54 protein-coding genes and 1 tRNA gene (1 of these 55 running past the window's edge) are annotated in these 53973 nt (G+C 37.2%); 38 read left to right on the forward strand and 17 right to left on the reverse strand.

The features are described from left to right. The first annotated feature begins 25 nt into the window (after positions 1–25). The 18 genes from CEP47_RS01695 to ubiK all read left to right on the forward strand — a co-directional run bounded on the left by CEP47_RS01695 (position 26) and on the right by ubiK (position 12441). A complete protein-coding gene (locus CEP47_RS01695) occupies positions 26–622 on the forward strand; it encodes an anthranilate synthase component II (protein ID WP_261919709.1) in 597 nt (198 codons plus the stop codon). 15 nt (positions 623–637) lie between these two features. After that, positions 638–1525 (forward strand): virulence factor BrkB family protein, encoded by an 888-nt coding sequence (locus CEP47_RS01700; protein WP_261919708.1) that lies wholly within the window; start codon positions 638–640, stop codon positions 1523–1525. Then, on the forward strand, positions 1522–1956 hold the full coding sequence (dtd, locus tag CEP47_RS01705) for a D-aminoacyl-tRNA deacylase (RefSeq protein WP_261919707.1): 435 nt from the start codon (positions 1522–1524) through the stop codon (positions 1954–1956). The genes CEP47_RS01700 and dtd overlap by 4 nt, the downstream gene beginning before the upstream one ends. Positions 1957–2031: 75 nt before the next feature. Further along, positions 2032–2727 carry a bifunctional protein-disulfide isomerase/oxidoreductase DsbC gene (gene dsbC / locus CEP47_RS01710; protein WP_261919706.1) on the forward strand — a complete coding sequence of 232 codons (696 nt, stop codon included), beginning with the start codon at positions 2032–2034 and terminating at the stop codon, positions 2725–2727. A gap of 134 nt (positions 2728–2861) precedes the next feature. Further along, a complete protein-coding gene (recJ, locus tag CEP47_RS01715) occupies positions 2862–4625 on the forward strand; it encodes a single-stranded-DNA-specific exonuclease RecJ (protein ID WP_261919705.1) in 1764 nt (587 codons plus the stop codon). Between the two features lie 46 nt (positions 4626–4671). After that, positions 4672–5319 (forward strand): thioredoxin domain-containing protein, encoded by a 648-nt coding sequence (locus CEP47_RS01720; protein WP_261919704.1) that lies wholly within the window; start codon positions 4672–4674, stop codon positions 5317–5319. Between the two features lie 17 nt (positions 5320–5336). After that, the gene (mtnN, locus tag CEP47_RS01725) at positions 5337–6026 is read left to right on the forward strand and encodes a 5'-methylthioadenosine/S-adenosylhomocysteine nucleosidase (protein WP_261919703.1); all 690 of its coding nucleotides are present in this window, start codon (positions 5337–5339) and stop codon (positions 6024–6026) included. Between the two features lie 324 nt (positions 6027–6350). Next, complete coding sequence (locus CEP47_RS01730) at positions 6351–6536, forward strand: antitoxin VbhA family protein (protein ID WP_261919702.1); 186 nt, start codon at positions 6351–6353, stop codon at positions 6534–6536. Between the two features lies 1 nt (position 6537). After that, positions 6538–7218 (forward strand): Fic family protein, encoded by a 681-nt coding sequence (locus tag CEP47_RS01735; RefSeq protein ID WP_261919701.1) that lies wholly within the window; start codon positions 6538–6540, stop codon positions 7216–7218. A gap of 103 nt (positions 7219–7321) precedes the next feature. Continuing rightward, positions 7322–7411: transfer RNA gene (locus CEP47_RS01740), tRNA-Ser, on the forward strand. A 22-nt stretch (positions 7412–7433) separates the two neighbouring features. Then, positions 7434–8225 carry an ATP-binding cassette domain-containing protein gene (locus tag CEP47_RS01745; protein ID WP_261919700.1) on the forward strand — a complete coding sequence of 264 codons (792 nt, stop codon included), beginning with the start codon at positions 7434–7436 and terminating at the stop codon, positions 8223–8225. After that, entirely contained in the window at positions 8225–9019 is a 795-nt protein-coding gene (gene mlaE / locus CEP47_RS01750; RefSeq protein ID WP_261919699.1) for a lipid asymmetry maintenance ABC transporter permease subunit MlaE, read from the forward strand. Before CEP47_RS01745 ends, mlaE begins: the two co-directional genes overlap by 1 nt. Before the next feature lie 60 nt (positions 9020–9079). Then, a complete protein-coding gene (gene mlaD, locus CEP47_RS01755) occupies positions 9080–9553 on the forward strand; it encodes an outer membrane lipid asymmetry maintenance protein MlaD (protein ID WP_261921011.1) in 474 nt (157 codons plus the stop codon). 37 nt (positions 9554–9590) lie between these two features. Continuing rightward, a complete protein-coding gene (gene mlaC / locus CEP47_RS01760; RefSeq protein WP_261919698.1) occupies positions 9591–10232 on the forward strand; it encodes a phospholipid-binding protein MlaC in 642 nt (213 codons plus the stop codon). Positions 10233–10240: 8 nt separating this feature from the next. Then, entirely contained in the window at positions 10241–10561 is a 321-nt protein-coding gene (locus CEP47_RS01765; protein WP_261919697.1) for an STAS domain-containing protein, read from the forward strand. A 32-nt stretch (positions 10562–10593) separates the two neighbouring features. Next, the gene (locus tag CEP47_RS01770) at positions 10594–10851 is read left to right on the forward strand and encodes a BolA family protein (protein WP_261919696.1); all 258 of its coding nucleotides are present in this window, start codon (positions 10594–10596) and stop codon (positions 10849–10851) included. A gap of 20 nt (positions 10852–10871) precedes the next feature. After that, positions 10872–12134 carry a UDP-N-acetylglucosamine 1-carboxyvinyltransferase gene (gene murA / locus CEP47_RS01775; RefSeq protein ID WP_261921010.1) on the forward strand — a complete coding sequence of 421 codons (1263 nt, stop codon included), beginning with the start codon at positions 10872–10874 and terminating at the stop codon, positions 12132–12134. A gap of 52 nt (positions 12135–12186) precedes the next feature. Next, positions 12187–12441 carry a ubiquinone biosynthesis accessory factor UbiK gene (ubiK, locus tag CEP47_RS01780; RefSeq protein ID WP_261919695.1) on the forward strand — a complete coding sequence of 85 codons (255 nt, stop codon included), beginning with the start codon at positions 12187–12189 and terminating at the stop codon, positions 12439–12441. Between the two features lie 76 nt (positions 12442–12517). Here the strand turns inward: ubiK and CEP47_RS01785 are convergent, their stop codons facing one another. Further along, entirely contained in the window at positions 12518–13111 is a 594-nt protein-coding gene (locus tag CEP47_RS01785) for a Maf family protein (RefSeq protein WP_261919694.1), read from the reverse strand. A gap of 120 nt (positions 13112–13231) precedes the next feature. On the opposite strand from CEP47_RS01785, the gene priC reads away from it, so the two are divergent. Further along, a complete protein-coding gene (priC, locus tag CEP47_RS01790; RefSeq protein ID WP_261919693.1) occupies positions 13232–13816 on the forward strand; it encodes a primosomal replication protein in 585 nt (194 codons plus the stop codon). Positions 13817–13824: 8 nt separating this feature from the next. On the opposite strand, the gene recN is transcribed toward priC, so the two are convergent. Then, positions 13825–15501, reverse strand: a complete 1677-nt coding sequence (gene recN, locus CEP47_RS01795) for a DNA repair protein RecN (RefSeq protein WP_261919692.1) — start codon at positions 15499–15501, stop codon at positions 13825–13827. 229 nt (positions 15502–15730) lie between these two features. Continuing rightward, complete coding sequence (locus CEP47_RS01800) at positions 15731–16651, reverse strand: NAD(+) kinase (protein WP_261919691.1); 921 nt, start codon at positions 16649–16651, stop codon at positions 15731–15733. A 142-nt stretch (positions 16652–16793) separates the two neighbouring features. On the opposite strand from CEP47_RS01800, the gene grpE reads away from it, so the two are divergent. Further along, positions 16794–17411: a nucleotide exchange factor GrpE gene (gene grpE, locus CEP47_RS01805; RefSeq protein WP_261919690.1), complete on the forward strand. Its 618-nt coding sequence runs from the start codon at positions 16794–16796 to the stop codon at positions 17409–17411. A 79-nt stretch (positions 17412–17490) separates the two neighbouring features. On the opposite strand, the gene CEP47_RS01810 is transcribed toward grpE, so the two are convergent. The 10 genes from CEP47_RS01810 to rluD form a co-directional block, all read right to left on the reverse strand. After that, positions 17491–18978, reverse strand: coding sequence for a surface lipoprotein assembly modifier (locus CEP47_RS01810; protein ID WP_261919689.1), 1488 nt, complete (start codon positions 18976–18978; stop codon positions 17491–17493). A gap of 277 nt (positions 18979–19255) precedes the next feature. Then, complete coding sequence (locus tag CEP47_RS01815) at positions 19256–20848, reverse strand: hypothetical protein (protein ID WP_261919688.1); 1593 nt, start codon at positions 20846–20848, stop codon at positions 19256–19258. 193 nt (positions 20849–21041) lie between these two features. Then, positions 21042–21812, reverse strand: coding sequence for a glucitol operon DNA-binding transcriptional repressor SrlR (gene srlR, locus CEP47_RS01820; RefSeq protein ID WP_261921009.1), 771 nt, complete (start codon positions 21810–21812; stop codon positions 21042–21044). Between the two features lie 33 nt (positions 21813–21845). Continuing rightward, a complete protein-coding gene (gene gutM, locus CEP47_RS01825; RefSeq protein ID WP_261919687.1) occupies positions 21846–22205 on the reverse strand; it encodes a transcriptional regulator GutM in 360 nt (119 codons plus the stop codon). An 89-nt stretch (positions 22206–22294) separates the two neighbouring features. After that, the gene (srlD, locus tag CEP47_RS01830; RefSeq protein ID WP_261919686.1) at positions 22295–23083 is read right to left on the reverse strand and encodes a sorbitol-6-phosphate dehydrogenase; all 789 of its coding nucleotides are present in this window, start codon (positions 23081–23083) and stop codon (positions 22295–22297) included. A gap of 17 nt (positions 23084–23100) precedes the next feature. Continuing rightward, on the reverse strand, positions 23101–23463 hold the full coding sequence (locus CEP47_RS01835; protein ID WP_261919685.1) for a PTS glucitol/sorbitol transporter subunit IIA: 363 nt from the start codon (positions 23461–23463) through the stop codon (positions 23101–23103). Between the two features lie 18 nt (positions 23464–23481). Continuing rightward, a complete protein-coding gene (gene srlE, locus CEP47_RS01840) occupies positions 23482–24459 on the reverse strand; it encodes a PTS glucitol/sorbitol transporter subunit IIB (protein ID WP_261919684.1) in 978 nt (325 codons plus the stop codon). An 11-nt stretch (positions 24460–24470) separates the two neighbouring features. Then, positions 24471–25019, reverse strand: coding sequence for a PTS glucitol/sorbitol transporter subunit IIC (gene srlA, locus CEP47_RS01845; RefSeq protein ID WP_261919683.1), 549 nt, complete (start codon positions 25017–25019; stop codon positions 24471–24473). 214 nt (positions 25020–25233) lie between these two features. Continuing rightward, positions 25234–25986 carry a peptidoglycan editing factor PgeF gene (gene pgeF / locus CEP47_RS01850; RefSeq protein ID WP_261919682.1) on the reverse strand — a complete coding sequence of 251 codons (753 nt, stop codon included), beginning with the start codon at positions 25984–25986 and terminating at the stop codon, positions 25234–25236. Positions 25987–25997: 11 nt separating this feature from the next. Continuing rightward, on the reverse strand, positions 25998–26972 hold the full coding sequence (rluD, locus tag CEP47_RS01855; RefSeq protein ID WP_261919681.1) for a 23S rRNA pseudouridine(1911/1915/1917) synthase RluD: 975 nt from the start codon (positions 26970–26972) through the stop codon (positions 25998–26000). A 187-nt stretch (positions 26973–27159) separates the two neighbouring features. Here rluD and CEP47_RS01860 point away from each other — a divergent pair, with 187 nt between their 5' ends. The 18 genes from CEP47_RS01860 to fumC all read left to right on the forward strand — a co-directional run bounded on the left by CEP47_RS01860 (position 27160) and on the right by fumC (position 48008). Beyond that, positions 27160–27957 (forward strand): outer membrane protein assembly factor BamD, encoded by a 798-nt coding sequence (locus tag CEP47_RS01860; protein WP_261919680.1) that lies wholly within the window; start codon positions 27160–27162, stop codon positions 27955–27957. 264 nt (positions 27958–28221) lie between these two features. Beyond that, positions 28222–28680, forward strand: coding sequence for a division/cell wall cluster transcriptional repressor MraZ (gene mraZ / locus CEP47_RS01865; protein WP_261919679.1), 459 nt, complete (start codon positions 28222–28224; stop codon positions 28678–28680). A gap of 62 nt (positions 28681–28742) precedes the next feature. After that, on the forward strand, positions 28743–29711 hold the full coding sequence (gene rsmH, locus CEP47_RS01870) for a 16S rRNA (cytosine(1402)-N(4))-methyltransferase RsmH (RefSeq protein ID WP_261919678.1): 969 nt from the start codon (positions 28743–28745) through the stop codon (positions 29709–29711). Next, positions 29711–30028, forward strand: coding sequence for a cell division protein FtsL (gene ftsL / locus CEP47_RS01875; protein ID WP_261919677.1), 318 nt, complete (start codon positions 29711–29713; stop codon positions 30026–30028). Before rsmH ends, ftsL begins: the two co-directional genes overlap by 1 nt. 14 nt (positions 30029–30042) lie before the next feature. Next, a complete protein-coding gene (gene ftsI / locus CEP47_RS01880; protein WP_261919676.1) occupies positions 30043–31854 on the forward strand; it encodes a peptidoglycan glycosyltransferase FtsI in 1812 nt (603 codons plus the stop codon). A 14-nt stretch (positions 31855–31868) separates the two neighbouring features. After that, positions 31869–33362, forward strand: a complete 1494-nt coding sequence (murE, locus tag CEP47_RS01885; protein ID WP_261919675.1) for a UDP-N-acetylmuramoyl-L-alanyl-D-glutamate--2,6-diaminopimelate ligase — start codon at positions 31869–31871, stop codon at positions 33360–33362. An 11-nt stretch (positions 33363–33373) separates the two neighbouring features. Then, a complete protein-coding gene (locus CEP47_RS01890) occupies positions 33374–34771 on the forward strand; it encodes a UDP-N-acetylmuramoyl-tripeptide--D-alanyl-D-alanine ligase (RefSeq protein ID WP_261919674.1) in 1398 nt (465 codons plus the stop codon). Next, positions 34765–35847 (forward strand): phospho-N-acetylmuramoyl-pentapeptide-transferase, encoded by a 1083-nt coding sequence (gene mraY / locus CEP47_RS01895; RefSeq protein ID WP_265482664.1) that lies wholly within the window; start codon positions 34765–34767, stop codon positions 35845–35847. The genes CEP47_RS01890 and mraY overlap by 7 nt, the downstream gene beginning before the upstream one ends. A 43-nt stretch (positions 35848–35890) precedes the next feature. After that, entirely contained in the window at positions 35891–37249 is a 1359-nt protein-coding gene (gene murD, locus CEP47_RS01900) for a UDP-N-acetylmuramoyl-L-alanine--D-glutamate ligase (RefSeq protein WP_261919672.1), read from the forward strand. Between the two features lie 42 nt (positions 37250–37291). Then, complete coding sequence (gene ftsW / locus CEP47_RS01905; protein WP_261919671.1) at positions 37292–38467, forward strand: putative lipid II flippase FtsW; 1176 nt, start codon at positions 37292–37294, stop codon at positions 38465–38467. Positions 38468–38493: 26 nt separating this feature from the next. Then, positions 38494–39558, forward strand: coding sequence for an undecaprenyldiphospho-muramoylpentapeptide beta-N-acetylglucosaminyltransferase (murG, locus tag CEP47_RS01910; protein ID WP_261919670.1), 1065 nt, complete (start codon positions 38494–38496; stop codon positions 39556–39558). 5 nt (positions 39559–39563) lie between these two features. Further along, the gene (murC, locus tag CEP47_RS01915) at positions 39564–41012 is read left to right on the forward strand and encodes a UDP-N-acetylmuramate--L-alanine ligase (RefSeq protein WP_261919669.1); all 1449 of its coding nucleotides are present in this window, start codon (positions 39564–39566) and stop codon (positions 41010–41012) included. A gap of 20 nt (positions 41013–41032) precedes the next feature. Next, positions 41033–41974, forward strand: coding sequence for a D-alanine--D-alanine ligase (locus tag CEP47_RS01920; RefSeq protein WP_261919668.1), 942 nt, complete (start codon positions 41033–41035; stop codon positions 41972–41974). 6 nt (positions 41975–41980) lie between these two features. Continuing rightward, on the forward strand, positions 41981–42763 hold the full coding sequence (locus CEP47_RS01925; RefSeq protein ID WP_261919667.1) for a cell division protein FtsQ/DivIB: 783 nt from the start codon (positions 41981–41983) through the stop codon (positions 42761–42763). 37 nt (positions 42764–42800) lie between these two features. Beyond that, positions 42801–44108 carry a cell division protein FtsA gene (gene ftsA, locus CEP47_RS01930; RefSeq protein WP_261919666.1) on the forward strand — a complete coding sequence of 436 codons (1308 nt, stop codon included), beginning with the start codon at positions 42801–42803 and terminating at the stop codon, positions 44106–44108. A gap of 106 nt (positions 44109–44214) precedes the next feature. After that, positions 44215–45396: a cell division protein FtsZ gene (gene ftsZ / locus CEP47_RS01935; RefSeq protein ID WP_261921008.1), complete on the forward strand. Its 1182-nt coding sequence runs from the start codon at positions 44215–44217 to the stop codon at positions 45394–45396. 60 nt (positions 45397–45456) lie between these two features. Then, entirely contained in the window at positions 45457–46374 is a 918-nt protein-coding gene (gene lpxC / locus CEP47_RS01940; protein WP_261919665.1) for a UDP-3-O-acyl-N-acetylglucosamine deacetylase, read from the forward strand. Positions 46375–46613: 239 nt separating this feature from the next. Further along, positions 46614–48008, forward strand: coding sequence for a class II fumarate hydratase (gene fumC, locus CEP47_RS01945; RefSeq protein WP_261919664.1), 1395 nt, complete (start codon positions 46614–46616; stop codon positions 48006–48008). 189 nt (positions 48009–48197) lie between these two features. Here the strand turns inward: fumC and CEP47_RS01950 are convergent, their stop codons facing one another. The 4 genes from CEP47_RS01950 to pnp all read right to left on the reverse strand — a co-directional run. Further along, entirely contained in the window at positions 48198–49022 is an 825-nt protein-coding gene (locus CEP47_RS01950) for a class II glutamine amidotransferase (RefSeq protein ID WP_261919663.1), read from the reverse strand. Between the two features lie 117 nt (positions 49023–49139). Then, positions 49140–49655 (reverse strand): tRNA adenosine(34) deaminase TadA, encoded by a 516-nt coding sequence (tadA, locus tag CEP47_RS01955; RefSeq protein WP_261919662.1) that lies wholly within the window; start codon positions 49653–49655, stop codon positions 49140–49142. Between the two features lie 16 nt (positions 49656–49671). Then, entirely contained in the window at positions 49672–51480 is a 1809-nt protein-coding gene (locus CEP47_RS01960; protein WP_261919661.1) for a DEAD/DEAH box helicase, read from the reverse strand. Positions 51481–51872: 392 nt separating this feature from the next. Then, on the reverse strand, positions 51873–53973 hold the 3' portion of the coding sequence (gene pnp / locus CEP47_RS01965) for a polyribonucleotide nucleotidyltransferase (RefSeq protein ID WP_261919660.1). Its footprint extends 8 nt past the window's final position; only the last 2101 of its 2109 coding nucleotides appear in the window; the start codon falls outside the window, past its right edge; the stop codon is at positions 51873–51875.

Here is a 53973-nt window from a genome sequence, read left to right on the forward strand (position 1 = left end):
AGATGTTTTTAGGAAGAAGAGCAAAATGCAAGAGATAAAACTGTTGGTGGTAGATAATAATGACTCTTTTACTTATAACTTAGTGGAGCTATTACGCCAACTGCAACAGGAATTAGGCTTGGAGATTACTGTATGCCCCGTTGGTGAGTTGAATCTGGCTGAGGTTGATCGTTATACCCATATTCTTTTATCCCCCGGTGCTGATATACCAATGGCTTATCCACAAATGTTTGCATTATTGGCTGATTATCATCAAACGAAATCAATCTTAGGGGTATGTTTAGGACATCAGACTTTGTGTCAGTTTTTTGGTGGGCATCTCTATAATTTAGGTCAAGTACGACACGGACGAAATGGACGTTTACAACAACTAGCCCCCTCTCCATTATTTACAGGCTTGCCTTCAGACTTTGAGATTGGTTTATATCATTCTTGGGCGATTAGTCAGCAGGATTTTCCCCAAGTGTTAGAGATAACGGCATTGTGTAATCAAGGGATTATTATGGCAGTGCAACATCGGCAATATCCACTATATGGTGTCCAGTTTCACCCAGAATCTTTTATTACCCAACGAGGAAAAGCTCTACTAAAAAATTGGCTTTTAACAACAAGAAATAGGTAGAAAAAAAGGTAGATAATGCAACAAAAATTAAGGCTATTTTTTGCTTTTATTCAACTTTTTGGAAAACGTATTGCCCAAAATAAACTTTCGCAAGCTGCAGGCTATTTAACTTATAGTACTTTGTTAGCGATAGTGCCTTTAATTGTGGTGGTATTTTCTTTCATTGCTGTTTTTCCCGTCTTTGATGAGTTAAGTAATGAATTAAGAACATTTATTTTTCATAATTTTGCGCCTTCAGCAGGGAATGTGGTTGAAAGTTATGTAACACAATTTGTAGAAAATACTAAAAAAATTAGTGCAGTAGGCATTTTAGGGTTGATCGCAGTGGCTTTAATGTTAATTCATTCGATTGATAAAACCTTAAATGCAATTTGGACTAATACGCAGAAACGTTCTTTATTTTACTCTTTTTCTATTTATTGGATGATTTTAACAATCGGCCCTTTACTCATAGGGGTTGGTATTGCTGTAAGTTCATATATTTTTTCATCAAAAATATTTTATGTTAATACCTTGCCTTTTGGGATCAGAGTATTGACTGTTGTTCCTTTTATTTTAACTTGGCTTGCTTTTACTGCTATTTATTCAGTTGTACCGAATACCAAAGTAAATATTAAATATGCCAGTTGTGGTGCATTAGTTGCTGCAATTTTCTTTACTTTAGGTAAAGCTGCTTTTGCTTGGTATATGCGTTCTTTTCCTTCGTATCACCTCATTTATGGTGCATTAGCGACTATTCCTATTATGATTGTATGGGTTCACCTTAGTTGGTTAGTGATTTTATTTGGTGCACAACTTACAGCAGTATTAGAAGACTTACATTTATTTAAGCAAGGTAAACTAGGATTAGATTTGCATTTCACTACACAACAACAAGAACCGCAACAAGAGGATAAACAATGATTGCATTAATTCAACGAGTAACCACCGCTAAAGTAACAGTTAATCAACAAGTTGTGGGTGAGATTGGTCAAGGATTATTAGTTTTTCTTGGGGTAGAGAAGGGCGATGATGAGGTAAAAGCACAACGTCTTGTACAACGTGTTTTAGGTTATCGTGTTTTTAGTGATCAACAAGGAAAAATGAATTTAAATGTTGAACAAGTTGGTGGAAAACTGTTAATTGTATCGCAATTTACTTTAGCCGCAGATACCGCTAAAGGTATGCGACCGAGTTTTAGTCGAGGTGCTGAACCAAAAGAGGCTGAACGGCTTTATCACTATTTTTCGCAAAAATGTGCAGAAACAGTCAATATCGCACAGGGGATTTTTGCTGCCGATATGCAGGTATCTTTAGAAAATGATGGACCAGTAACTTTTTGGTTACAAGTCTAGGAATTGATGTTATAACGATAGTTAGATAGTTAAGAAAAGGTTGTAATTGGATTAACGTAAATAGGAATGATCAAAATGAAAAAATTACTGATAGCAATCCTTTTTAGTGCGATTTGTAGTGCTGGAATGGCTAATGATATTAATGCGAACTTAAAAAGCGAGTTAACCAAGTTAGGGATAACGGATGTTGAAATTAAAGATTCACCTATCGCTGGTTTAAAAACAGCAATTACCGAACGTGGTATTTTATATCTCAGTGATAATGGTAAATATATTTTACAAGGTAATCTATACCAGTTGACTGAGAAAGGACCAGTCGATGTTGCCAGTAAGCTTTTATTAGAACGCCTGAATAGCTTTGCAAATGAAATGATTGTTTTTCCAGCAAAAAATCAGAAATATGTTGCAAATGTTTTTTTAGATACCACTTGTCATTATTGCCATATTTTGTTTGCAAAACGTAAAGAATATAATGATTTAGGAATCACATTACGTTTTTTAGCTTTCCCACGAGCAGGGCTTGATAGCCAAGCAGCAAAACAAATGGAAGCAATTTGGGCAGCAAAAGATCCTGTATTTGCCTTAACGCAAGCGGAAGATAATGGCAAATTACCTACAGTGCTAAAAGAGCCTAAAATAGTGAAAGCACATTATGCTTTAGGATTACAATATAGTGTAAGAGGAACACCAACAATCGTGCTAGATAATGGAGAAGTAATTGGTGGGTATTTACCACCAGATGAATTACTTAAAGTATTTCAAGAAAAATAGTCTATATTTTCAATAGCTTTTGTCTATAATATTTCAAGGTTAGAATAAAATACCGAGATCATCGGTATTTTATTTTTGTGTTTATTGTTCTGATCTTTTTTGTTTTGTTGATCAGAGAGTCATTGGAAATCAGTGTGAAAAAAACTATTCGTCGCCGTTCCGTGCAAAATATTCCTGTATTGAGTGGTAATCCATTGCTGGATCGCCTCTATGCAGCCAGAGGAATACAAAATGCTACCCAGTTAGAGTTAAGTCTCACGGCTTTATTATCGCCCGTGAGTTTGAAAAATTTAGAGCAAGCGGTAGCATTATTGATTAACGCATTTAAACAGCAACAACAGATAGTTATTTCAGGTGATTTTGATGCAGATGGTGCGACAAGTACAGCATTAGCCGTGCTTGGCTTACGCAGTTTTGGTTTTCAGAAAGTAGATTATTTAGTCCCTAATCGTTTTGAACAAGGCTATGGTTTAAGTGTTTCAGTTGCACAAGAAGCTATTGAGAAAGGGGTTGAGTTATTAATTACAGTTGATAATGGTATTTCTTCCTTTGAGGGAATCGCTTTTCTGAAAAAACAGGGGGTATCAGTTTTAGTTACCGATCACCACCTACCAGCTGAACAGTTACCTGAAGCGGATGCAATAGTTAACCCGAATTTATCGGATTGTACTTTTCCGTCTAAATCCTTGGCAGGCGTGGGAGTAACCTTTTATCTTTTAGCGGCATTGCGGGCAGGAATGCAAAAAGCAGGATTATTTATCCAACAACCACCGCCTAATTTAGCGACTTTGCTTGATCTTGTTGCATTGGGAACTGTTGCTGATGTTGTGCCATTAGATCAGAATAATCGTATTTTAGTTTCTCAAGGATTACAACGTATTAAAAATGGTTTTTGCCGTTGTGGTATTAAAGCGTTGGTTGAAGTATCACAACGTAATCTTGCAAATTTAACCGCCACCGATCTAGGATTTGCAATTGCACCACGCCTTAATGCTGCAGGTCGTTTAGATAATATGTCGATTGGAGTAGAGCTATTACTAGCTGAAAGTATGGAGCAAGCAAGAGCCTTAGCTTTAGATCTCGATCAATTAAACCAAACTCGTAAAGAGATTGAGCAAGGAATGAAGGCTGAAGCTATCAGAATTTGCCAAAACCTCGCTGCCATATCGCCATTACTAGATGATAAGCAGCAACAAACTACTCAATTACCAGTCGGCTTAACCTTGTATCAAGCTGACTGGCATCAAGGAGTTTTAGGTATTTTAGCAGCTAGAATTAAGGATAAATATCATCGCCCTGTTATTGCCTTTGCACAAGAAAATCAGGAAAACAGCAGTGAACTATTATTAAAAGGTTCTGCACGTTCAATTAATGGGGTACATATGCGGGATCTTTTAGAGCGGATTGATACGCTTTATCCAAATTTAATTTTAAAATTTGGTGGGCACGCAATGGCGGCAGGATTAAGCATTCGAGCTAGTGATTTTGAACGTTTTTCCACTGTATTTAACCAAGTTACAGCACAGTTTTTAGATCAAGATAGTTTAACAGGGGTGATTGAGAGCGATGGGGAACTCTCTGCATTTGAATTAAATTTAAATACGGCAGAACTGTTACAGCAGGCAGGACCGTGGGGACAACATTTTCCAGAGCCAGTTTTTGATGGTGAATTTAGAATTTTACAGCAACGTTTAGTTGGTGGTAAGCATTTAAAAATGTTATTAGAACCGATGAATGGTGGCGATTTACTTGATGCAATTTGGTTTAATATCGATCTAGGATTATATCCTGATAATTCGATTAAAAGTGCAAAAATTGCTTATAAATTAGAGATAAATGAGTTTCGAGGTAATCGACAGATACAATTATTAGTCAGTTATCTTGAACCACTTGATTAACCTATTTAATATATCGACCATTATCAATATAGTGAGGTGAAATAAGATGAAATTAAACTATTTTTTATTTCTAGTATTAGCCGTTTTATTGCCTTTAAAAGCGATTGGTGAAACGTATCAATTTGAATCAGGGAAAGATTTTCAAACTTACAAAATGCCAATCGGGCAGGCAATTTTGCCAAATGGAAAAGTACCTATCCAATTTTTCTTTCAATATAATTGCCAACCGTGTTTGACCGCATCAGATAATTTGAGATTATATCTCAAACAATATAGCGATAAAGTATCAATAGATAATATCCCTGCTGCCGTGAAAGATGAAGAAGCCCACGCTAAGATCTATTATGCTTTGAAAAGTGTAAAAGGCAGTGGTATTGCGGATCTACTACTGTTTGATAGTACATATGCAGATAAAAATAGTAAATACACTGAAACCTTTAGCAACTGGTTACAACGTCATAGTATTAACCAAGATTCTGTTGAAGAAGCAATTAATTCTCCATCAGTATTATTGGAAACCAAACAGGCTATTGAGAATACTCAAAAATATGGGGTAGTTACTGTACCTTTTGCAGTGGTTGGTGGGCGTTATGTGTTGACTAAGAGTACCTTATTTAACAGTGATTATACGACTGACGTGTTAAATTTTTTAGTCAATAAATTACACGAACAAGAAAAAGAAGTGAAAAATTAATAAAAGTAAGGACATTTATGGCGATTGGTATTGTTGGTGCGATGGCACAAGAAGTAGAGATTTTACGTAGTTTAATTGAAGGCTGCCGTACGACAGAGATTGCAGGCAGCAAAATTTTCCAAGGTAAAATTAATGGTAAAGATGTTGCTTTATTGCAATCAGGGATAGGCAAAGTTGCCGCAGCGGCAGGGACAACAGCATTGATTTTAACCGCTAAGCCAAGTTGTATTATTAATACGGGATCGGCTGGTGGACTGGCAACTCAATTAAATATAGGTGATATTGTTATTTCTGATCAAGTCGCTCACCACGATGCCGATGTAACCGCTTTTGGCTATGCAAAAGGGCAATTACCTGCTTGTCCAGCAGCATTTCGTGCCGATTCAAATTTAATCTCTTTAGCTAAACAAGTGGTTACAGATCAGGGACATAATGCAGTTGAAGGAATGATCTGTTCGGGGGATCAATTTATTAATGGTGAAAAAGCAATTCAACGGATTCGGCAGGATTTTCCAACTGCAATCGCAGTAGAAATGGAAGCTGCTGCAATTGCTCAAGTTTGCACTGCCTTTCATTTACCTTTTGTCGTTGTGCGTGCGATTTCTGATGTGGCTGATAAGGTTTCTCATCTCAGTTTTGATGAATTTTTACCTTTAGCAGCAAAAAATTCATCTAGCATTGTGTTGTCAATGTTAGCTAAGCTTTAAATCAATTTTAATCTTTTGAGATATTTTAAGACATTGTTGATTTCTACTGATCTAGATTTTAAAAAAATCTAGATCAATTTAATTTTATCGTAATAGATCCATCTAGGGTTTATAGTCAAATAGGACGAAAATCTCTATTTAATACGGATGATTTGAACTCTCCACTTAAACCTAGTCAGGCTGATTTTGACACAGTTTTAGAGCACGATGATATTGTTCTCCAAGTAAAAGAAATTAATCATAATTTGTATTTTTTCTATTTGTGTAATGTGTATAATTTGATTGTTCTTTATAGTTGTAATTTTCAATTAAAGGAGGGAAATTATGATTTCTGAAACTGAAAAAGAAGCTAGACGGGAAGCTGTTGAATACGCAAAATCTAGTGTGGGATTGGAAGGAATTACGCTATCTCAAGAGTTGCTAGATATTGCTGATAAATATGTTGAGGGGTTACTTACTAGGGAGGAATTTACTAGAGAATATATTACAGCAGTAAAAGCTGGAGTATAGTATGAGCAAAGGCTATTCTGAAGAAGAAATAAAGGATAAGTTATCATTTATCCGTTTATCAGAATTAAGAGAAAAGCCTATAAAAGGTAATTTTGATTTAGAGCATTTAAAGAAAATTAATGCTTATATTTTTCAGGATAGTCCAAATGTCGCAGGAAAATTTAGATCTGAAGTTTGTAGTAATGAGTTGTGGCAGAAAAATCGTACTTATCCGAAGTTTGGTGTAATTACTGTCTGTTACAGTCCGATGGATAAAAAAAGTATAAAAGACGCTGAAAATGTGTTGAGTTCTATAAATATAGAACGTATGAAGGGATTGAATCAAAGCGGGTTAGCTAAAGAAATTTCTGATATATATAAAATGCTTGATCATTTCCACCCATTCCCAGATGGAAATAGCAGAACTCTTCGAGAATTTACTCGGACGCTATCTGAGGAAGTAGGGTTTAAATTAGATTGGTCTAAAAATTCTCAACAAGAAATTTATTTAGCCAGAGATTTTGAGGTAAATTCAATCACTTTGTCAAAAGTTTCTGACCAAAATCAAAAATATTTTCTTATGGATGAAATTGATGCTATTTTAAAGCACCCTCAATATAAACCATTGGAAAGTATTATTAATAATTCTTTAAGCCCATTAGTACAGCAGAAATCAAAGAAAACAAAAGTGTTTTTCTTTTAAGCGAAAACGGGTTAAAAAATAGCAGCGAGAGAAAAATATCTGAAAATAACTTGACGATTTCTGCGAAAATTCTTATATTTACCAGCCTTAAAAGTCCTTTAACGGTGAGGTGTCCGAGTGGTTGAAGGAGCACGCCTGGAAAGCGTGTATGTGCGAAAGTGCATCAAGGGTTCAAATCCCTTTCTCACCGCCATTCTGAAAATGAAGCATCTGCAATGAGTGAGAGATTAGTTGAAGTCAAGAATCTCACCTTTAAACGTGGTGAACGAGTCATCTATCAAGGGTTAAATTTACATATAACCAAAGGTAAAATTACCGCAATTATGGGGCCGTCAGGAATAGGAAAAACCACGCTATTAAAACTTATTGGCGGACAACTCTTGCCTGAATCAGGGCAGATCCTTTTTGATGGAACAGATATTTGCCAAATGTCTTTGTCCTCTCTCTACAAAGCTCGAGAAAGAATGGGAATGTTATTCCAATCTGGTGCGTTATTTAGCGATCTTTCTACTTTCGATAATGTTGCTTTTCCTCTCAGAGAACATACAAATCTCCCTGAAGTACTTATTCGTAAAATTGTTTTAATGAAACTGCAAGCCGTAGGATTGCGTGGTGTCGCTGAGTTAATGCCAAATCAATTATCTGGAGGAATGGCAAGACGAGTTGCATTAGCTAGAGCTATCGCATTAGATCCTGATCTCATTATGTATGATGAACCATTTACAGGACAAGACCCGATTAGTATGGGGGTGATTGTTAGTTTAATTAAACGCTTAAATCAAATAATGAACTTGACCTCAATAATTGTTTCACACGATGTTACAGAAGTAATGAGTATAGCTGATTATGCTTATATTATTGCGGATAAAGGTGTTATTGCAGAAGGCACGCCACAACAGCTGCACACTAGCCAAAATCCTCAGGTGATACAATTTCTATCTGGACAAGCAGATGGTCCTGTACAATTTCATTATCCTGCAAAACCTTATATTGAGGAGTTATTCTAATGTTAGCGTTTATTTTGCAGAAAATTACAGGCTTAGGGGAAAAGGTTATTCATTTTATTACTATGTTAGGGCGATCAGCCTTAATGCTTAGCGGAGCGTTAATCGGACGCCCACAATGGAAGAAAAACTTTCCTTTAATTATCAAACAATTATATGTTTTAGGCGTACAATCTCTTTTAATTATTTTACTTTCTGGTCTATTCATTGGTATGGTTTTGGGATTACAAGGCTATATCGTATTAGTCGATTTTTCAGCTGAAACGAGCTTGGGGCAATTAGTTTCTTTATCTTTATTAAGAGAACTAGGGCCAGTGGTAACAGCATTATTGTTTGCTGGACGAGCAGGTTCAGCCTTGACGGCTGAAATTGGCTTAATGAAAGCAACCGAACAGTTATCTAGTTTAGAAATGATGGCAGTTAATCCGCTACGCCGTATTATCGCACCACGTTTTTGGGCAGGCGTTATAGCTATGCCAATTCTTGCGATAATTTTTGTTGCCGTAGGCATTTTAGGTGGTGCATTAGTTGGTGTAGAGTGGAAAGGAGTTGATAGTGGCAGTTTTTGGTCTGTGATGCAAAATACTGTTCAGTGGGGATATGATATTGGCAACGGGATTATTAAAAGTATCTTTTTTGCAATTGCGGTTGTCTGGATAGCATTATTTAATGGCTATGATGCGATTCCCACCTCTGAAGGTATCAGCCAAGCGACAACAAAAACTGTTGTTTATGCCTCTTTAGCGGTATTAGGTTTAGATTTTGTGCTAACGGCAGTAATGTTTGGTGGCAGTTAAGGTGAGTATAGAAAAAATAAGTAAATTGGTTAGATGTTACTTAGAAAATAGGGAAAGATGATGAGAAATTTAGTCAAATATGAGTTTTGGGTTGGAATATTTCTATTATTAGGTATAGCAGCTTTGGTTTTTTTAGGCTTAAAAGTTGCGAATATTCAAAGTTTTAGCCAAGGAAAGACCTATCAAATTGAAGCCGTATTTGACAATATCGGTGGTTTAAAAGTACGTTCTCCACTAAAGCTTGGTGGCGTGGTCATTGGGCGAGTGAGTGCTATTAGTTTAGATCCAAAAACTTATCTACCATTAGTAAAGATCAATATTGCTCAAGAGTATGATAAGATTCCAGAAAATAGTTCGTTATCAATTAAAACTTCGGGCTTATTAGGCGAACAATATGTGGCATTGAATCTTGGCTTTGATGATGGTGAAACGCCGATGTTAAAAAATGGCAGTAAGGTGGTAGATACCAAATCTGCTTTAGTGTTAGAGGATTTAATCGGACAATTTTTATACGGGAATAAAAGTAACAACTGATTGAACAATAGGGTTAGTGGTCGTTTAGGAGGGGAATATGAATAGCGTTTTACGGAAAATGGGAGCATTTTTTCTTGTCTCTATGGTGTTGTTAGGACTAGGGCAAGTAGTAAGGGCAAACGAATTGACGCCAGAACAGTTAATGCAGCAAACTGCAGATAAATTGTTTGGTGACATTAAAGAAAATCAAGCTAAGATAAAACAAGATCCTAATTACTTACGTCAAATTGTCCGCCAAGATCTGATGCCTTATGTTCATTATAAATATGCTGGTTCTTTAGTTTTAGGTGCATATTTTAGATCGACTTCACCTGAACAGAGAGAACCGTTTTTTAATGCTTTTCAGCAATTTATTGAACAAACTTATGCTCAAGCATTAACCTTATACCATAATCAAAAAATTATTATTGAAAAACCGAAAGCGACCAATTCAGATAGTAATATTAGTGTGATCCGAGTGGTAGTCGTAGATGGCAATAAGCAGAATAACTTAGATTTTTACTGGCGTAAAAATACCCGTACTGGAGAATGGCAAGTTTACGATATGGCGGCAGAAGGGGTGAGTATGATTGCTACCAAACAGAAAGAATGGGCGCCGATTTTGCGTAAAGAAGGGATTGAAACCTTAACTAAACAGATAGAAAAATCAGCAAAAGATCCTATTGTATTTAGTAAATAAGGGTGAATATGGTGGCATTACAGTGGGAAATAGAGTCAGCAGAAACACAAAATCAGATTAATTTAAAAGGTGATTTAACACGTTTCACGCTATTTCCCTTATGGCAACAACGTCAACAAATCCTAGCCACACTTCAAGCTAATTCAAAGATTATTTGGAATCTGATTGGTATACAGCAAATTGATTCAGCGGGATTTGCTTTTTTATGTGAGTTGCTAGTGGCAAGTGCTAAAACAGGTGCAAGTGTTAAGATCACACAAGTTCCTAATCAATGTGAAATGTTGGCAGACTTATTTGATTTGACTGAATTATTTCAGACATTTCGCTAATTTATTCAATGATTTAAGGTAAGTAAAAACTTATGAATACAGAAAAAATAGAACAAATTTTAAAAGAACATTTAGATCTGAAAGAAGTGTATGTGTCTGGCGAAAACACCCATTATCAAGTGATCGCAGTGGGTGAAATATTTAACGGTCTTTCACGGGTTAAACAACAGCAGTTAATTTATGCACCGTTAATGGAATATATTTCGAGTAGTGCTATTCACGCATTAAGTATCAAAGTCTTTACCCCTGAAAAATGGGAACGTGAACGTATGTTTTATTTATCCACTTAATGGAAGGAATAGTGAGTAAGATGGAAAAATTCCGAGTTCAAGGACAAACTCGTCTTGAAGGTAAAGTGCAGATTTCTGGGGCGAAAAATGCGGCTTTACCAATTTTATTTGCAGCAATTTTAGCTGAAGAACCTGTTACTTTAACTAATGTTCCTAAGTTACGTGATGTTGAAACAACCTTAAAAATTTTACGTCAGTTAGGGATAAAAGCTGAATGGCAACAAGATAGCACGGTGATGATTGATGCCAGCCAGATTAGTTCTTTCACCGCACCTTATGAGTTAGTGAAAACGATGCGAGCTTCTATTTGGGCATTAGCCCCCTTAGTTGCACGTTGCCACCAAGGGCAAGTCTCTTTACCGGGGGGCTGTTCTATTGGCGCAAGACCAGTTGATCTACATATTACTGGTTTAGAAAAACTTGGAGCGAAGATTCATCTCGAAGATGGTTATGTTAATGCGAAAGCAGAACAGGGCTTAACTGGTAACAGAATTGTGATGGATAAAGTGAGTGTAGGGGCAACTTTATCTGTTATGACGGCAGCGACTTTAGCCAAAGGGACTACCATTTTAGAAAATGCCGCAAGAGAACCTGAGGTTGTCGATACCGCTGAATTTCTGAAAAAAATGGGGGCAAAAATTCAAGGTGCTGGTATGGATACCATCATTATTGAAGGTGTCGAACGCTTGCACGGTTGTCAACATCAAGTTATTCCTGATCGAATTGAAACAGGGACTTTCTTAATTGCCGCTGCTGTTTCGGGTGGAAAAATAGAATGCCAAGGGACAAAAGCCGCTCATCTTGATGCCGTTTTAGAAAAATTACGAGAAGCTGGTGCTGAGATTGAGGTTGGCGAGGATTGGATTAAATTAGATATGCAGGGTAAACGTCCGAAAGCGGTAAATATCCGTACCGCCCCATATCCCGGCTTTCCAACTGATATGCAGGCACAATTTAGTTTATTAAATATCGTGGCAGAAGGAACAGGCATTATTACTGAAACGATTTTTGAAAACCGTTTTATGCATATCCCTGAGTTAATTCGTATGGGAGGAAAAGCGGAAATTGAAGGCAATACGGCTATTTGTTATGGTGTTGAACGTCTTTCTAGTGCGGAAGTAATGGCAACCGATTTACGTGCTTCAATTAGTTTAGTCATCGCAGGGTGTATTGCGAAGGGAGAAACCATTGTCGATCGTATTTATCATATTGATCGAGGATATGAACAGATTGAGGCAAAATTACAAGCTTTAGGCGCAAAAATTGAACGTTTTTCAGTATAATACTTGCAGAATAGTTTTCTTGAATTGACCGCTTCTGAAAAGGGGAAAGATTATGTTAGATCCAAAAAAAATAGAAGATATTGCACGCCAAATTCACAATAATTTACCGCAAGGGATTAAGAATTTAGGGCAAGATTTTGAAAGTAAAATTAAACAGATTTTACAAGCTCAACTAGCAAAACTTGATGTAGTGAATCGAGAAGAATTTGATGTGCAGACCCAAGTTTTATTGCGGACACGTCAAAAATTAACTGAGTTAGAAAAAAAAGTAGAACAGTTAATAGAACAACAAACTAAAGCCGAATAATTTCGCTATAGATCCCTTTGATTTAAAAACACTACTGATGTTAAGTAGTGTTTTTTTTGTTAAAAAAGATACTGAATTAAGCACTATAATCTAATTCAAAACCTAGTTGTTGCAGTAATTGACTGGTTTCAAACAAAGGCAATCCCATAACACCACTATAACTACCAGATAATGTTTGGATAAATGCTGCCGCTTTGCCTTGAATAGCATAAGCACCCGCTTTATCTAAGGGCTCACCACTGGCAATATAACTATCAATTTCTCGCTGACTTAATGGTTTAAAGGTGACTTCGCTTTGTTGTAAACAGGATAATTGCTGCTTTTCAAAGCTAAGTGTTATCGCCGTTAAAACTTGGTGAGTGCGACCCGAAAGCTGTTGTAACATCGTTTTTGCAACGATTGGGGAAGCGGGTTTGCCTAAAATTTGCTGATCTAAAGCAATACAGGTATCGGCGGTCAGTATCGGCAAGTATTCATTTGTTTTTCTGGCAATAGCTTGTGCTTGTTGGTTTTTTTCTTTTGCCATTCGCATCACATATTGTGTTGCTGTTTCGTTAGGGTGTGGGCTTTCATCAATTTCAACTGATAATACTTTGGCAGTGATACCCAGTTGTTGTAACAATAACAAGCGTCTAGGGCTATTTGAAGCGAGAATTAATTCTACTGACATTGACCTTTCCTGATAAAAGATGAAAAAGATAAGTTAGGATTAGCTATATTTTACCTGATCCTTTATCATCTAGCAGGCTGAAATTAAGTAAACCAAATATTAATGGATAGAGTTAGATTAATGCCACAATCAAAGAATCAATTAATCGCACAATTATTATTACAGGTAAAGACCTTTACGCAAAAGTTAGGGCTATCAGATAGTCAGTTATCCCAACCCATAGAACTTGAATGCCAAGCTACTTATTTTACTGAAAATGGCTTAACATTAGCTGAGTATTTACAACAAATAACTAGCAGTATTTATCAGCTAGAACAGATAGAAGATCTTGAGTTTTTGTCGTTTCAAACTGAACGGATCTATACTCAATTTAGAATTTTGTATGATGCTATCCATTCTAGACAAGCCTTATATGTCAATCATCATAAAAAGAAGTCTAAACCGTCAAACAAGGATAAATTTTCCATTCACCAGTTACCACCTAAGCAACGTTTGCCTTTATATTATGACGCTTTACAAGCGTTGAATCAGAAAATCTACCATTTAGAAGATCTTGCCTTTCAAGCCCAAAATCTGGCTGATAAAGAGCATTATCAACAGCAGATCACCATTACATTACAACGTAAGCAACGTTGCCAAGATGCGATTGATAATTTAGAAGAATTTCTTGCATTTCAGCAACAACAAGCAAAAGTTAGCAAATAAGATTTGCTTTATACCGCTAATTCAAGCATTTCTTGAGCATTAGCAAGTGTATTTTGTGTGATCTTACTTCCGCCGAGTAAGCGAGCTAACTCTTTCACCCTTTCAGCATTAGATAAACATTTCATTTTGGTTTCTGTTTGATTGTCTTTTGAATATTTTTCTACCAGATAATGTTGATGCCCGTGAGATGCAACCTGTGGTAAGTGGGTAACACATAAGACTTGGCATTGTTCCCCAAGTTTGCGTAATAATTTACCAACAATATTAGCGGTTGCACCACTAATACCAACATCAATTTCATCAAAAATTAATGTTGGAATTGATTGTTTGCCAGAGGTTAAAACTTGTAATACTAAGGCAATACGAGATAATTCACCACCAGAGGCAGTTTTTGTGAGGGATTGGCTCTCTTGTCCTAGATTGCTACGCAACATAAATTGCACTTGATCGATCCCGCTAGAACTGATTTGCTGATTATTTGATGTGATTTGAATGCTAAATTCGGCATTTTCCATCGCTAACAGTTTGATATGTTCGGTAACACTTTTAGCCAAAGTGATCGCCCCTTGTTGACGTTTATTGGATAACTGCTGGGCTAAGTGGGCTAAATTGTCAGCAATCTGTTTTTCTGTTACCAATAAACTTTCTTCCCCTTCAGAGAATGAGGCTAAACCTACAAGCTCACGGCGTAATTGTTGGTGGTATTGTGGTAATTCATCTGGGGTAATTTGATGTTTTTTCGCTAATTGCATTGCTTGTCGCATTCGTTGCTCGGTTTCAGCTAGCAATGCGGGATCTTGTTCAATCTTATCGACTAAGTGTTCAACACTATTTACCGCTTCTTGCACATTAATTAATGCTGCTTCAATTAATTCGTGGATCTCAGCATAACGATGATCTAACTCGGTTAAGTCAGCAATATATTGACAGGTTTTATTTAACATACTATCAATATTCGCCATTTCATTATCATTTAATAGTTGTAATACCGCTTGAGCCCCTGTTGTCAACGCTTCACTATTCGCTAAACGGCGTTGAGTTTCTTCTAACTCCTGAAATTCACCAACTTGAAAATTAAATTCGTCTAGCTCTTGGACTTGATATTGTAGCAACTGTTTTTTCGCTTCATTATTGGCACAGGTTTGCCGAAATGCTTCCAGTTCAGCTGTAACCTTTTTCCATTGGCGGAATTGTTGCTGTAATTCTTCGACTAAGGTTTGATTATGGCAGTAATGATCCAAAAGATTTAATTGATAATCTGTCTTTAAGAGTTGTTGCGATGCGTGTTGCCCACTAATGTTGACTAATAATTGCCCTAATTCACGTAATTGGGTAACAGTAACAGGTTGATTATTAATGAAGGCTTTTGAACGCCCATCTAAATTGATGGTACGGCGTAAAATACATTCATCTGGGGTATCGTTATCATCTAATTCGTGATCTGCTAGCCATTGTTTTGCGTTTAAATTATCTTTTAACAAGAAAGTTGCACTCACATCAGCTCTGGATTGTCCTTGGCGGATCATACTCACCTCAGTACGTTGCCCTAAACATAATCCTAAGGCATCAATCGCAATTGATTTTCCAGCCCCTGTTTCCCCAGTAATTACCGACATACCTTGTTCTAATTCAAGATTGAATTGATGCACGATAGCAAAATTATTGATTCGTAATTGAGATAACATAAACAACCCCTCTTTCAGATACTGTATAAAAAATTAGTATATACTGTTTTTTTATACAGTAAAGTATTTTTTAACCGTTTTGTGAAGAAATTGATTGATTATTATTCCTCGTTATAAATAGGAAAGAACAACTGCTTTTATGGTTGGTAATGAGGGTATTATTGTTATGCTTTGCGATAAAAAAGGTATCTCAATGATACCTTTTGTTATCTTTTGCTATTTTGAGTAATTAAAATTGTTTTTTTAACCAGCCGAGTTTGGTTCTTAATACTTTATAGTAATTGTAATCGGTTAAATGTAATAACCGCATTTTTTGTTTACTTTTTTGCACCACCACGACATCATCACAACCAAACGGCAGTCTTAATTGGCTATCACAACTCACTTCAAGCTGTGGTTGGTTATATTCTGCAAAGCGAAAGGTAACTTTACTTTCTCCGTCAATTACCAGTGGGCGAGATGATAAGGTATGCGGAAACATTGGTACTAACGCCATTGCATTCAGTTGCGGTGTTAAAATAGGGCCACCAGCCGAAAGAGAATAGGCGGTTGAACCTGTTGGCGTGGCAACGATAAAGCCGTCCGAACGTTGTGAAAATGCGAACTTATCATCAATATAGACTTGAAAATCAATCATATGGGCAATTTTAGCAGGGTGAATTACTACTTCATTAATAGCGTGATTGCTTGCAACGATAGTGCCGTTACGTTCAATTTTTGCTTCAAGTAAAAAACGTTCTTCAATAAAAAATTCACCTTTTTCCAAACAAGCGTGTAGTTGTTGGTAGGCGTTATCGGGATCAATATCGGTGAGAAAACCAAGATTGCCACGGTTAATTCCAATTAAGGCGGTGTTGTATTTTGACAGGGTACGAGCTTTTCCTAGCATATTGCCATCACCACCAATCACAATGGCTAATTCAGCCCGTTGCCCAATTTCATCGAGGGTGGCAATTTGTGCTTGTGTCAATCCAAGTGCCTTACCAACGTCAGGCTCGACCAAAACTTGGTAGCCATATTCTTGTAACCAATCGACAAGATTTTTATGCATTTGTAAGGTGGTATCGTAACGTGGACGCCCTACAATGCCGATAGTTTGAAAAGAACGGTGTAATTTTTCAATAACTTGCGATGAAGAAAGTATCGCCATAATAATTCCGTGAACTTGAATTGTGTAAGTTGAACCTTATATTAGCATAACTCGTTAATGGGCGGAAAACTAATCGCTATCAATAGCGAGTAGGTTGGTTTTTTGTTAAACTAGCACCGAAAAAACTTATTGGGAGTAAATTATGACTGAACAAAAATCTCAAGCAGAAAATCTTGCGACAGAAGAAGAAAAGCTAACTACTGACAGCGTTGAGGTTGAAACAACCGCTACAACCGAAGAAAAGGTAGAAAAAACAGCGGAACAAGTAGAGGGAGATGCTTTAGAAGAAGCGATTGCTCGAGTACAAGAACTTGAAGCAGAATTAGTGGAAGCGAACAAAAAAGAACAAGATCTATTGTTACGCACTAGAGCCGAAATTGATAATATTCGCCGCCGTACCGAGCAAGATATTGAAAAAGCACATAAATTTGCTTTAGAAAAATTTGCAAAAGAGATTTTAACGGTAATAGATAACTTAGAAAGAGCATTATCAACACAAACCACCAGCGAAGATGAAAGCATTAAAGCGATGTTTGAAGGGGTGGATTTAACCTTAAAACATTTATTAGCCACCGTTGCTAAATTTGGAATTGAAGCGGTTGGTGCTGAAGGGGAAACTTTTAATCCTGAATTGCATCAAGCTATCTCAATGCAACCTGCTGAAGGGTTTAGTGCGAATCAAATCACAACGGTATTGCAAAAAGGTTACTTGCTTAACGGGCGTGTTATCCGCCCTGCAATGGTAATGGTAGCGGCATAATATCGTTGTTGAACCATTTTATCCATTAGGCATTACCAGTTAAAAAAGAAGGAAAGCATTTGCTTTCCTTCTTTTTTGATTAAAAACTTCTTTCTAAACTAAAGAAGACACTGAATTTATCATAGCTATTAAAGACAACATTCGATTTATTTTTAATATATTGCAGATTCAAGGTTGGGTATAAACCGAAAATTTTAAAATCTTTTTTACTCAGACTTGAATACAACCCATATATTTTATCTTTTCTATTTTGATCGATTAACACATATTTCCCTTTATAGCGTTTATCGGCAAAAGATAGATCTGTTTTGAAAAAGAGTTGATAAGGTAAATTCACCCCAATACCAGCGTTGATTTCTCGTCTAATATATTCATTGACCGCATAAATAGAGTGTTGGTTTAAATATTTCACCCCACCACGCAGATAAAAGTTATCAAAGAAATAATACAGATTATCTTTTAATTCATAATAATAGCCATTGAGATATTGGCGATATTGATAATTTTGTCGTGCATATTCAAGGCTAAAATTATTTTTTATTCGAGTGGTAGGACTAAACCAAGTATTGAGTTGTACCCCTTTAGTGAGTAAATAACGGTGGTAGCTATCGGTTGGTATCGCCGTATTATCATAAATTTCACGATAAAAAGTCTGTTCAACAAAAGGTTTAAGACCAACACCACCCCAGCCATTTTCATATTCTAACCCTGTTTCAAAGCGAGCTGTGGCGTTACTGTATTTTTTCGCCGAAAAATATTCAACCCCATACAGATTAGTTGACAATAAAGCAGAAAGTTGCGGTGCTAGAATAAAATATTTACTCAACCCAGCACTATAATTTAGTCCAAAACTAGAAACACGTTTTTCAGATGAAAAGCCCCCTACGGCGACCACATCTTTCGGCACGCCATTAATATTTTTATCTTGATTAATGAAAAAACTAAAATAAGAATTTAATTTTTGTTTATTATCAATAATTTCTAGCAACTCTTTAATATTCGGATTGTCTTTGTCGCTAGTAGATAATGCTTCGATATTCTTTTTCACTTGGTAATAATTTTTATTACCTAACAAAATATATTGTTCTTGTAGAAAAAGAATATTAAACCCCGGCACTTGTTTTCTTAATACGGCAAAATAGTCTAAAGACGGTTTAAAATCCCGTTGGTCTGCCAAAATAATCGCTTTCGCCCAGATATAGAGCAAAATATCGTTTTTATTTTGTTTATCAATTTTAACGCTAAAGATAGGCAACAATACCTGTAACGATTTTGCGTCCATTCGTTTTGCTGCATCAGTTAACGCCACCTCTAACAACCCTTTATTTTCTTGCAGGCTTTTCAACGAAATTGAAATGGCTTGATGGGGCAAGTTTTTCAGTTTATTGACGGGAATTTGCTCCGCTTTATGGTCTTGAAAACGTTCTGCATCAGATAAGGTGGGTTGGATATCACGATTTTGAATATGAACGGGTTGGGTTTCTGCTTTCAGCGTGCTTTGAACGCTCAGGTATAACAGGCAAGAAGATAGCAGGACAAGCCCTTTTTTAGGTGGTAATAATTTCATTTTATATTCTCAGTTAATTGATTAAAAGCGATGAAAGAATAACTCAAATTGAGATTAGTTTACCGAATTTACTATCTTTATGCTATCTAAATATCACGCCATCGTTTGCAAACAGAGAGAAGAAAAATGCTGAATAATCCCTTTTGTCAACAGGCTTTTGGGTGGTGTGGTTAAGCCTAATTTAGCGAGATTACAAAGAATAAAAGCAAAAAAATACCAGCTTATATCGCTGGTATTTTTAAAGAAGTAAAAACGTCTATATTAAAGCAATCTATGCTTATTTAGCAGTTTCAGATGCAGAACCTGCATAAACTCCACCGATTTTGCCTTGAGCATCTCCACTGCTACTATCAGTATAAATAATACCACTGGTACCTTTTCCACCAGCTCCGTTTAATTGTCCATCAAATTTAAGTGATGAACTTTTCCAAGAGTCCATTGATGTAGGAGCTGTTGTAATTGTTACTGTACCTGAAAATGAGCTTTGTCCATTAGTGCTTGCATTTAATGTTAATTCTAAGTGGTTAGTATTATCATTTCCAATGTTAATTGTTCCAGTAAAACTATTGGCTGAAGTATTATATTTACCTGTAAAATCTCCTACATGATAGCTTCCTTGCTCATCAGTAGTTTTAGTCCAAATAATGGATTGTCCTTTATAGTCTAAGTTAGATGAAGGCATTGATGTAGATTTAACCCCAAAGGCTAATAATTCTTTACCGTTACTACCTAAGTAAGAATCACCACCAACATTGACTAAGAATTTAGGAGGATTTTTACCATTGGCATTTACGAAGTCATACATATTTTTGTTATCAGCTAAGTCGTTTGCTTCTATACTTCCATCCAAAGAAACTGTTACAGTTGTTTTTCCATTTTCTTGCTTGATTTTTACTTGGTGTTTATCAACAGTGGTAGAGTAATTCCTTTTGGAAAAATCTACACCATAACCTAAAACATAATCACCTTCACTACTTGCCGCTTTTTTAGCGTCTTCAACATTTTTATTTAAATCTGATAATAGTTTTTCAGCTTGGGTTTTGTCGATAAAAGATAAGCCATCGAGTTTTGGATCTTGTTTAGGTGCAGGATTATTAGTTGGAGGGAATGGTCTCCAATATTCTTGTCCATCATTACTTTCATAAGACTCAATTACTCGACCGTTATCATAAACTATTTTAGTTTTTCCATAGCTATCAGTGGTGCTAGAGACTGGTTTAGCACCCGGGACTTTAGGTAATTGATCTGCTGTTTTACCGTTTTCAAATCTTTTTTCTTCTACTTTCTTCTCTGGAGTAACTGCAGGTGCTGGAGTAGTTGTTGTAGCAGTAGCAGTTACTGTTGCAGGTTCAGTTGCTACTTCAGTCTCTGCAGCTTCAGCTGTTTCTACTGTAGGTTCTACCACAGAACGTTTGCCTCTGATACGACCCGGGCGTCTGTCTGGGAAGCTATGCGGTGTGCTCTCTACAACTGTCGCTGCGGCATCATCGCTATTTTCATTGACAGGCGTCTCTTGTCTAGCAATATCTTCATAACCGTAACCCTCATTGCCTTTTGAATCACCGTGTATAATTCTTCTTGATCTTGAATCTGGCGTTAAATGAACGTGGGTGATATTTTCTTCCGCTGTTGCTTTTTCTGTATTGCTAGCAGTGTCAATGGTGCTTTCAGCAGGAGTATCAACAGCGTTATCTGCTAAGCGAGCAGTTGAAGTGGTTGTTGAAGTATTTGATTGTGGCTTAGGATTGATAACAACGGTGTTATCTTTAGGTAAATTTGCGTGGCTACTACTACCACCGCCTGAACCGCCAGAACAACCAGTTAAGCCTAAAATAATTGATATGGTTAATGCCAATCCTGTCTTTTTCATTATAAAATCCCCGTGTGATTGAACTAAATATGGAGAAAATACGTCTTTTTTTCTCTCGTTTTTTTAAAAAATTCTTTTGTAAAAATAGATATTAAATTGTATTAATTATAATAATTTTAATCAAGCTATAATTAAAATTATCCAAAGCAAAAATAAGTGATTAGATGTAAAGAAATACCCTTATTTTTTTAAGTTATTTATTTTCAACAAGAATAATTTTAATTCCATTATTTAATAGTTGTTGATGGATATTATCACTAATCCTCGTATCGGTAATGATGGTGTTAATTTTATTTAGCGGGCAGACAATATTAGGACTTTTACGATTAAATTTTGATGAATCTGTGAGGAGAATAATTTGTTTTGCTGCTTTACACATTGATTTACTGACACCGTGTACCTCATTAAAGGTGGTAGAGCCGAGATGAACGTCAAAGCCATCGGCACCAATAAATAATTTATCAAAAGAAAATTGTTCAAAGGTTGATTCGGCTAAATTACCGTGAAAAGACCCCGATTTTGATCTAAAAGTGCCACCACACATTAGTAATGAATAATTTTTATTTAAATTGGCTAAGCTATTAATAATATGCAAGCTGTTGGTCATAATGGTAAGGCTTTCAAGAGCAGATAAAAATGGTACCATTTGGAGGACGGTACTGCCAGCGTCCATAATCATTGAATCGCCTTCATCAATTAATTGAACGGCTGCTTGAGCGATCTTCTTTTTTATTTGTAGATTAATATTGGTTTTATTGGTGAGTGGTAGGTCTAATTCATCATTGGTAACAGGTACAACACTGCCGTAAGTCCGTAGCACTTTTTGTTCGTTTTCTAAAATTGTTAAATCTTTCCGAATGGTTGCACCTGTTGTATTAAATAGGGTTGCTAAAGTATCAACTGGGGTTTTGCCATTAAGTAGAAGATAGTCCAAAATTGCTCGTTGCCTAGCATATGGTTTAATTTTCATAAAGTTGTTTCCTGCATAAGCGTTGCGTTATGTTACTTTTAAAGCCTCCCTAAGGGCTTGTTGACAAGCCAAATTTTTGGGAAAGATCTGACAAGGGTTTATCTCATCATAGTTTAATCCCTGTAATTGCGGTATTTTCTTAGGGCGAGAAAAAACAGTATATCCTTGCATTAATAATGAATTGATAACACGGTTATTTTGATCAAAAACAATAGCAATTATGACTTTAGGTTTAAATCGACAGGAATATCTGCCAATGCCAATTTTTCCTTGTGTAGATAAATGCCTAAATGCTCGATTAAAATTAGAAATTTGCCACCACCCTAAGAGGATTTGTAGCAACCATGCCATTATTGCAAGAAAAATGAGTACATTAATATTATTCATGATTTTCTAAGTATCGCATAAAGTAAAAGAAATTTGGTGAATTTCAAATATAAAATGAAAGAAACTCACCATTATTTGATCAAGATAAATTAAAACATAACTTGTCCACCAGTGATATTAATTGATTGCCCCGTGCAATATGAAGCTTGCTCGCTAGCATAAAATAATAAAACGTTTAAGACATCTTGGTAATCACAACCACGTTTTAGAGGGACTTTATCAATATAGGTTTGTTCTACTTGTTCTGGCTTGATCCCTAATTTTTTGGCATATTGAGGAATAAGTGATTGAAACATCGGTGATTTTAGTAAATTCCCTAACATTAATGAATGGACTGTAATGCCATATTCTGCAAGGTCTAGTGCCAGTGATTGCGTTAACCCAACGCCTGCAAATTTAGCTGCACTATAACCTGAATTATATTTGCTGCCGACTTTGCCAGATTTTGAGTTAATTTGGATAATACGTCCTTTTATGCCGTATTTAATCATTAATTTCGCAAACTCTCTTGCCGTTAGAAAATAGCCAGTTAAGTTTACTTTGACTGAGGTATTAAAGTCATTGAGTGCAAAATCGGTGATAGGTGATGCTTTAGCAAAACCTGCATTATAGACCAGTAAATCTACTCGCCCAAAGGTGAGATCGATATTGTTAGCTAAATCAATTACACTGTTTTCATCTGTGGCATCGACATAAAACCCTTGGGCTGCTTCTGGTCCGTAGTTTGAGCAAATGGTGGTTGCAATTTGTTTTGCATTATCTAGTTGCAGATCCGCTACTGCAACACGATAGCCTTGAGCGGCTAATCCTTGACAGAGAAAGGCACCTAGAGTTTGCCCACCGCCTATCACAACAGCTACTTTTTGTGTATTCATCATAGTATAACCTTTATATTTTATTTTGTTTTAAATGTTAAAGTTGAACCAACAGTTAATGATGGTATTTCTCCTGCACAATGAATTGCACCAGAGGTAATGGCGTTCTCCGCCTGATCAAAACAAATGGTAAGATGCCCTAATTCTTTCAAATTGAAAGATGCTATATTACCTACCGCAGTAATTTGATAGGCGTGTTGATCGATCACCAACCAATCTCCAACTTCAATATTTTGGCTTAATTCACCGTGGCGATGAAGAAAACAATAATCAGCAAGGTCAGGTGGTACTTGTTCGTTAAACGTAATAAACATTTTTTCGGATAAAGCATCTTGTGCGAAACGACCGATTTGGGTTATCTGGGTTTGATAGAAAATTGTCATACTGTTACCTCAGAGATTTTAGTAAATAAAGGCAGAAACAAACCACGCTAATAAGACGGTTGGTGCACCAGTTAAGAAACGCCCGACTAGCACTGAGGGGACACCGACTCTTACGGTATCTTGTTTTGCTTCAGCCATAGAGAGTCCAACAGGGATAAAATCACAAGCCGCTTGGGAATTGATGGCGAATAATGCTGGCAATGCTAATTGTGGTGGAATGTTGCCTAACCCTATTTGTACGCCGACTAAAACGCCTATTACTTGAGCAATCACTGCCCCCGGACCGAGAAATGGCGATAAGAAAGGAAAGGAACAGATTAATGCGAGAAGGACTAAACCAATAGGATTACTAGCAAGAGGTGTTAAACCGTGAGCAATCCAATTACCTAGACCAGAAGCAATGATAATACCGATTAAGGCAGACACAAATGCCATAAAAGGTAAGATCGTTTTTAAGACGGTATCAATAGTATCTCTGCCAGCTTGAAAGAAAACAGCGACAATAGATCCCATTCCTAGTCCTATTTTGGCTAGTAATCCGTCAGATTGCTCACTGATTTTTTGCTGTGTATTGTACTCTTGTTGTAGTGTTGATGGCTTGGCTTGAGGAGCTGAACTTGGTACTTCTTGTTCAATTAAGCGAATGTTTTCAACATTCACACCAGAAACATAGATCGATTCAGTGATGAACTGTGCGAGTGGTCCTGATTTTCCAGTAGCGTGAATATTGATAGTAGGAATTTGACGTTTTGGATATAGTCCACAACGTAGTGTGCCGCCACAATCAATCACCGCAATACCAATTTCTTCTATTGGTGGTTCACCATTTTTAAATCCATCTACTGCTTGCCAGCCTGTTAATTCGACAAGTTTATCTACTATGCTAGGTTTACTTCCTGCGGTCATATAGAGAATTTTTTTGTTAGGTGCTATTTCAAGGGTTAATGGACCACCCCAACCAGATTGACCTTTTTCAATATAAAGTTTTGATGCCATAACGCTATCTCCTATAAATGAACGGTATTATCTAATTTGATATTCATACGTTTTTCAAAAAACGAGGTTGTAAAGTCAGTAATTAACCCTCGAAAGAAATTACTAATTACACCCACTAATAGATAACTCACTGCTAAAGGTGCAAGAGGTAACCCTAAGCTAGTGAGACCATTTGCAATGCCGAGATAGACAAAAAGCTCACCCGGATTAATGTGTGGAAATAAACCATTCATTGAATGACAGCTATATGATGCTGCCGCATAATAACTTGGTTTATATTTTTCAGGTAGAAAACGACCTAGGCTTAATGTCATTGGATTACAAAAGACAAAAGTACCTAATACTGGCAAGATTAAATAGCGAGAGATCGGGTTGCCAGCACTTTTTTGTGCTAGGCGTTCAATACGACTTTGCCCGATAAATTTGATTACAGCATTCATTACAACCAATAGTGAGATGAGTAAAGGTAAAATCCCCGTTACCATACTTACAAATACTTCACCACCTTTTTGGAATAGTCCAATAAACCATTCTGCACCGTGAGTAATTATTTCAATCATAGAAGCACCTCATATAGGATTTACTGTTTGGATATAAACGACCATTGATGATCGTTAGGGGTAATTATATCTATTTTAAAATATAAAACTTTTAACTTGATCACAAAATGAAATATTTTTATTTCATTTTGAAAATTTTTTGGCGTGATTAGAACTTTATAGGAGAAAAGGAGTTGATAGAAGGGAAGTAAAACTGAGAAATAGACTAAAGCATTTAACTTGTAAACCAAATTAAACTAGCCATACGCCCAGTTTGTTTTTCTCGGCGGTAAGAGTAGAACAGTTCTGGTTGGTGGTAAGTGCAGTATTCACCGCCATAAATTTGTTCGATGCCTAGATGATTAAGGCGTTGTTTGGCTAGTAGATAGAGATCGGCACGGAATTTTGGTGGATGGTGTGGTGGGGTTGGTTGCGGTTGAAAGGCGGCAATGGCTTGTTGATCTTGTTGGATAAATTGGTGCATCACTTCTTCTCCAACTTCAAAGGCTTTGGCACTGATTGCAGGTCCTAACCAAGCGATAATTTGAGAGGTAGGAGCAATAAATTTTTTTACTGTTTGTTCTAAAATCCCATTACATAATCCACGCCACCCAGCGTGTGCGGCTGCAATTTCTGTACCAGCTTGGTTGGTAAAGAGGACGGGTAAGCAGTCAGCTGTCATTACTAAACAGACTTGATTGGGGTGATTTGTGTAACTCGCATCAGCATCAATGTGATGTTGTGAATTGGGTAGTTCAATTACGTTGGTACTATGTATTTGGTTTAAAAATAGTGGTAAGTGGGGCAGTTGGTAGTGTTCTACTAAGTGTTGTCGGTTGGTGCTAACCGCAGTAGTTTGATCGCCAACGTGACTGGCAAGGTTAAAGCGATCAAAGGGTGGAGGGCTAACCCCAAGAGGATTGTGGCGAGTGGTTGTAAAGGCGTGAATATTTTTCGCTACTTTCCAATTTGGGGTAATGATCGACATAATTAACCTGTTTAATAAAAAAGTTGGTCTTTATGTTGTTGATAATCAGCTTTTAAAGCGTTGACTAATTCAGAAAAATCCTCAGGCAGTGGGGCATACCATTCCATCGGCTCTCCTGTTATTGGGTGGTTAAGGCGTAACATCACTGCGTGTAACGCTTGGCGTTTGAAATTACGAAGGACGTGTAAAAATTCTTCACTAGCACCTTTCGGTAAACGTGGTCTTCCACCATAGGTTTGATCGCCTAATAATGGGTGGGCGATATGTGCCATATGGACACGAATTTGGTGCGTTCTACCTGTTTCTAGGCGTAAACGTAAGCGTGTGTAGTGGCGAAAACGTTCCATAATACGGTAGTGGGTGATGGCAGGTTTACCCATTGGGTGTACTGCCATTTGTGTACGTTTCATTGGGTGGCGTGCCATTGGTTGATCGACCATTCCACCTTTGGTCATAATGCCTGTGGCGATAGCTTCGTATTCACGAGTGATTTTCCGTTTTTGTAGATCTCTGACTAATTTAGTTTGTGCTGGCACTGTTTTAGCAACCACCATTAAGCCTGTGGTATCTTTATCAAGTCGATGGACGATACCCGCTCTTGGTACTTGCACAATCTCAGGGCAGTGGTATAGGAGTGCATTGAGAACGGTGCCATCATTATTGCCAGCTCCTGGGTGAACAACTAGATCTTTAGGTTTGTTAATAACAAGAATATCCTCATCTTCATAGACAATATTTAGGGGAATATTTTGAGCTTCAAATCTGTTGTCGTCTTCAATTTCTGCTTCTATTACTACATATTCGCCACCATAGACTTTTTCCCGTGGGATATTGGCAAGTTTGCCGTTTAGAGTAACCAGATCGTTTTCAATCCAAGTTTTGATGCGTGAACGAGAGTAGCTTGGAAATAATTCAGCAAGCGTTTGATCAAGACGTTGACCGAGGTGTTGAGGTTGAATTTCTGTTGTTAGAGTGATTTTTGCCATAAATAGATTAGGATTTGATGATTTAAATTTGCTTATTCAAGAATAAGCTATACAATGTTAGACGATTTAAGTTTAGCGGTATTGTACCCTAAGTTGCGAGATAAAGTAACCTAGCTTTCAGCTCAGTAGTGAGATTAGGGGCGGAAGATTAAAAGAAAAAATGAAGAAAATGAAGGATTTCAAGTCTATGTATCATATCAGATCTATTGCAATGACATTAATTGCTGCGGTGGTTTTAGTTGGTTGTTCTACGACAAAACAACCTGAAGTTGAACAAGGATCAGTTACGGATCTCTATAATAAAGCAGAGGTTTTCTTTAAAGATGCGAATTATAAAGAAGCGTTAAAATATTTTGATGCTATTAATAGTCGTTTTCCTTATGGTAGTTATGCACAACAATCTGCTTTAGATGCAATTTATGCGGCTTATCGCTCTCAAGATTATACAAAAGCTTTATCATTATCCGAGGCGTATTTACGAGGGTATTCACAAGGTGCACATTTAGATTATGTACTTTATATGACTGGGTTAGCCAATATGGCGTTAGCGGATAATTTTGTACAAGATGCGTTTAAAGTTGATCAAGCCACTCGTGATGTTTCGTCTTTATTAAGTGCGTATCAAAGTTTTAATTTATTACAGCAGAACTTTCCAACCAGTATGTATGCTGCTGATGCACAATTAAGAATGAAATATATTATTGAAACGGTTGCACGCCATCAGTTGTATATTGTGAAGTTTTATCAAAAAAGAAAGGCTTATGTGGCGGTGATTAATCGTGCTTTAGCGTTATTACGTCAATATCCAGAAACAGAAGCTGCTTATCAAGTATTACCCATCTTAATCAATGCGTATCAAGCAATTCATATTCCAAATTTAGCTGAACGTTTTGAACAAATTTTGCAAGCGAATAAAAATCCAAAATTTGAAAAAATTCCACGTCCTACTTCATCACCTAAGATTGAAGTGCCAAAAATCTTTTAATCTATCGTATCCTTCTGTAAATAAGTTGGTTTCATTAGCCAGCCTGTTGTGATGACAGGCTAGTTTTTTTATGCCGAATAGGGAAGAAACTTAAAATCGTTTATTTTTATATTTTGTTGAATTTTACCAGAAAAAACTTGCTTACCCCTTAGTCAGTGGCTAAACTTAGGCAAAAGTGGAGAATTGTGGTAAAAAATGGTAAAAATAGATCCTTTACCACTAGATCAACTCAGTAGCATTGCAATCCCAAGCTTAGGTTAAGTTATGTTTCGAGGAGCGACAGCCATTAATTTAGATAACAAGGGAAGATTAGCTGTTCCAACACGTTATCGGGCTGAACTTTTAGAAAAAAATCAAGGACAAATGATCTGTACCGCAGATATTCGCCAACCTTGTTTATTACTTTATCCTTTATCTGAATGGGAAATAGTCGAACAGAAATTATTACAACTCTCTAACTTTGATGAGATCGGTCGCCGTTTACATCGAGTAATGCTTGGTTATGCCACTGAATGTGAACTGGATAAAACAGGACGGATCTTACTCAGCCCAGCATTACGCCACCACGCTTCTTTAGAAAAAGAGATTATGCTAGTTGGGCAGTTAAATAAGTTTGAAATTTGGCAAGCACAAAAATGGCATAGCCAAATTGCAGAAGATATTCAGATTGGCTCTAGTGGTGTTATTGCCGAATCTGAAGCGTTAAAAAGTCTATTTTTATAATATTTCTGTCATTATTATTCATCTATTTTTTAGATTATTTTGGTTTTTATTTGGGATCGCTTATGGTAGATCAGGCTATTTTTTCTCACCCTAGCCATTTTACAGTGTTATTAAATGAAGCTGTTGAAGGATTAGCAGTAAAACAAGATGGAATTTATATTGATGGTACCTTTGGGCGAGGTGGGCATTCCCGATTAATTCTTTCAAAACTAGGGGATCAGGGAAAATTACTTGGTTTAGATCGTGATCCTAGAGCGATTGAAGAAGCCAAAACAATTCAAGATCCTAGATTCCAAATTCATCATCGCAATTTTTCTTCACTTTCTCAACTATGCGAACAAGAAGGCTTATTCGGTAAAATTGATGGTATTTTACTTGATTTAGGCGTTTCTTCACCGCAATTAGATGAAGCAGATCGAGGTTTTAGCTTTATGAAAGATGGACCTTTAGATATGCGAATGGATACAACACAAGGATTATCGGCAAGTGAATGGTTAGCACGAGTGAGTGTTGAGGATCTAACTTGGGTGTTGAAAACCTTTGGTGAGGAGAAATTTGCGAAACGTATTGCAACAGCGATTGTAGAATATAATAAAAATGCCGTTAAAAAAGGTGAAGCCGTTTTAACTCGCACTTTACAATTAGCTGAATTGGTTGCACAAGCTGTACCTTTTAAGGATAAGCATAAACACCCAGCCACTCGTACTTTTCAAGCTATTCGGATTTTTATTAATAGTGAATTAGAAGAATTAGAGCAAGTTTTAAATAGTATTGTTCCTCTCCTCGCTCCCAATGGACGTTTAGCCATTATTAGTTTCCATTCTTTAGAAGATCGAATGGTTAAGCATTTTATGCGTAAACAAAGTAAAGGCGATGAGATTCCTAAAGGTTTGCCGTTAAGAGAAGATCAGATTGAACGTCATCAAACGTTAAAAATAGTGGGAAAAGCGATTAAGCCATCTGCATTGGAAATTGAAAAAAATGCACGTTCACGTAGTGCTGTTTTACGGATCGCAGAGAGGCTAGCATAATGTTTAAAAAAAATGAACGTTATCCGTTATATCAGGTAATTTTATCAGACTTATATACTTCAAATAAATTATTGATTTTTTTAGTGTTATCTGTATTAGCTACTGCAATGGCAACTGTTTGGATAACCTATCAAACACGTTTATTAGTCGAAGAAAAATCAGAATTAACGATTGAATATTCATTATTAAAAAATGAACAACTTAACCTAAGTTTAGAAGAGCAGACGCTAAGCGATAATTTACGGGTTGAACCATTAGCTCAACAGTTAGGTATGAAAGTCATTAGTAATAGTAGTGAAGTTGTGATTGAAGAATAGCATTGATGGAATAGATGGAAGGCAAAATTGGAAGAATGAAAAAACTCAGCCAAGAAAACAAAATTCAAAAGGAATCTAAACGTTCGCCTAAGCAAAAAACGAGCAGTTTTATTGCTTGGCGTTTCAGGGTTGTTTTCGGTTTCATTTTATTTTGTTTGCTTCTTCTACTTATTAAAGCATCTTATATTCAAATCATTGATGCTAATTTTTATATTTCGAAAGCAGATGATTATTCTTTACGGGCAGAAAAAATTTCGACTGGGCGAGGCACAATCGTTGATCGTAATGGAAATCCTCTGGCGGTAAGTGTGCGGATGTATGACTTGATCTTAGATCCTAAAATGATCATACAAGAAAATTCATTAGCACAAAAAGAGAAATGGCAGGCTTTAGCAACTATTTTAGATCTGCCTTATTCTACTTTAACAAATATTGCGACACGTAATCCAAATAGCCGTTTTGAATATTTAAAACGTCAAGTACCCAAAGAAATTGCCGATTATATTCGTCAATTAAAATTAGCAGGGATAGTGATTAATCCGACTTATCGCCGTTTTTATTTAAAAGGTGAAACAACGGCACAGATTATTGGTTTTACAAATATTGATAATCAAGGACAAGAAGGGATTGAAAAAAGCTTTAATAATTTTCTAACAGGGCAAGCTGGTACTTATGTTTATCGACAAGATCGGCATGGAAAACGGGTGGAAGATATTGCATTTAAGCAGAAACAAACACCACATGAGATAACACTTAGTATTGATGAACGTTTACAATCAAAGCTTTATCAAGAATTAAAACGGGCGGTAGCAGAAAATCAAGCAGATTCTGGTACGGCAGTATTAGCAGATGTGCAGACGGGAGAGATTTTAGCAATGGCAAGTGCTCCGTCATATAATCCTAACAATCGTAATTCTATTGCGATGGATCCTGCGGCTCGTCGAGATCGTGCGATTTCAGATACTTTTGAACCCGGATCGACTATTAAACCTTTTGTTGTTTTGACTGCATTAGAACGCAAAATAATTCGTCCTGATACGGTGATTGATACACGTCCTTTTACTGTCGATGGGCATACGATTAGAGATGTTGCACCTCGCAATGAATTGGATATTACTGGTATTTTACAAAAGTCGAGTAATGTTGGGGTTAGCCGTTTAGCATTACAAATGCCGCCTGAAGCATTAATGCAAACTTATGATAAAGCAGGATTCGGACATTCTACCGATTTAGGTTTATTGGGCGAACGAAGCGGTATTTTACCGATCAATCGTAAACGCTGGGCGGATATTGAACGGGCAACAGTGGCTTATGGATATGGCTTAACTGTTACACCGCTACAATTAGTTCGAGCTTATATTACTTTAGGTAGCTTTGGGATCTATCGTCCTGTATCTATTACTAAAATCGATCCCCCTGTTATCGGAAAACGAGTTTTTCCTGAGGAAATTACACGCACGGTGGTACGTATGATGGAAAGCGTTGCTTTACCTGGTGGTGGTGGTGTTAAGGCGGGGGTGCAAGATTATCGAGTAGCGGTAAAAACAGGGACAGCGAAAAAATTAGAAAAAGGAAAATATGTTGATAAATATCTTGCTTATACGGCAGGCATAGCACCAGCGAGTAATCCACGTTTTGCATTGGTAGTCTTAATTGATGAACCTAAGGCTGGAAAGTATTATGGCGGATCTATTTCAGCACCAGTTTTTTCTCGGATTATGGAATACGCCTTACGTTTAGAAAATGTGAAGCCTGATAATCTGCAAGAGACAAAAAATGCGATGCGAGTGATTAAGCTCAATAGCACGACAAAAAATAAGTTTTAAAATTAGGAAAAGTTATGCAACGGCTAATTCAATATTTTGGTTTATCTACCTGTTTGCCACAATTACAACAGATAAAATTAGCACAAATGCGGTTAGATAGTCGGACTGTAAAAGAGGGCGATCTCTTTATTGGCTTGCGAGGACATCAACAAGATGGGCGGAAGTTTATCCCACAGGCAATTAAAGCGGGTGCAAAAGCGATATTAACTGAATCTGAAACGGAAAATGACGATTTACAACTTGATTGGCAGCAAGCGGTTCCTATTCTTTCGGTTTATCAGTTGGGAAAAAAATTATCGGCAATTGCAGGTTATTTTTATGCTCAACCTTCTTCTCAACTCTGTTTAGTTGGGGTAACTGGTACCAATGGTAAAAGCACCATTGTCAATTTATTAGCTCAATGGGTCACATTACTTGGAAAACAAGCGGCGGTAATGGGAACCATTGGGAATGGACTTTATGGTCAAGTTGAAGCCGCTGAGAATACCACCGGATCTGCAGTGGAGATTCAAGCTAATTTAGCCCAATTTATGAAACAACAAGCTGAGTTTGTTGCAATGGAAGTGTCATCACACGGTTTGGTGCAAGGGCGAGTTGAAGCATTATCCTTTGATTTGGCGATCTTCACGAATTTAAGTCGAGATCACCTTGATTATCATCAAGATATGACATCGTATGCGTTAGCAAAAAAACGGTTTTTTTCTGAATTAAATACAAAAGCACAAGTGATCAATATTGATGATCCTATTGGAAAACAATGGTTAAGTGATTTTCCTTCTGCGGTGGCAGTAAGTCAGTTTCCTTTTGATCCAGACATAATGACTAAAGATCGCTTATGGGTGGTAGCAGATAAGATTGTTTATACAGATCAAGGGGCGATAATTTCACTGCAATCAAGTTGGGGAAAGGCAGAATTAACTAGCCATTTGATCGGGGAATTTAACGTTCAGAATTTATTACTGGCTTTTGCTGCCTTATTGAAATTAGGATTACCATTTGAACAACTGGTCGCAACCGTAGCACAGTTACAAGGTGTCTGTGGGCGAATGGAGAAATTTAGTTTTAGCAAACGTCCACTGGTGCTGGTGGATTATGCCCACACGCCAGATGCCTTGGAAAAGGCATTATTAGCCAGTCGTTTACATTGTCAAGGTAAGTTATGGTGTGTGTTTGGTTGCGGTGGAGATCGAGATCGTGGTAAACGCCCTTTGATGGCACAGATTGCAGAAAAATATGCCGATTGGGTGGTATTAACTGATGATAATCCAAGAACGGAAGATCCTAGACAGATTATGCAAGATCTACAACAAGGCATTTCACAAATGGAAAAAGTGGTGGTTGAACATCAACGCCAACAGGCTTTGGCTTATGCAATTAATCATGCTGATTCAAATGATGTTATTTTAGTTGCAGGCAAAGGGCACGAAGATTATCAGATCATTGGCACAGTAAAACATCGTTTTTCCGATCGTGAAACGGTGATGGCATTATTAAGTAGTCAAGCTTGAGGAATGAGGAAATGATTCAGCTTAAACTTGCTACCGTAGCAGAAATTTTAACAGCACGCTTAGTTGCTACACAGGAAGACAGTCAGCTTGAAGTGGTTGAGGTAAGTACCGATACTCGCCGTGGTTGCCATCAAGGGCTATTTTTTGCATTAAAAGGTGATAACTTTGATGGGCATCATTATCTAGATGAAGCGATAAAACAAGGGGCGGTTGCTGTTGTTGTTGAACGAGAAATCAAGTTGGCTTCATCTATTCCACAACTGGTGGTAACGGATACCAAACTTGCATTAGGAAGGCTAGCTGCTTGGTTACGAAAAAAAATTAATCCCCAAGTGGTAGCAATTACAGGCTCATCAGGGAAAACCAGTGTTAAAGAGTTGACAGCGGCAATCTTGCAAAAATTTGCTGGTAATGAACAAGTGTTATTTACCGCTGGGAATTTTAATAATGATATTGGCGTGCCATTAACCTTATTATGTCTCACTGAACAGCATCGTTATGCAGTGGTTGAATTAGGGGCTAATCATTTAGGTGAGATTGCTTATACCACCAATTTAGCGTATCCAAATGCGGCTTTAGTTAATAATGTCGCTTCTGCACATTTAGCAGGCTTTGGCAGCTTAAAGGGTGTAGCGACAGCGAAGGGTGAAATTTACTGTGGATTATCTGCAACGGGGAGTGCTATTTATAATTTAGATTGCCATTATTTGCCGTTATGGCAAGAGAATATCGGTGATCGTCCGCTTTTTTCTTTTTCACTAAAAAATAAACAAGCTGATTTTTATGCTGACAATATCAAGATAATGCCGACAGGTTCTTGTTTCGATTTAATCGCTAAAGGAGAAAGGATAACGATAAATTTACCTTATATTGGGGTGCATAATATTAGTAATGCGTTAGCTGCAACCGCATTAGCAATGGCAGTCGGTGCAGATCTGAAAGCGGTTAAGCAAGGGTTAGAAACCCCTGTTAAAGTAAAAGGAAGATTATATCCTTATCAACTTACTCCTGAATTATTAGTATTTGATGATAGTTATAATGCGAATGTTGATTCATTGAAAGCGGCGATTACTGTTCTACAACAAGCTAAGCAACAGGTTAAGATTTTGGTGGTAGGAGATATGGCAGAATTAGGAGAAAGTAGCCAAGCGTGCCATCAGCAAGTGGCTTGTTATGCACAACAGGCAGAACTTTCTGCAGTATTTAGTTATGGACAAGAAAGTGCTGTGATTAGCCAGCAGTGTCACGGTCAACATTTTAGCGATAAAAAGGTATTAAGTCGCAGTTTACTTCAGTTTATTACTGAACAATTAGAAAAAAAACAACAGGTTGTAGTATTAGTTAAAGGATCACGGCGTACCCAGATGGAAGACGTGGTTGAATCAATAAAAGGGCATTTTGTATGTTAGTTTGGCTTGCGGGTTACTTAGTTAAGTACCACACTTTTTTTAATGTTTTTTCGTATATCACGGTAAGAGCGATTATGGCACTTTTAACCGCTTTACTGTTTTCGCTTTGGATTGGTCCCAAAGTGATCGCACGTTTACAACTATTACAAATCGGGCAAGTCGTGCGGAATGAGGGGCCAGAAAGCCATTTTAACAAAAGAGGTACACCAACTATGGGGGGAATTATGATTTTAGCCGCCATTGGTGTAAGTACGTTGTTATGGGCTAATCTGACTAATCCTTATGTCTGGTTTGTGCTTTTCGTTCTGTTTGGTTATGGCGGAGTTGGCTTTATTGATGATTACCGTAAAGTAGTACGTAAGAATTCTGCAGGCTTAATTGCACGTTGGAAGTATTTTTGGTTATCTGTCATTGCCTTAATTGCCGTATCTGCAATGTATTTTTTAGGAAAGGGAACGGCTGCCACTCAGTTGGTGGTACCGTTTTTTAAAGAAATAATGCCACAGTTAGGTTTATTTTATCTTGTATTGGCTTATTTTGTGATTGTTGGGACGAGTAATGCGGTTAATTTAACTGATGGCTTAGATGGATTAGCGATTATGCCAACCGTATTAGTTGCTGCAGCCTTTGCTTTAATTGCATGGGCAACTGGTAATATCAATTTCGCAGAATATTTGCATATTCCTTATATTAAATTTAGTGCCGAATTGGTGGTAGTGTGTACTGCAATTGTAGGGGCTGGACTTGGTTTCCTTTGGTTTAATACCTATCCTGCTCAGGTATTTATGGGGGATATTGGTTCTTTAGCCTTGGGTGGTGCATTAGGCACTATTGCTGTTTTAGTCCGCCAAGAGTTTCTTTTAGTTATTATGGGTGGAGTTTTTGTGATCGAAACCTTATCGGTTATTTTACAGGTAGGGTCGTATAAATTACGTCAAAAACGAATTTTTCGTATGGCACCGATTCATCATCATTTTGAATTAAAAGGGTGGCCTGAACCGAGAGTAATTATTCGTTTTTGGATTATCTCTCTTATTTTAGTGCTACTTGGATTAGTTACCTTAAAATTGCGTTAAATATTGTTGCTAGATAAAGGCGAATGCCAATGGGATCATCAAGATGAAATATAACTACCAAGGAAAAACAGTTACTATCGTAGGGCTAGGAAAAACAGGCTTGTCTTGTGTTGAATTTTTCAAACAAAAACAAGCTGTTATTCAAGTAATGGATACCCGTTTGCAGCCATCAGGTTTAGACCAGTTATCATCTAATATTGCCGTATATACAGGTGGCTTATCCTTAGACTGGTTGTTAGCTTCTGATTTAATTGTTGTTAGCCCCGGGATCGCTTTGAGTACACCAGAAATCGCACAAGCTATTGAAGCTGGTATTGAAGTGGTGGGTGATATTGAACTTTTTTGTCGAGAGATAACCACGCCGATTGTGGCTATCACTGGCTCAAATGGTAAAAGTACAGTAACCACTTTAGTTTATCAAATGGCTCAAGAAGCGGGGTTAAAGGTTGGGCTAGGAGGTAATATTGGGATTCCCGCCTTATCTTTGTTACAACAATCTTATGATTTAATTGTATTAGAGTTATCAAGTTTTCAGTTGGAGACAACCTTTAGTTTAAATGCCGCCGCTGCCACGGTATTAAATATTAGTGAAGATCATATGAACCGCTATCGGGATTTAGAAGATTATCGCCAAGCAAAATTGAAAATTTATCAAGGTGCAAAAGTGGCGGTAGTTAATGCTGATGATCCTCTCACTGATTGGAGAAATAGTAGCGTATTGATTGGCGATGATACTAAGAAAGTCAGTTTTGCAACTCAAAATGCGGATTATCATTGCATTATGCGTTCAGTGTCAGGCAATCCTAAGTCGTTGCATAGTTATTTAGCCTACCAAAACCAGATTATAATAGATTGCGAACAGATGAAACTCAGTGGTGGGCATAATTATTTGAATGCCCTAGCGGCTTTAGCTTTAGCAGATGCAGTAAATATCCCACGCCAAGCGAGTATTGCGGTATTAAAGCATTTCTCGGGATTAGCCCATCGTTTTCAAACTGTGTATCAAGCTGATGGAGTACGTTGGATTAATGATTCCAAAGCAACTAATGTCGGCAGTACACAAGCCGCATTAGCGGGGTTAACTTTCACTGGAAAATTACATTTATTATTAGGTGGTGATGGTAAAGGTGCAGACTTTTCACCATTACAGCCATTATTGAAGCAAGAAAATATATTTTGTTACTGTTTTGGGCAAGACGGCAAAAAATTAGCACAACTGACAAAACATAGTGAGTATTTTACAACTATGGCTGAAGCGATAGCGGTATTACGTCCAAAGTTACAAGCAGGAGATATTGTTTTACTCTCACCTGCTTGTGCGAGTTTGGATCAATTCCCGAATTTTGAAGTCCGTGGTGAAGAATTTAAACGCTTAGCTGAAATGTCAATAACAGTGAAATAATCCCTATGAAAACTCATTAGTAGTGGCTTTGTGGAGTAAAGAATGAAACAACAGATAGGACAAACTTGGGATAAATGGACACGACTAACGCCACCTAATGCGTTATATGATCGTACTTTGTTATGGTTATATTTTGGGTTTTTATGTTTTGGGTTAGTGGCGGTAACTTCGGCATCAATTCCAGTGAGTACACGTTTGACTGGGAATGCTTTTTATTTTGCACAAAAAGATCTTATTTCCATTCTTCTTTCTCTGGTGCTTTTTTTTGTGTGTGTTCAATTACCGATAAATCAGTGGGAAAAATACCATGCTCACTTGTATTTACTTGCTTTCGTTGGATTAATCTTGGTCTTATTTATTGGTAAAAGTGTTTACGGGGCTAAACGTTGGATTTCCATTGCTGGCTTTACCTTCCAACCTGCAGAGTTTGCTAAGTTTGCATTAAGTTGTTATTTGGCAAGTTTTTTTGTTCGAAAGTATGATGAAATGCGGCAAAGACCAGCAAGTTGTTTGCGTCCTTTGGCGTTACTGTTTATTTTAGGATTTTTGCTCTTACTACAACCAGATCTTGGCAGTGCGGTAGTTTTATTGATCATCACCGTGGGTATGTTTTTTATCGTTGGTGCAAAACTAAAGCAGTTTATTTTCTTGGGGATCGTTGCTGTTTTAGGCGTGGGTGCATTAATTTTTTTTGAAGAATATCGGTTGAAACGTTTTCTTTCCTTTAGTAATCCTTTTGCGGATATTCAAAATACAGGTTACCAGTTAGCACATTCACAGATGGCATTCGGACGAGGAGAATGGTTTGGAGAAGGGTTAGGCAATTCGATCCAGAAATTAGACTTTTTACCTGAAGCCCATACCGATTTTGTGATGTCAGTTGTTGGGGAAGAATTTGGTTTTTTCGGGATCTGTTTAGTGATCTTTATGCTAGGTGCTTTGATCTTTCGAGCGTTTAAAATTGGGAAAGAGTCTTTGTTGCAAGAAGAACGCTTTAAAGGCTTCTGGGCAATGGGAATTGGGATTTGGATCTTTTTGCAAGGCTTTGTCAATTTAGGGGTGGCGATTGGCTTATTACCGACTAAAGGTTTAACTTTCCCGTTGGTGAGTTATGGTGGATCAAGTTTGATTATTATGTCAGTGGCGATTGCTGTTCTTATGCGGATTGATTATGAAAATCGCTTAGAAAGAGGGCAGGCTCACCCAAGAGAAGAATAAATTCAAGATTGAAGGAAGTTATCAGCGTGGCAGAAAAAAAATTATTAGTAATGGCAGGTGGTACAGGTGGACACGTTTTCCCTGCCCTTGCGGTTGCCAAAGTATTACAACAACAAGGTTGGAAAGTGCATTGGTTAGGGACAAAAGATCGTATGGAGGCGGAATTAGTACCTAAATATGATATTCCCATCTCTTTTATCCAAATATCTGGTTTACGAGGTAAAGGAATTAAAGCTTTATTAACCGCACCATTTGCGATAGTAAGAGCAGTGTGGCAAGCAAGAAAAATAATTAAGCATTATCAACCTGATGTTGTATTAGGTATGGGGGGATATGTTTCTGGTCCCGGAGGGATTGCTGCTAAATTGTGTGGTATTCCAATCGTATTACATGAACAAAATGCAGTTGCAGGTTTAACTAATCGTTGGCTATCTAAAATAGCAATTCGAGTATTACAAGCGTTCCCACAGGCTTTTTTAGATGCTGAGGTGGTAGGAAATCCTGTTCGCCAAGCACTTTTTCAGTTACCTGAACCGACCGCACGGTTGCAGCAACGTCAAGATGGGCTACATATTTTAGTTGTTGGGGGAAGCCAAGGGGCGAGAGTATTAAATACAGTATTACCACAAGTGGTGGCATTACTTGATCAGCGTACAAGTCAGAAAGTTAAAATCTATCATCAGGTAGGAAAAAATGAAGTGGTGCAGATTAGTGCTTTGTATGCTGGGCGTTCTGATGTTGAAGTGGTGGAATTTATTGAGGATATGGCTCAAGCTTATAGTTGGGCAGATGTTGTGGTTTGTCGTTCAGGTGCATTAACTGTTTGCGAAATTGCTGCAGCAGGGGTTGCAGCTATTTTTGTGCCTTTTCAACATCAAGATCAACAACAATATCTGAATGCAAAATATTTAGCAGAGGTTGGTGCGGCAGAAATTATTCAACAAAATCTGTTAACACCAGAGGTATTGGTTGAGTTACTGACAAAACTAGACCGTAATAAGTTAATTGAGATGGGAATCAAAGCGAAAACGATGGCAAAACCATTGGCTGCACAACGTGTCGCTGAAGTTATTAATCAAGTAGCGAAATAAGAAAAATGAAAGAGATAAGTAACAAGATAAAATCAAGTTTTCAGCAGCAACATAGTGTTGTCCCCGAAATGCGCCGAGTGAAACAAATTCATTTTGTCGGAATTGGCGGTGCTGGTATGGGAGGGATTGCTGAAGTTTTGTTAAATGAAGGTTATAGCATCACAGGTTCAGATTTAGCCGAGAATGCCGTTACCCAACGCTTAACAGCCTTAGGTGCGAAAATATCATTCCAACATCAGGGTAAAAATGTTGATAATGCCAGTGTCGTAGTGGTTTCCAGTGCGATTAAGTCAGATAATCCAGAAGTAGTGGCAGCAAGGGAAGCGAGAATCCCTGTTATTCAACGGGCAGAAATGTTGGCTGAAATTATGCGTTTTCGGCATGGTATCGCTGTGGCAGGAACGCATGGTAAAACAACTACAACAGCAATGATTGCAATGATCTATGCACAGGCTGGATTAGATCCTACTTTTGTAAATGGTGGATTGGTTAAATCGGTAGGTACAAATGCCCATTTGGGATTAAGCCGTTATTTAGTTGCAGAAGCTGATGAAAGTGATGCCTCCTTTTTACACTTACAACCGATGGTATCGGTCGTAACCAATATTGAGCCTGATCATATGGAAACCTATCACGGCGATTTTGAAGAAATGAAACAGACTTATGTGAATTTCTTACATAATCTCCCTTTTTATGGTTTAGCGGTGATGTGCCTAGATGATCCTGTGATTCAGCAACTGATTGCAAAAATTGGACGGCAGGTTATTACTTATGGATTTAACTCAGAAGCAGATTATCGGATAGAGGATTATCAGCAAACAGGTTTTCAGGGGCATTACAGCGTAGTTTGTCCAAATGGTGAACGACTTGAGGTTTTATTAAATGTACCGGGAAAACATAATGCGTTGAATGCGACTGCTGCTTTAGCGGTAGCAAAAGAAGAAGGTATTGATAATGATGCTATTTTAACCGCATTAGCTGACTTTCAAGGTGCTGGTAGGCGATTTGATCAATTAGGACAATTTATTCGTCCAAATGGAAAAGTTATGTTGGTTGATGATTATGGACACCACCCGACCGAAGTGAATGTTACTATTCAGGCGGCACGTCAAGGGTGGGAAAACAAACGAATTGTTATGATTTTTCAACCGCATCGTTATAGTCGTACTCGAGATCTTTTTGATGATTTTGTCCAAGTGCTATCGCAAGTTGATGTGCTAATTATGCTAGATGTCTATTCAGCTGGAGAAACACCGATTGCTGGTGCGGATAGTCGTTCTTTATGCCGTTCCATTCGGCATTTAGGAAAAGTTGATCCTTTCTTTTTGTCTGATCCAAACCAATTACCTGAGATTATGGATCAAGTTTTACAAGATGGTGATTTAGTTTTAGCACAAGGTGCAGGCAATGTGAGTAAACTTTCACGGCAGTTAGTTGAGTTATGGAGTAAATAATTGTTTTGGTAGGACATAAAATGGAACAAAAAATTAAACAATTAAAACAAGAAAAGATCGCACTTTTATTTGGTGGTACGTCAGCAGAACGTGAGGTATCACTCAATTCTGGACAAGCAATTTTACGAGCGTTACAACATCAAGGCTTTAATGTAACGGCAATTGATACGCAAAATTTCCCTATTGAACAGTTAAAACAGCAAGGTTTTGACCGTGTATTTAATATTTTACATGGACGAGGTGGGGAAGATGGCACTTTACAAGGCTTATTGGAACAATTAGGCATTCCTTATACAGGTTGTGGTGTTATGGCATCAGCTTTAAGTATGGATAAATTGCGTACTAAAATGCTATGGCATGCGTTTGGCTTACCCGTTGCAGAAATGGAAGTGGTAACACTAGAAAATCGTTCACAACTTGATGCTGCTAAAGTGATTGAAAAATTAGGTTTACCCGTTATGGTTAAGCCATCTTTAGAAGGTTCAAGTATCGGCTTAACAAAAGTGAATAAAGTTGAAGAACTTGCTAGAGCAGTAGATTTTGCATTGCAGTATGATCAAACTGTCCTGATTGAAAAATGGTTGGCTGGCGAAGAATTTAGTGTGCCTGTATTGGATAAACAGGTTTTGCCGGCAGTGAGAATTAAGCCTGCTGGGGATTTTTATGACTACCACGCTAAATATATCGCTGATGATACACAATATTTTTGCCCTGCAGGTTTGAGTGAAGAAAAAGAGCAAGAACTACGACAATTAGCTAAAAAAGCGTTTGATATTCTCGGTTGTCGAGGTTGGGCAAGAATTGATGTAATGACTGATGCTGTTGGGAAGTTTTATTTGGTTGAAGCAAATACTTGTCCGGGAATGACAAGCCATAGTTTATTCCCGATGTCAGCGAAAGTAGAAGGGTATAGTTTTGAACAGCTTGTTACTAAAGTATTAGCTTTGAGTATCACGGAGTAGGAGGCAATGCGTTATCAGCAAGCAGAACGGAAACGAGAAAAAAGCGTTAGATTTTGGTCGTTGTTTAAACCACTTTTTTTCTGTGCGTTAGTAATTGCGATCATGCTTGGCTACCAAGATCGCCAATTCTTGGCTGATAAGTTAGATCTACAACCTTTATCATCTTTTGCATTATTAGGCGAGCCGACTTATACCAAAGCAGAAGATATTCGCTCTGCTTTAGGTAAAATTCGACCTTTAAAAGGTTATTTTGGGCAAGATATTCAAGAAATTCAACAACAGCTAGAAAGGTTGTCTTGGATAAAAAAGGTTGTGGTACGTAAAATTTGGCCAGATCGGTTATTAATTCAGATTGATGAATATACACCAGTAGCTAGATGGAATACTGAACAATTAGATAATGACTTATTTCTTACCAGTGAAGGTACTATTTTTAGCTTACCAAAAGAAAAACAACAGGATTTATTCTTGCCCGATTTATCTGGCCCTGATTTTCAACGTAAAAAAGTATTAACTCGATGGCAACAGATTGCTAAAGATTTGCATCAAAATGAAATTAAACCTGTAGCACTGTCAGTCGATGAACGAGATTCGTGGCAGATTACACTTGCTAATGGTATTATTTTACATGTTGGGCGTGATGAATGGAGAGATAAAATTGTACGTTTTGTTACAATTTATCCTCATATCGAAATTCCTGAACATAAAAAAATTGATTATGTAGATTTACGTTATAATGACGGGATAGCGGTAGGTTTTAAGGATATTGTTGAACCTAACTCGGAATAGGGATAGAAATTTAAGCGTATAGAATTGAGAGTGGATTATGGCTAAAACGGGAGATTTAAAACCTTTTGTTGGGTTAGAAGTTGGCACTTCAAAAGTAGTTGTAGTCGTTGGTGAAATCTTACCTGATGGTGTGATTAATGTTATAGGGGTTGGTAATTGCCCCTCAAAAGGTATTAATAAAGGCAGTATTACTGATTTAGATGCGGTGGTGCATTCAATTCAACGTGCTGTTGAAGCCGCTGAATCGGTTAGTGACTGTCAGATCAGTAGTGTTACTTTAGCGATTACAGGTGAACATATTGTCGGTTTAAATGAAAGTGGGCAAGCTTCATTACCTGATGGCGAAGTTACTCAGGATGAAATTGATCATGCGATGAATGTTGCTCGCTCGGTAAAAATTGGTGATGGCTTAACTGTTTTACATGTTATACCTCAAGAATATGCGGTGGATAAACAGGTTAATATTAAAAACCCATTAGGATTACAGGGAATGCGCTTAACAGCACAAGCACATTTGATTGCCTGCCATCAGGATTGGTTAACTAATCTAAAAAAAGCTGTAGAACGTTGCAATTTAAAAGTGGATCAAATTGTTTTCTCAGGTTTAGCATCCTCTTATTCGGTGTTAAGCGAAGAAGAAAAAGAATTAGGTGTATGCTTAGTTGATATTGGCGGTGGCACTATGGATATTATGGTATATACCAATGGAGCTTTACGTTATACCAAGGTTATTCCTTATGCTGGCAATATTGTAACCAACGATGTTGCACAAGGGATAGTAACATCTCGCACTGATGCTGAAAATATTAAAGTCAATTATGGCTGTGCAATTGATCTGAGTTATCGTCAAGATGATGAACAGTATGATTATTTAGAACCAAAAAAAGTGATTAGTGTACCAAGCATTGGCGGACGTCCACCCCGTAGTATGAAAAAAGCGGATCTCTCTCTTATTATTGGTTCACGTTATGGTGAAATGTTAGGTTGGGTTAAACAAGAATTAACCGAATTAAAACAAGAATTACAAGCTAAAAAGATTCCTTCGGATTTAATCGCTGGGATTGTATTAACAGGTGGTGGGGCTCAGATAAAAGGTATTGTGGAACGTGCAAATGAAACTTTTGGTTCCCAGATTCAAGTTCGTTTAGGTTCACCATTAAATATCACGGGCTTAACCGATTACGTGAATAAACCGCAAAATGCAACTGTATTAGGTTTATTGCAATATCGTTATCATCATAGCGATGATGATGGAATAAGTGGTACGAAAAGTACTGAATTATCAAAAAAATCTTTAAAAAACTTTGGAAAAGAAATTTTCCGAATAATTAAAGGTAGTTTTTAAAATAAAGTATGGTCTAAGTTTTGAGAAAACTTGAAAATTAGATTAAAATAACCCCTATTTATGGATAAAAAATCAATCCTCACTATGACGGAGAATAAGTATGAATATGTTTGAACCAGTAGAATACGATATAATGCCAGATGCTGTAATCAAGGTAATTGGTGTTGGCGGTGGTGGCGGTAATGCAATTAACCATATGATAGAATCTGAAATAGAAGGTGTAGATTTTTTCTCTGTTAATACTGATGCACAGGCATTACGCAAAAATAAAGCCCAAAATACTATTCAAATCGGGCGGGAAACAACCAAGGGTTTAGGTGCTGGTGCAAATCCCAATGTTGGACGTGCTGCTGCTGAAGCGGATCAAGATCAATTGAGAACTATGCTGGAAGGTGCAGATATGGTATTTATCGCTTCTGGTATGGGCGGTGGTACTGGTACTGGTGCTGCTCCTGTTGTTGCTCAAATTGCAAAAGAGTTAGGTATTTTAACTGTTGCAGTTGTTACTAAACCTTTTGGTTTTGAGGGTAAAAAACGTATGATGTTGGCAGAACAAGGCATTGCAGCACTTTCTAAACATGTTGATTCATTGATTATTATCCCAAATGAAAAATTAAGTAAAGCTTTAGGCAATAAAATTTCTTTATTACAAGCTTTTGCGATTGCTAATGATATTTTAAAAAATGCGGTTCGTGGTATTTCTGATATGATTACCTCACCGGGTATGATTAATGTTGACTTTGCTGATGTTAAAACCGTAATGTCCGAAATGGGATATGCGATGATGGGAACGGGGGTAGCGAAAGGTGAAGTAGGAAGTGGACGTGCTGAAAAAGCGGCACAAGAAGCGATTGCTAGCCCATTGCTTGAAGATATTGACCTTTCTGGTGCGAAAGGGGTTTTGGTCAATATTACCGCAAATGAAGACTTCACTTTAGATGAATTAGAATGTGTTGGTAATACGGTAAAACAATTTGCTTCTGAGGAAGCGACTGTCGTAGTTGGAACAAGTTTAGATACTGAACTTGGTGATGAGATTCGTGTTACTATCGTAGCAACAGGTATTGGTACGAAAGAAAGTAAAGAGCAGATCAAAATTATGCCAAAAATGAGTGATGCTTCAGCTATAACTAAAACAGCTGTATTTTCTCAACAAGAAAATAGCGGTTATTCAGTATCAGGATTAAGTGCAATGACAGTGGGTAATACCGCTAAGAAAGCATCACTTGAAGAAGAAATTTTTGATATTCGTGAAATTCCAACATTTATGCGTAATCAAGCAGATTAAAAATTGGTTTTTAGCAAAATTTAATAAAACGTGGTTGCTGTAAAGTAACTGGAGATAAATATGATAAAACAAAGAACCTTGAAACAGAGCGTAAAAGTAACTGGAATAGGTTTACATAGCGGGCAGAAAGTTACTTTAACTTTACGTCCTGCACCTGTGAATACAGGTGTCATTTATTGTCGTACTGATTTAGAGCCTGTGGTGTCTTTTAGTGCCGATCCTAATTCTATTCGGGATACGATGCTTTGTACCTGTATGGTAAATGATGATGGGATACGTATTTCTACGGTAGAGCATTTAAATTCAGCATTAGCAGGTTTAGGTATTGATAATATTATTATTGAATTAGATGCACCTGAAGTGCCAATTATGGATGGAAGTGCTAGTCCTTTTGTTTATTTATTGCTAGATGCAGGTATTGAGGAGCAAGAGGCGGCGAAAAAGTTTATTCGTGTAAAACAGGCTATCCGTGTTGAAGATGGCGATAAATGGGCTGAATTTAAGCCTTATGATGGCTTTAGTTTAGATTTTACCATTGATTTTTCACATCCAGCGATTAGTGATAAAGTTAAACATTACCAACTTGATTTTTCCTCTCAAGCCTTTATTCAACAAATTAGTAGAGCAAGAACTTTTGGCTTTATGAAAGATATTGAGTATTTACAATCACAAGGCTTAATTTTAGGTGGTAGTTTAGATAATGCGATAGTATTAGATGATTATCGTATTCTCAATGAAGAAGGTTTACGCTTTAAAGATGAATTAGTACGCCATAAACTACTTGATGCAATCGGTGATCTTTATATGGCAGGGCATAATATCATTGGTGCCTTTATTGCGTATAAATCAGGACATGGATTGAATAACAAATTATTACGTACTCTATTAGCAAATCAAGATGCGTGGGAATATGTTACTTTTGAACAAAAAGCTGAGGTATCTCAAGGCTACCGTATTCCTGCTAAAATTATGATCTAATTTTCTGAAATGATGAAAAGCCATATTCTTTGCTAAGAATATGGCTTTTTTCTATCTAAAAATAAAGTGAGATCCTTTTTGAATAAAAAGTCTAGGACCTGATTTTCTTATTAAAATCATAAAGTTATTATTTTGTGATCTTAGTCAAAAAAATAAAGTTTTCTCTTAATAAGCATTAAATTTAGTCTTTTGCAGTGCTAAACTTATTGGGTTTCTATTTACCCTATAAGGAGTTTTTTATGGAATTTCGGATTGAGCATGATACGATGGGCGAAGTAAAAGTACCAGCAGATAAATATTGGGCGGCTCAAACAGAACGTTCACGCAACAATTTTAAAATAGGTGCATCTGCTTCAATGCCAACAGAAATTATTGAAGCTTTTGGCTATTTAAAAAAAGCAGCAGCTTTTGCAAATTATGATTTAGGTGTCCTTTCACAAGAAAAACGAGATCTAATAGGGTTAGCTTGTGATGAAATTTTAGCTGGAAAATTAGCAGATCAATTCCCACTAGTGATTTGGCAAACGGGTTCAGGTACTCAATCTAATATGAATGTGAATGAAGTTGTTGCAAATCGTGCTCACGTTCTAAATGGTGGAAAACTTGGCGAAAAAAGTATTATTCATCCAAATGATGATGTGAATAAATCTCAGTCATCAAATGATACTTATCCTACGGCTATGCATATAGCGGCTTATAAAAAAGTAGTAGAAACAACAATTCCAGCAATATCACGTTTGCAAAAAACCTTCGCAGATAAAGCTGCAGCTTTTACTCACGTTGTGAAGATTGGTAGAACCCATTTAATGGATGCTACGCCATTAACTTTGGGGCAAGAATTTTCAGCTTATGCAGCCCAGTTAAATTTTGGTTTAAAGGCATTAAAAAATACATTACCTCATCTTGCACAATTAGCACTAGGTGGTACTGCCGTTGGTACGGGATTAAATACTCCGAAAGGCTATGATCTTAAAGTAGCTGAATATATTGCTAAATTTACAGGATTACCCTTTATTACTGCTGAAAATAAATTTGAGGCTTTAGCTACTCACGATGCGATTGTTGAAACACACGGTGCTTTGAAACAATTAGCTGTATCATTATTTAAAATTGCGAGTGATATTCGTTTATTAGCTTCTGGACCACGTTCGGGGATTGGAGAAATTTTAATTCCTGAAAATGAACCCGGTTCGTCAATTATGCCGGGGAAAGTTAATCCTACTCAGTGTGAGGCTTTAACAATGGTTTGTGCCCAAGTATTAGGGAATGATACGACCATTTCGTTTGCTGGTAGTCAGGGGCATTTCCAATTAAATGTTTTTAAACCAGTTATGGCGGCTAACTTTTTACAATCAGCCCAACTGTTAGCAGATGCTTGTATTTCATTTGATGAGCATTGTGCAAAAGGGATTGAACCAAATTATCCAAGAATTCAGATGCAGTTAGAAAATTCATTGATGTTAGTAACAGCATTAAATACTCATATTGGCTATGAAAAAGCGGCTAAAATTGCGAAAACTGCACATAAAAATGGTACTACTTTACGTGAAGAAGCGATTAATCTCGGTTTTGTAACACCAGAGCAATTCGATCTGTGGGTTCGTCCAGAAGATATGGTGGGAAGTTTAAAATAGTATAGCTTTCTAGGATAACTTGGCTAAGTTGTGTGTTTTTAATCAAAAAAATAGCTGACTAAAATTAAAGGATTGAAGCTGATTTTAAATCAGTGTCAATCCTTAGTTAAGATTACCTTTTCAGGTTTAGAAAGGGATTATTAAATATCGTAAATAAATTGAAATATATATTAAAAGCTAATTTTTGTTTTAATAAGTTCTATTCCCTAATGTACCATCATCTTCAATATCTTTTTTGATTCCTAATATTTCACGGATTTTAATTCCGTTTTTAAACAATACAAAGCCTCCGTGTTCCATTTTAGTCCAAGTTTCATTTTTAGTAATTGGGAATGTCGTAATAATAGTTACTCGATCATCGGGTTTAGCGTAATCATTAAAATCAATAACCTCGTTATCATCAACTCGAAATGCTTTTCCAAAAGGTGCTTTGCGAGTGATATAGTGTAAGTTAGTTGAACAATGTGCAATCATGAATTCTCCATTTGAGAGAATAAAATTAAAGGTACCTAGTTGGCTTAATTCTTGGCTGATCTCATAAACTGAATCAAAAATTTCATTTTCGCTCAGTTTCCGATGGTATTTTTGTTTGAGTTTTTCTGCCATATAACAAAAAGCTGTTTCTGAATCAGTGGTACCTATCGGTTGGGCTCGGCACTGACTAATATCGGGTAGTGTGGTTAAATTGCCGTTATGTGCAAAAACCCAATTTTCTCCCCAAATTTCACGAATAAAAGGGTGAGTATTTTCTAAATTTACCGCACCAAATGTTGCTTTACGAATGTGGGCAATAACGTTTAAAGATTTGATATGGTATTGTTTTACACAATCTGCAATAGGAGATGAACTACAAGGTTTGTCATCTCGAAAGACACGAACACCTTTTCCTTCAAAAAAAGCAATACCAAAACCATCTGAATGGCAATCTGTAATTCCTGCACGTTGGCGAAAACCTTCAAATGAAAAAACGATATCAGTAGGGGTGTTGCAATTCATTCCTAGCAATTGGCACATAGATTAAACCTTGATTAAATTATTAGCTTAGAATGTAAATTTAATATAAAAAAATTTTAATGAAAATCTTTTTTCGTAATTAATTCGCTAAAAATTGATTAGATAAATTAATTTAGTTTATGGTGATTTATTTTTAACCAATTGACGTGCTTGTTTTTGTTCAGCTCGACGTCGTTGAAAAAAATGGCTGATTTTTTCGCTACATTCGTTAGCTAAGATTCCAGAAACTACTTCAAGATAATGGTTCATACGAAAATCATTAAATAAATCAAAACGTGAACCAACAGCCCCTGTTTTATAATCTGAGGCACCAAAAACTAAACGTTTTATCCGACTGTGTAAAATAGCTCCTGCACACATAGGGCAAGGCTCTAAGGTGACATACAGGGTTAAATCAGTCAGGCGATAATTTTGTTGTTTTTCGCCTGCCTGACGTAACGCCATAATTTCGGCGTGTGCCGTTGGATCATGCAGGGCAATAGATTGATTCCAACCTTGTGCAATAATATTCCCTTGGCAATCGACTAATAATGCTCCAACAGGAATTTCACCTTGTTGTTCGGCTTTATCTGCTAGGATTAAAGCTTGTCGCATAAAAGCGAGATCTCTTTCCTTTTGCCCTTGCAGTTCCATTTATAGTTTTTCTCTACTAAAAACGACGTTCACGGCGTTCTTGGAAAGTACGTTTACCGTTACGTGTTTTAAATTCAGGTTGGCTTTTTTTACGTTTATTACCACGTTCAGTGCGGAATTTTTTGTTTGCACTAAACTCGTATTCATCACGGTTTTCATGATGATTTGAGGCTAAACTTACCAAGCTCATTTGCATTTGTTTGTTAAGTAACCAAGTTTTTTGGAAATGACGTAACAAATCTTTTGGTAAGTTTTGAGGTAATTCAACAGTTGAATGAGTGTCGTATAATTTTATATGACCAATGTATCGGCTGCTGATATTCCCTTCGTTTGCAATGGCACCAACAATATGACGTACTTCAATACCATCTGCACGACCAATTTCAATCCGATATAAATCCATTGGTTGGATATTACCATTGGCTTGGCGGTTTGCACCTCGTCTTTCTGCTGAGCGTGGGTTTTCTCGGCGTTCTGATTTTTCTCTACGCAACGGTTTTGGTGTTGGATCTGGTGGTAGAATTAATTTTTGTTTACCTTGTAATAACATCATCATTGCGGCAGCAATTTCTTCTTGATCCTGATCTGCAGTAAAGAGTTCTTCTAGCAGGTTACGATAAAGTTCTAGATCGTGATGTTCTAATTGTTTAGTTATTTGTTGACGGAATTTTTCACGGCGAACTTGTTGCAATATTTCATGATTTGGTAATTGTACTTCATCAATTGTTTTTTTCATTAAACGTTCAATATTGCGTAGTAAACGGCGTTCTCTTGGTTCAACAAAAAGTATCGCACGTCCTGCACGTCCTGCACGCCCTGTCCGCCCAATGCGGTGAACATAAGATTCTGCATCTAAAGTAATATCATAGTTGATAACTAAACTGATGCGTTCAATATCAATTCCTCGAGCAGCAACATCAGTAGCAACGACAATATCAAGGCTGCCGTTACGTAAACGATCTAATGTTTGTTCACGAAGTTGTTGAGTCATATCACCATTGAGTGCAGCGGCACGGAATCCATGTCTTTCAAGTAGATTAGTTATATCTAAAGTGCCTGTTTTCGTGCGAGTAAAAATAATTGCTGCATCAAAAGACTCTACCTCTAAGAAACGAATTAAAGCATCATTTTTACGAAAACCGTGTGCTAGCCAATACGATTGAGTAATATCTGGTGAGGTTTTTTGGGTTGAGTGAATTTTAATTTCTTCTGGTTCGTGCATAAAACGGCGAGTAATGCGACGAATTGGTTCTGGCATCGTAGCTGAAAAAAGTGCGGTTTGATGCTGTTTCGGTAATTGTGCCATTACCGTTTCAACATCTTCAATGAATCCCATACGTAGCATTTCATCAGCTTCATCTAAAACAATCGCTTTTAGGGCAGAGAGATCTAATGTACCACGGCGAATATGGTCTAAAATACGTCCCGGTGTTCCTACAACAACTTGTACCCCTTGGCGTAAAGCCCTTAATTGAATGTCATAACGTTGCCCACCATAAAGTGTAGCAATTTTTATGTTAGGCAAATATTTGGTGAAAGTTTCACAAGCATCTGCAACTTGGATTGCTAATTCACGGGTCGGCGCCATGACTAACATTTGTGGAAATTTTTGAGTGGTATCAAGTTTAGATAAGAGTGGTAATGAAAATGCTGCTGTTTTACCACTACCAGTTTGAGCCATACCTAAAACATCTTTACCTGCTAATAAGTGTGGAATACAGGCTTGTTGAATTGGTGATGGTGTAGTAAAACCTAAATCGCTTACTGCATTTAATAATGGTTGTGGTAACCCTAGTTGATTAAAAGTAATAGTTTTTTCTGTCATGTAAGTCTCAAAAAAGAATAAAAGTATTCTCAGTTATTTACTCCAGCTAAGCTGGTATGATTTTAGGATTGAATCAGTATTTAACTGGTATTCAAGTTGAACAAAACGACACTCAAAAAGAGAGCAATTTACGATAGTAAAAATTGCAATAGCATTGTAAGTAGATTGAGCAAGTGTTTTGCAAGATAAAAAATATGTCAGTTAAAATTTCGGCATAATTAGAAAATCTAATTAGCTGTCATTTCAATTCCCCCAGTTACGGCTATATTCAAGTTATGCCGTTGTTGTTTAGGTTAATTAGGCTATTTCGATAACCTCAGTTGTCTTACTGTCCCAAACAAGCAAAATAAAGGTAGCATACCTTGTGGTATGCTACAAAAAAGACAACTGTATTATTTTGTTTCAGTGGTAGTTGTTGGTTGAATATCTCGCATTGTTAAGCGAATGCGACCTTGGCGATCGATATCAACAACACGCACAGATACTTCTTGCCCTACCGTTAGGTAATCTGCTACTCGTTCAACACGTTCATCTGCAATTTGAGAAATATGCACTAAGCCTTCTTTATTACCTAATACTGTAACAAATGCACCAAAATCTGCTAAACGAGTGACTTTACCTGTATAGACACGGTCAACTTCAATTTCTGCAACAATTTCCTCAATTCGAGACATCACAGATTTAGCGGCATTGTTATCGGTTGCAGCAATTTTCACTGTACCATCATCATCAATATCAATTGAAGTACCTGTTTCTTCGGTTAGCGCACGAATTACAGCACCACCTTTACCGATAACATCTTTAATTTTCTTCGGATCAATTTTCATCGTATGAATACGAGGGGCATAATCTGAAATATCAGCACGAGGTGCTGCAATCGCTTTTTCCATAACACCTAAAATGTGTAGTCTTGCACTTTTTGCTTGGTTAAGAGCGATTTGCATAATTTCAGGTGTAATACCTTCAATTTTAATATCCATTTGCAATGCAGTTATTCCAGAATGTGTTCCAGCGACTTTAAAGTCCATATCACCTAAGTGATCTTCATCGCCTAAAATATCAGAAAGAACAACAAATTTATCTTCTTCTTTAACTAACCCCATTGCGATTCCAGCAACGGCAGATTTAATTGGTACACCAGCATCCATTAATGCTAAAGATGCACCACAAACAGAAGCCATTGAGGAAGAACCGTTAGATTCAGTAATTTCAGAAACCACACGTACTACATAAGGAAATTCAGATAATTTTGGCATCACCGCAGCAACACCACGTTTCGCTAAACGACCATGTCCAATTTCACGGCGTTTTGGTGAACCGATCATACCTGTTTCCCCTACTGAATAAGGCGGGAAGTTATAATGGAATAAAAAGTGATCTGTATATTCCCCGGTTAATTCATCAAGAATTTGGGCATCACGCTCAGTTCCAAGCGTTGCAACCGCTAATGCTTGAGTTTCCCCTCGAGTGAAAAGTGCGGAACCGTGAGTACGAGGTAAAACACCAGTACAGATATCTAATGCACGAACGGTATCAACAGTACGACCATCAATGCGAGGTTCACCATTTAAAATACGGTTACGTACAATTTGGCTTTCTAATTCATGAATAATATCAATGATTTTACCTTCAGTAATGGTTTCATCTTGATTATTTTCTAAAATAGTAGCGATAGTGTCAGCTTTGATTGCATCAACTTCAGCATAACGAGCTTGTTTTTCAGTGATACGATAAGCATCGCCTAATCGAGATTCTGCTAATTCTTTAATTTGGTTAATTAAGGTTTCATTTTTTGCAGGTGCAACCCAATCCCAGCGTGGCTGACCAACTTCTTCGGCAAATTCTTTAATAGCTTGAATGACCACTTGTTGTTGTTGATGACCGAAAACAACCGCTGATAACATTTGTTCTTCAGTTAAAATATCTGCTTCAGATTCAACCATTAAGACCGCTTTATCTGTTCCAGCTACAACAAGATCTAATCGACTCATGCGTTGTTCGCTAATTGTTGGATTCAAAACAAACTGATCATTGATGAAACCAACACGAGCAGCACCAATAGGGCCATTAAATGGCACACCTGAAAGGGTTAATGCCGCAGATGCACCAATCATTGCAACTAAGTCTGGGCTAATTTGAGGATTAACCGATAATACTGTTGCGATTATTTGAATTTCGTTATAGAAGCCTTCAGGAAAGAGAGGACGGATAGGACGATCGATTAAACGTGCAATCAAGGTTTCATTTTCAGATGGGCGACCTTCACGTTTGAAAAAACCACCGGGAATACGACCAGCTGCATAAGTACGCTCTTGGTAATTTACCGTTAATGGGAAAAAATCTTGCCCTTCTTTAACGTCTTTTTTTGCAACAACAGTTACTAAAACAGTAGTATCATCCATACTTGCAATAACTGCAGCAGTTGCCTGACGTGCAATTGCTCCCGTTTCTAAAATAACAGTATGTTGACCATATTTAAATTTTTTAACAATA

Source organism: Mergibacter septicus, from assembly GCF_003265225.1.
Lineage (GTDB): Bacteria > Pseudomonadota > Gammaproteobacteria > Enterobacterales > Pasteurellaceae > Mergibacter > Mergibacter septicus.

What these genes read in the sequence shown, in the direction of transcription:
- CEP47_RS01695 (WP_261919709.1), top strand. Translation starts at nt 26, where the DNA reads ATGCAAGAGATAAAACTGTTGGTGGTAGATAATAATGACTCTTTTACT.
- CEP47_RS01700 (WP_261919708.1), top strand. Translation starts at nt 638, where the DNA reads ATGCAACAAAAATTAAGGCTATTTTTTGCTTTTATTCAACTTTTTGGA.
- dtd (WP_261919707.1), top strand. Translation starts at nt 1,522, where the DNA reads ATGATTGCATTAATTCAACGAGTAACCACCGCTAAAGTAACAGTTAAT.
- dsbC (WP_261919706.1), top strand. Translation starts at nt 2,032, where the DNA reads ATGAAAAAATTACTGATAGCAATCCTTTTTAGTGCGATTTGTAGTGCT.
- CEP47_RS01720 (WP_261919704.1), top strand. Translation starts at nt 4,672, where the DNA reads ATGAAATTAAACTATTTTTTATTTCTAGTATTAGCCGTTTTATTGCCT.
- mtnN (WP_261919703.1), top strand. Translation starts at nt 5,337, where the DNA reads ATGGCGATTGGTATTGTTGGTGCGATGGCACAAGAAGTAGAGATTTTA.
- CEP47_RS01730 (WP_261919702.1), top strand. Translation starts at nt 6,351, where the DNA reads ATGATTTCTGAAACTGAAAAAGAAGCTAGACGGGAAGCTGTTGAATAC.
- CEP47_RS01735 (WP_261919701.1), top strand. Translation starts at nt 6,538, where the DNA reads ATGAGCAAAGGCTATTCTGAAGAAGAAATAAAGGATAAGTTATCATTT.
- CEP47_RS01745 (WP_261919700.1), top strand. Translation starts at nt 7,434, where the DNA reads ATGAGTGAGAGATTAGTTGAAGTCAAGAATCTCACCTTTAAACGTGGT.
- mlaE (WP_261919699.1), top strand. Translation starts at nt 8,225, where the DNA reads ATGTTAGCGTTTATTTTGCAGAAAATTACAGGCTTAGGGGAAAAGGTT.
- mlaD (WP_261921011.1), top strand. Translation starts at nt 9,080, where the DNA reads ATGAGAAATTTAGTCAAATATGAGTTTTGGGTTGGAATATTTCTATTA.
- mlaC (WP_261919698.1), top strand. Translation starts at nt 9,591, where the DNA reads ATGAATAGCGTTTTACGGAAAATGGGAGCATTTTTTCTTGTCTCTATG.
- CEP47_RS01765 (WP_261919697.1), top strand. Translation starts at nt 10,241, where the DNA reads ATGGTGGCATTACAGTGGGAAATAGAGTCAGCAGAAACACAAAATCAG.
- CEP47_RS01770 (WP_261919696.1), top strand. Translation starts at nt 10,594, where the DNA reads ATGAATACAGAAAAAATAGAACAAATTTTAAAAGAACATTTAGATCTG.
- murA (WP_261921010.1), top strand. Translation starts at nt 10,872, where the DNA reads ATGGAAAAATTCCGAGTTCAAGGACAAACTCGTCTTGAAGGTAAAGTG.
- ubiK (WP_261919695.1), top strand. Translation starts at nt 12,187, where the DNA reads ATGTTAGATCCAAAAAAAATAGAAGATATTGCACGCCAAATTCACAAT.
- CEP47_RS01785 (WP_261919694.1), bottom strand. Translation starts at nt 13,111, where the DNA reads ATGTCAGTAGAATTAATTCTCGCTTCAAATAGCCCTAGACGCTTGTTA.
- priC (WP_261919693.1), top strand. Translation starts at nt 13,232, where the DNA reads ATGCCACAATCAAAGAATCAATTAATCGCACAATTATTATTACAGGTA.
- recN (WP_261919692.1), bottom strand. Translation starts at nt 15,501, where the DNA reads ATGTTATCTCAATTACGAATCAATAATTTTGCTATCGTGCATCAATTC.
- CEP47_RS01800 (WP_261919691.1), bottom strand. Translation starts at nt 16,651, where the DNA reads ATGGCGATACTTTCTTCATCGCAAGTTATTGAAAAATTACACCGTTCT.
- grpE (WP_261919690.1), top strand. Translation starts at nt 16,794, where the DNA reads ATGACTGAACAAAAATCTCAAGCAGAAAATCTTGCGACAGAAGAAGAA.
- CEP47_RS01810 (WP_261919689.1), bottom strand. Translation starts at nt 18,978, where the DNA reads ATGAAATTATTACCACCTAAAAAAGGGCTTGTCCTGCTATCTTCTTGC.
- CEP47_RS01815 (WP_261919688.1), bottom strand. Translation starts at nt 20,848, where the DNA reads ATGAAAAAGACAGGATTGGCATTAACCATATCAATTATTTTAGGCTTA.
- gutM (WP_261919687.1), bottom strand. Translation starts at nt 22,205, where the DNA reads ATGAATAATATTAATGTACTCATTTTTCTTGCAATAATGGCATGGTTG.
- srlD (WP_261919686.1), bottom strand. Translation starts at nt 23,083, where the DNA reads ATGATGAATACACAAAAAGTAGCTGTTGTGATAGGCGGTGGGCAAACT.
- CEP47_RS01835 (WP_261919685.1), bottom strand. Translation starts at nt 23,463, where the DNA reads ATGACAATTTTCTATCAAACCCAGATAACCCAAATCGGTCGTTTCGCA.
- srlE (WP_261919684.1), bottom strand. Translation starts at nt 24,459, where the DNA reads ATGGCATCAAAACTTTATATTGAAAAAGGTCAATCTGGTTGGGGTGGT.
- srlA (WP_261919683.1), bottom strand. Translation starts at nt 25,019, where the DNA reads ATGATTGAAATAATTACTCACGGTGCAGAATGGTTTATTGGACTATTC.
- pgeF (WP_261919682.1), bottom strand. Translation starts at nt 25,986, where the DNA reads ATGTCGATCATTACCCCAAATTGGAAAGTAGCGAAAAATATTCACGCC.
- rluD (WP_261919681.1), bottom strand. Translation starts at nt 26,972, where the DNA reads ATGGCAAAAATCACTCTAACAACAGAAATTCAACCTCAACACCTCGGT.
- CEP47_RS01860 (WP_261919680.1), top strand. Translation starts at nt 27,160, where the DNA reads ATGTATCATATCAGATCTATTGCAATGACATTAATTGCTGCGGTGGTT.
- mraZ (WP_261919679.1), top strand. Translation starts at nt 28,222, where the DNA reads ATGTTTCGAGGAGCGACAGCCATTAATTTAGATAACAAGGGAAGATTA.
- rsmH (WP_261919678.1), top strand. Translation starts at nt 28,743, where the DNA reads ATGGTAGATCAGGCTATTTTTTCTCACCCTAGCCATTTTACAGTGTTA.
- ftsL (WP_261919677.1), top strand. Translation starts at nt 29,711, where the DNA reads ATGTTTAAAAAAAATGAACGTTATCCGTTATATCAGGTAATTTTATCA.
- ftsI (WP_261919676.1), top strand. Translation starts at nt 30,043, where the DNA reads ATGGAAGGCAAAATTGGAAGAATGAAAAAACTCAGCCAAGAAAACAAA.
- murE (WP_261919675.1), top strand. Translation starts at nt 31,869, where the DNA reads ATGCAACGGCTAATTCAATATTTTGGTTTATCTACCTGTTTGCCACAA.
- CEP47_RS01890 (WP_261919674.1), top strand. Translation starts at nt 33,374, where the DNA reads ATGATTCAGCTTAAACTTGCTACCGTAGCAGAAATTTTAACAGCACGC.
- mraY (WP_265482664.1), top strand. Translation starts at nt 34,765, where the DNA reads ATGTTAGTTTGGCTTGCGGGTTACTTAGTTAAGTACCACACTTTTTTT.
- murD (WP_261919672.1), top strand. Translation starts at nt 35,891, where the DNA reads ATGAAATATAACTACCAAGGAAAAACAGTTACTATCGTAGGGCTAGGA.
- ftsW (WP_261919671.1), top strand. Translation starts at nt 37,292, where the DNA reads ATGAAACAACAGATAGGACAAACTTGGGATAAATGGACACGACTAACG.
- murC (WP_261919669.1), top strand. Translation starts at nt 39,564, where the DNA reads ATGAAAGAGATAAGTAACAAGATAAAATCAAGTTTTCAGCAGCAACAT.
- CEP47_RS01920 (WP_261919668.1), top strand. Translation starts at nt 41,033, where the DNA reads ATGGAACAAAAAATTAAACAATTAAAACAAGAAAAGATCGCACTTTTA.
- CEP47_RS01925 (WP_261919667.1), top strand. Translation starts at nt 41,981, where the DNA reads ATGCGTTATCAGCAAGCAGAACGGAAACGAGAAAAAAGCGTTAGATTT.
- ftsA (WP_261919666.1), top strand. Translation starts at nt 42,801, where the DNA reads ATGGCTAAAACGGGAGATTTAAAACCTTTTGTTGGGTTAGAAGTTGGC.
- ftsZ (WP_261921008.1), top strand. Translation starts at nt 44,215, where the DNA reads ATGTTTGAACCAGTAGAATACGATATAATGCCAGATGCTGTAATCAAG.
- lpxC (WP_261919665.1), top strand. Translation starts at nt 45,457, where the DNA reads ATGATAAAACAAAGAACCTTGAAACAGAGCGTAAAAGTAACTGGAATA.
- fumC (WP_261919664.1), top strand. Translation starts at nt 46,614, where the DNA reads ATGGAATTTCGGATTGAGCATGATACGATGGGCGAAGTAAAAGTACCA.
- CEP47_RS01950 (WP_261919663.1), bottom strand. Translation starts at nt 49,022, where the DNA reads ATGTGCCAATTGCTAGGAATGAATTGCAACACCCCTACTGATATCGTT.
- tadA (WP_261919662.1), bottom strand. Translation starts at nt 49,655, where the DNA reads ATGGAACTGCAAGGGCAAAAGGAAAGAGATCTCGCTTTTATGCGACAA.
- CEP47_RS01960 (WP_261919661.1), bottom strand. Translation starts at nt 51,480, where the DNA reads ATGACAGAAAAAACTATTACTTTTAATCAACTAGGGTTACCACAACCA.